This window comes from Sphingomonas sp. ABOLH (assembly GCF_003951715.1).
In the GTDB taxonomy this organism is placed as follows: Bacteria; Pseudomonadota; Alphaproteobacteria; order Sphingomonadales; family Sphingomonadaceae; genus Sphingomonas; species Sphingomonas hankookensis_A.
The window spans coordinates 57,672-105,696 of sequence record NZ_QQWV01000010.1; the positions used below are offsets into that span (position 1 = coordinate 57,672).

The 48,025-nt window shown below is 67.6% G+C and carries 50 protein-coding genes and 2 tRNA genes (1 of these 52 running past the window's edge); 29 read left to right on the forward strand and 23 right to left on the reverse strand.

The window, feature by feature from the left end:
• Positions 1-921, forward strand: the final stretch of a protein-coding gene (locus CA237_RS07080; protein ID WP_066691678.1) for an EAL domain-containing protein. 1,410 nt of this gene lie to the left of the window's left edge; 921 of the gene's 2,331 nt are visible here — the last part of the coding sequence; its start codon lies beyond the left edge, outside the window; the stop codon is at positions 919-921.
• Between the two features lie 34 nt (positions 922-955).
• Positions 956-2,365, forward strand: coding sequence for a methyl-accepting chemotaxis protein (locus CA237_RS07085; protein ID WP_066691675.1), 1,410 nt, complete (start codon positions 956-958; stop codon positions 2,363-2,365).
• 469 nt (positions 2,366-2,834) lie between these two features.
• On the opposite strand, the gene CA237_RS07090 is transcribed toward CA237_RS07085, so the two are convergent.
• Positions 2,835-2,909: transfer RNA gene (locus tag CA237_RS07090), tRNA-Gly, on the reverse strand.
• Between the two features lie 161 nt (positions 2,910-3,070).
• On the opposite strand from CA237_RS07090, the gene CA237_RS07095 reads away from it, so the two are divergent.
• The 5 genes from CA237_RS07095 to CA237_RS07115 are packed head-to-tail and all read left to right on the forward strand — an operon-like array spanning position 3,071 to position 5,641.
• The gene (locus CA237_RS07095) at positions 3,071-3,964 is read left to right on the forward strand and encodes a tetratricopeptide repeat protein (protein ID WP_066690912.1); all 894 of its coding nucleotides are present in this window, start codon (positions 3,071-3,073) and stop codon (positions 3,962-3,964) included.
• Positions 3,961-4,578 carry an LON peptidase substrate-binding domain-containing protein gene (locus CA237_RS07100; protein ID WP_066690753.1) on the forward strand — a complete coding sequence of 206 codons (618 nt, stop codon included), beginning with the start codon at positions 3,961-3,963 and terminating at the stop codon, positions 4,576-4,578. Before CA237_RS07095 ends, CA237_RS07100 begins: the two co-directional genes overlap by 4 nt.
• On the forward strand, positions 4,575-4,760 hold the full coding sequence (locus tag CA237_RS07105) for a Trm112 family protein (RefSeq protein ID WP_066690743.1): 186 nt from the start codon (positions 4,575-4,577) through the stop codon (positions 4,758-4,760). The genes CA237_RS07100 and CA237_RS07105 overlap by 4 nt, the downstream gene beginning before the upstream one ends.
• Entirely contained in the window at positions 4,757-5,164 is a 408-nt protein-coding gene (locus CA237_RS07110) for a hypothetical protein (protein WP_066690740.1), read from the forward strand. The genes CA237_RS07105 and CA237_RS07110 overlap by 4 nt, the downstream gene beginning before the upstream one ends.
• 9 nt (positions 5,165-5,173) lie before the next feature.
• Complete coding sequence (locus CA237_RS07115) at positions 5,174-5,641, forward strand: NUDIX domain-containing protein (RefSeq protein WP_066690737.1); 468 nt, start codon at positions 5,174-5,176, stop codon at positions 5,639-5,641.
• Positions 5,642-5,651: 10 nt separating this feature from the next.
• On the opposite strand, the gene CA237_RS07120 is transcribed toward CA237_RS07115, so the two are convergent.
• Both CA237_RS07120 and CA237_RS07125 read right to left on the reverse strand, forming a co-directional pair.
• Positions 5,652-6,155, reverse strand: coding sequence for a hypothetical protein (locus tag CA237_RS07120; protein WP_198158555.1), 504 nt, complete (start codon positions 6,153-6,155; stop codon positions 5,652-5,654).
• Positions 6,152-7,369 carry a UbiH/UbiF/VisC/COQ6 family ubiquinone biosynthesis hydroxylase gene (locus CA237_RS07125; protein WP_066690726.1) on the reverse strand — a complete coding sequence of 406 codons (1,218 nt, stop codon included), beginning with the start codon at positions 7,367-7,369 and terminating at the stop codon, positions 6,152-6,154. Before CA237_RS07125 ends, CA237_RS07120 begins: the two co-directional genes overlap by 4 nt.
• A gap of 132 nt (positions 7,370-7,501) precedes the next feature.
• On the opposite strand from CA237_RS07125, the gene CA237_RS07130 reads away from it, so the two are divergent.
• The 3 genes from CA237_RS07130 (at position 7,502) to hrpB (ending at position 13,596) form a co-directional block, all read left to right on the forward strand.
• Positions 7,502-9,865 (forward strand): DNA translocase FtsK, encoded by a 2,364-nt coding sequence (locus tag CA237_RS07130; RefSeq protein ID WP_126013488.1) that lies wholly within the window; start codon positions 7,502-7,504, stop codon positions 9,863-9,865.
• Between the two features lie 368 nt (positions 9,866-10,233).
• Positions 10,234-11,028 carry an aldo/keto reductase gene (locus CA237_RS07135; RefSeq protein ID WP_126013491.1) on the forward strand — a complete coding sequence of 265 codons (795 nt, stop codon included), beginning with the start codon at positions 10,234-10,236 and terminating at the stop codon, positions 11,026-11,028.
• Positions 11,029-11,172: 144 nt separating this feature from the next.
• Positions 11,173-13,596 (forward strand): ATP-dependent helicase HrpB, encoded by a 2,424-nt coding sequence (gene hrpB, locus CA237_RS07140; RefSeq protein ID WP_126013494.1) that lies wholly within the window; start codon positions 11,173-11,175, stop codon positions 13,594-13,596.
• Between the two features lie 154 nt (positions 13,597-13,750).
• Here hrpB and zapE read toward each other — a convergent pair whose 3' ends face one another.
• From zapE to CA237_RS07165, 5 genes are all read right to left on the reverse strand, one after another.
• Positions 13,751-14,854, reverse strand: coding sequence for a cell division protein ZapE (zapE, locus tag CA237_RS07145; protein ID WP_126013497.1), 1,104 nt, complete (start codon positions 14,852-14,854; stop codon positions 13,751-13,753).
• 176 nt (positions 14,855-15,030) lie between these two features.
• Positions 15,031-15,810, reverse strand: a complete 780-nt coding sequence (locus CA237_RS07150; RefSeq protein ID WP_126013500.1) for a succinate dehydrogenase iron-sulfur subunit — start codon at positions 15,808-15,810, stop codon at positions 15,031-15,033.
• Positions 15,811-16,070: 260 nt separating this feature from the next.
• A complete protein-coding gene (locus CA237_RS07155; protein WP_126013503.1) occupies positions 16,071-18,290 on the reverse strand; it encodes a xanthine dehydrogenase family protein molybdopterin-binding subunit in 2,220 nt (739 codons plus the stop codon).
• On the reverse strand, positions 18,287-19,264 hold the full coding sequence (locus CA237_RS07160) for a xanthine dehydrogenase family protein subunit M (RefSeq protein ID WP_126013506.1): 978 nt from the start codon (positions 19,262-19,264) through the stop codon (positions 18,287-18,289). Before CA237_RS07160 ends, CA237_RS07155 begins: the two co-directional genes overlap by 4 nt.
• Positions 19,261-19,770, reverse strand: a complete 510-nt coding sequence (locus CA237_RS07165) for a 2Fe-2S iron-sulfur cluster-binding protein (RefSeq protein ID WP_084401588.1) — start codon at positions 19,768-19,770, stop codon at positions 19,261-19,263. Before CA237_RS07165 ends, CA237_RS07160 begins: the two co-directional genes overlap by 4 nt.
• 88 nt (positions 19,771-19,858) lie before the next feature.
• Between CA237_RS07165 and CA237_RS07170 the strand changes: the two genes are divergently transcribed.
• Both CA237_RS07170 and CA237_RS07175 read left to right on the forward strand, forming a co-directional pair.
• Positions 19,859-20,869, forward strand: coding sequence for a glycerophosphodiester phosphodiesterase (locus tag CA237_RS07170; RefSeq protein ID WP_066690903.1), 1,011 nt, complete (start codon positions 19,859-19,861; stop codon positions 20,867-20,869).
• A gap of 13 nt (positions 20,870-20,882) precedes the next feature.
• On the forward strand, positions 20,883-21,131 hold the full coding sequence (locus CA237_RS07175; protein ID WP_066690710.1) for a hypothetical protein: 249 nt from the start codon (positions 20,883-20,885) through the stop codon (positions 21,129-21,131).
• A 144-nt stretch (positions 21,132-21,275) separates the two neighbouring features.
• Here CA237_RS07175 and CA237_RS07180 read toward each other — a convergent pair whose 3' ends face one another.
• Together CA237_RS07180 and CA237_RS07185 are read right to left on the reverse strand one after the other, a co-directional pair.
• Positions 21,276-21,992, reverse strand: coding sequence for an alpha/beta fold hydrolase (locus CA237_RS07180; RefSeq protein ID WP_232307968.1), 717 nt, complete (start codon positions 21,990-21,992; stop codon positions 21,276-21,278).
• Positions 21,983-22,615: a TIGR02117 family protein gene (locus CA237_RS07185; RefSeq protein ID WP_232307967.1), complete on the reverse strand. Its 633-nt coding sequence runs from the start codon at positions 22,613-22,615 to the stop codon at positions 21,983-21,985. The genes CA237_RS07180 and CA237_RS07185 overlap by 10 nt, the downstream gene beginning before the upstream one ends.
• A gap of 48 nt (positions 22,616-22,663) precedes the next feature.
• Between CA237_RS07185 and phhA the strand changes: the two genes are divergently transcribed.
• Complete coding sequence (gene phhA / locus CA237_RS07190) at positions 22,664-23,530, forward strand: phenylalanine 4-monooxygenase (RefSeq protein ID WP_066690704.1); 867 nt, start codon at positions 22,664-22,666, stop codon at positions 23,528-23,530.
• Between the two features lie 29 nt (positions 23,531-23,559).
• Here the strand turns inward: phhA and CA237_RS07195 are convergent, their stop codons facing one another.
• A complete protein-coding gene (locus CA237_RS07195) occupies positions 23,560-24,495 on the reverse strand; it encodes a 50S ribosomal protein L11 methyltransferase (protein ID WP_066690702.1) in 936 nt (311 codons plus the stop codon).
• A gap of 184 nt (positions 24,496-24,679) precedes the next feature.
• Positions 24,680-26,029: a methyl-accepting chemotaxis protein gene (locus tag CA237_RS07200; protein ID WP_232307966.1), complete on the reverse strand. Its 1,350-nt coding sequence runs from the start codon at positions 26,027-26,029 to the stop codon at positions 24,680-24,682.
• A 251-nt stretch (positions 26,030-26,280) separates the two neighbouring features.
• Here CA237_RS07200 and sdhC point away from each other — a divergent pair, with 251 nt between their 5' ends.
• The 6 genes from sdhC to CA237_RS07230 all read left to right on the forward strand — a co-directional run bounded on the left by sdhC (position 26,281) and on the right by CA237_RS07230 (position 31,675).
• Positions 26,281-26,685 carry a succinate dehydrogenase, cytochrome b556 subunit gene (gene sdhC, locus CA237_RS07205; RefSeq protein WP_126013509.1) on the forward strand — a complete coding sequence of 135 codons (405 nt, stop codon included), beginning with the start codon at positions 26,281-26,283 and terminating at the stop codon, positions 26,683-26,685.
• The gene (gene sdhD / locus CA237_RS07210; protein ID WP_066690698.1) at positions 26,685-27,071 is read left to right on the forward strand and encodes a succinate dehydrogenase, hydrophobic membrane anchor protein; all 387 of its coding nucleotides are present in this window, start codon (positions 26,685-26,687) and stop codon (positions 27,069-27,071) included. Before sdhC ends, sdhD begins: the two co-directional genes overlap by 1 nt.
• Positions 27,071-28,888: a succinate dehydrogenase flavoprotein subunit gene (sdhA, locus tag CA237_RS07215; RefSeq protein ID WP_126013512.1), complete on the forward strand. Its 1,818-nt coding sequence runs from the start codon at positions 27,071-27,073 to the stop codon at positions 28,886-28,888. The genes sdhD and sdhA overlap by 1 nt, the downstream gene beginning before the upstream one ends.
• A 519-nt stretch (positions 28,889-29,407) precedes the next feature.
• The gene (locus CA237_RS07220; protein WP_126013515.1) at positions 29,408-29,977 is read left to right on the forward strand and encodes an ATP-dependent Clp protease proteolytic subunit; all 570 of its coding nucleotides are present in this window, start codon (positions 29,408-29,410) and stop codon (positions 29,975-29,977) included.
• Between the two features lie 155 nt (positions 29,978-30,132).
• Positions 30,133-31,041: an XdhC family protein gene (locus tag CA237_RS07225; RefSeq protein ID WP_126013518.1), complete on the forward strand. Its 909-nt coding sequence runs from the start codon at positions 30,133-30,135 to the stop codon at positions 31,039-31,041.
• Positions 31,031-31,675: a nucleotidyltransferase family protein gene (locus CA237_RS07230; protein ID WP_126013521.1), complete on the forward strand. Its 645-nt coding sequence runs from the start codon at positions 31,031-31,033 to the stop codon at positions 31,673-31,675. Before CA237_RS07225 ends, CA237_RS07230 begins: the two co-directional genes overlap by 11 nt.
• 453 nt (positions 31,676-32,128) lie before the next feature.
• On the opposite strand, the gene CA237_RS07235 is transcribed toward CA237_RS07230, so the two are convergent.
• The 4 genes from CA237_RS07235 to CA237_RS07250 form a co-directional block, all read right to left on the reverse strand.
• A complete protein-coding gene (locus tag CA237_RS07235; protein ID WP_066690683.1) occupies positions 32,129-33,508 on the reverse strand; it encodes a UdgX family uracil-DNA binding protein in 1,380 nt (459 codons plus the stop codon).
• 268 nt (positions 33,509-33,776) lie between these two features.
• Positions 33,777-34,253, reverse strand: a complete 477-nt coding sequence (locus tag CA237_RS07240) for a hemerythrin domain-containing protein (RefSeq protein ID WP_066690680.1) — start codon at positions 34,251-34,253, stop codon at positions 33,777-33,779.
• 183 nt (positions 34,254-34,436) lie between these two features.
• On the reverse strand, positions 34,437-35,684 hold the full coding sequence (locus CA237_RS07245) for a putative DNA modification/repair radical SAM protein (protein ID WP_066690677.1): 1,248 nt from the start codon (positions 35,682-35,684) through the stop codon (positions 34,437-34,439).
• Between the two features lie 42 nt (positions 35,685-35,726).
• Positions 35,727-36,167, reverse strand: a complete 441-nt coding sequence (locus CA237_RS07250; protein WP_066690674.1) for a MarR family transcriptional regulator — start codon at positions 36,165-36,167, stop codon at positions 35,727-35,729.
• Positions 36,168-36,268: 101 nt separating this feature from the next.
• On the opposite strand from CA237_RS07250, the gene CA237_RS07255 reads away from it, so the two are divergent.
• Together CA237_RS07255 and CA237_RS07260 are read left to right on the forward strand one after the other, a co-directional pair.
• Positions 36,269-36,694 (forward strand): organic hydroperoxide resistance protein, encoded by a 426-nt coding sequence (locus CA237_RS07255; protein ID WP_066690672.1) that lies wholly within the window; start codon positions 36,269-36,271, stop codon positions 36,692-36,694.
• 186 nt (positions 36,695-36,880) lie between these two features.
• A complete protein-coding gene (locus CA237_RS07260; protein WP_126013524.1) occupies positions 36,881-37,885 on the forward strand; it encodes a LacI family DNA-binding transcriptional regulator in 1,005 nt (334 codons plus the stop codon).
• Here CA237_RS07260 and CA237_RS07265 read toward each other — a convergent pair.
• The 7 genes from CA237_RS07265 to CA237_RS07295 are packed head-to-tail and all read right to left on the reverse strand — an operon-like array spanning position 37,872 to position 42,268.
• The gene (locus CA237_RS07265) at positions 37,872-38,555 is read right to left on the reverse strand and encodes an ATP12 family protein (RefSeq protein ID WP_066690895.1); all 684 of its coding nucleotides are present in this window, start codon (positions 38,553-38,555) and stop codon (positions 37,872-37,874) included. The genes CA237_RS07260 and CA237_RS07265 overlap by 14 nt on opposite strands.
• The gene (locus CA237_RS07270; protein WP_066690668.1) at positions 38,552-38,761 is read right to left on the reverse strand and encodes a hypothetical protein; all 210 of its coding nucleotides are present in this window, start codon (positions 38,759-38,761) and stop codon (positions 38,552-38,554) included. The genes CA237_RS07265 and CA237_RS07270 overlap by 4 nt, the downstream gene beginning before the upstream one ends.
• Complete coding sequence (locus tag CA237_RS07275; RefSeq protein WP_066690893.1) at positions 38,758-39,417, reverse strand: HAD-IA family hydrolase; 660 nt, start codon at positions 39,415-39,417, stop codon at positions 38,758-38,760. The genes CA237_RS07270 and CA237_RS07275 overlap by 4 nt, the downstream gene beginning before the upstream one ends.
• Positions 39,414-39,989, reverse strand: a complete 576-nt coding sequence (locus tag CA237_RS07280; protein ID WP_066690666.1) for an FMN-binding negative transcriptional regulator — start codon at positions 39,987-39,989, stop codon at positions 39,414-39,416. Before CA237_RS07280 ends, CA237_RS07275 begins: the two co-directional genes overlap by 4 nt.
• On the reverse strand, positions 39,989-41,083 hold the full coding sequence (locus CA237_RS07285; RefSeq protein WP_126013527.1) for an RluA family pseudouridine synthase: 1,095 nt from the start codon (positions 41,081-41,083) through the stop codon (positions 39,989-39,991). Before CA237_RS07285 ends, CA237_RS07280 begins: the two co-directional genes overlap by 1 nt.
• Positions 41,080-41,454, reverse strand: a complete 375-nt coding sequence (locus CA237_RS07290) for a CrcB family protein (RefSeq protein ID WP_198158554.1) — start codon at positions 41,452-41,454, stop codon at positions 41,080-41,082. Before CA237_RS07290 ends, CA237_RS07285 begins: the two co-directional genes overlap by 4 nt.
• A 13-nt stretch (positions 41,455-41,467) precedes the next feature.
• Complete coding sequence (locus CA237_RS07295; protein WP_066690661.1) at positions 41,468-42,268, reverse strand: LytTR family DNA-binding domain-containing protein; 801 nt, start codon at positions 42,266-42,268, stop codon at positions 41,468-41,470.
• 191 nt (positions 42,269-42,459) lie between these two features.
• On the opposite strand from CA237_RS07295, the gene CA237_RS07300 reads away from it, so the two are divergent.
• The 8 genes from CA237_RS07300 to istA form a co-directional block, all read left to right on the forward strand.
• The gene (locus CA237_RS07300) at positions 42,460-42,984 is read left to right on the forward strand and encodes a DUF2306 domain-containing protein (RefSeq protein ID WP_066690659.1); all 525 of its coding nucleotides are present in this window, start codon (positions 42,460-42,462) and stop codon (positions 42,982-42,984) included.
• A 49-nt stretch (positions 42,985-43,033) separates the two neighbouring features.
• On the forward strand, positions 43,034-43,393 hold the full coding sequence (locus tag CA237_RS07305; protein WP_066690656.1) for a hypothetical protein: 360 nt from the start codon (positions 43,034-43,036) through the stop codon (positions 43,391-43,393).
• Between the two features lie 112 nt (positions 43,394-43,505).
• Positions 43,506-44,234: a 4-hydroxy-tetrahydrodipicolinate reductase gene (dapB, locus tag CA237_RS07310; RefSeq protein ID WP_066690653.1), complete on the forward strand. Its 729-nt coding sequence runs from the start codon at positions 43,506-43,508 to the stop codon at positions 44,232-44,234.
• A complete protein-coding gene (gene nth, locus CA237_RS07315; protein WP_066690650.1) occupies positions 44,231-44,893 on the forward strand; it encodes an endonuclease III in 663 nt (220 codons plus the stop codon). The genes dapB and nth overlap by 4 nt, the downstream gene beginning before the upstream one ends.
• A gap of 52 nt (positions 44,894-44,945) precedes the next feature.
• Positions 44,946-45,022: transfer RNA gene (locus tag CA237_RS07320), tRNA-Arg, on the forward strand.
• Positions 45,023-45,187: 165 nt separating this feature from the next.
• Positions 45,188-45,532 (forward strand): hypothetical protein, encoded by a 345-nt coding sequence (locus tag CA237_RS07325; protein ID WP_126013531.1) that lies wholly within the window; start codon positions 45,188-45,190, stop codon positions 45,530-45,532.
• Positions 45,533-46,153: 621 nt separating this feature from the next.
• Positions 46,154-46,552, forward strand: coding sequence for a hypothetical protein (locus CA237_RS19995; RefSeq protein ID WP_241215446.1), 399 nt, complete (start codon positions 46,154-46,156; stop codon positions 46,550-46,552).
• 166 nt (positions 46,553-46,718) lie between these two features.
• A partial coding sequence (gene istA / locus CA237_RS07340; RefSeq protein ID WP_126013534.1) for an IS21 family transposase occupies positions 46,719-48,025 on the forward strand: 1,307 nt, incomplete at its 3' end.

Below are 48,025 nucleotides of genomic sequence, written 5' to 3' on the forward strand. Positions count from 1 at the left end.
GTCGGATGCAGCCTGGGCGTCGTCACCTTTCCGCGCGATGGGACCGACCCGGAAACGCTGCGCCACAATGCCGATGTCGCGCTGTACCGTGCCAAACAGGACGGGCGCGGCACCGCATCCTTTTTCGACGACCGGATGGACCGGCAGGCGCGCGACCGCCGCAGCCTCGAACATGATCTGCGCCATGCGGTGTGCCGGGACGAATTGCAGCTGGTCTATCAGCCGCTGGTGTCGACCGCGGCGGGCGAGGTCGTCGGCTATGAGGCGCTGCTGCGCTGGGACCATCCCGAGCGCGGACAGGTGCCGCCGGCGATCTTCATTCCGGTCGCCGAGGAAGCGGGCACGATCATGGCGATCGGCGAATGGGCGCTGCGCCGAGCGTGCCGCGATGCCAGCGAATGGGCCGAACCGCTGACGCTGGCGGTGAACGTCTCCCCGGTGCAGCTGCGCGTGTCGACGCTGCCGATGGTGGTGCGCAGCGCGCTGGCCGACAGCGGACTGGCGCCCGGCCGGCTGGAGCTGGAAATTACCGAGACCGCGCTGCTGCGCGACCGGGACGTGTCGCTGGCGATCCTGCGCGAGATCCGGGCGCTGGGGGTGCGCATCGCGATGGACGATTTCGGCACCGGCTATTCGTCGCTCAGCAACCTGCGGCACTTTCCATTCGACAAGATCAAGATCGACAAGAGCTTCGTATCGGCGATGCACGAGGACGAGGCGGCTCGCTCGATCGTCCGGGCGATCGCTGGCCTCGGCAAGGGGCTGAACGTGCCGGTGGTCGCCGAAGGGGTCGAGAACGAGGTGCAGCGATCGATGGTGCAGGCCGAGGGCTGTGCGCTGGCGCAAGGCTATCTGTTCGGGCGGCCCGAAGCGATCCCGGCGCGGCGGATACAGACGGTGGTGCGGATGCGCCGCGCGTGAGCGGTGGTGGCAACGATGTTTGGGGGGACGTCAGATGATTGCATGGTTTTCGCGTAACGCGCCGATCCGGGTCAAATTCCGGGTGCTGGCATTGGTGTATCTGATGCTGTCGGGCGGGATTGCCGCGCTGGCGATCCTGGCGGCGTCGGGTTCGATGCTGGTCGCGCCGGGGGTGGTCGTCGGCGGGGCGCTGGCCGGCGTGGCGGCGATCGTCGGTGTGACCTTCGGCGCGTCGCGGCTGATCTGCACCCCCTATGTCACGACGGTCGTGCGGATGGAGGCGCTGGCGGCAGGCGATCTGGAAAGTCCGGTCGCCTATACCGCCAATCGTGACTGCGTCGGCCGCATTACCAAGGCGATGGCGACGTTCCGCGAAAGCGCGCTGGCGGCGATGGAGCGCGATACTCAGCGGCAGATGGTGGCGATCATGGGTGAGGGGCTGGGCAAGCTCGCCGCCGGCGACCTGACCGCGCGGATCGACGCCGACTTGCAGGAACCGTTCCTGTCGCTGCGCGACGATTTCAACGCCGCCGTCGCCTCGCTGCGTGCAACGATGCTGTCGGTGTCGACGGTGGCGGGCACCATCCACAAGGGCGCGAGCGAGATCAGCGCGGCATCGGACGACCTGTCGCAGCGTACCGAACAACAGGCCGCGAGCCTCGAACAAAGTGCCGCCGCGATGGAGCAGATCACCGCGACGATGCGCGAAAGCGCCGCCAGCGCAGCGCGCGCCGACACGATCGTCGGCACCGCGCGCAGCGAGGCGGTCGAGTCGGGCGAGGTCGTGCGCCGCGCGGTCGACGCGATGGGCCGGATCGAGCGGACGTCCGCCGAAATATCCGACATCATCGCGGTGATCGACGGCATCGCGTTCCAGACCAACTTGCTGGCGCTGAACGCCGGCGTGGAGGCGGCACGGGCGGGCGATGCGGGCAAGGGTTTTGCCGTGGTCGCTTCCGAAGTTAGGGCGCTGGCGCAGCGCTCGGCCGAGGCGGCGAAGGACGTGAAGCAGCGCATCACCGCATCGGTGGAAACGGTCGATAGCGGCGTCGCGCTGGTCAGCGAAACCGGCCGCTCGCTCGACCGGATCATCGCCCGGATCGGGGAGATCAGCACGCTGGTGGCGGATATCTCGGGCGCGGCGGTGCAGCAGTCGCAGGGCCTGTCGCAGGTCAATACCGCCGTGGCGGAAATGGACGGCGTGACCCAGCGCAATGCCGCAATGGTCGAACAGAGCACCGCCGCCGCACGCAGCCTGTCGTCCGAGGCCGATGCATTGTCGGGTGAGATCGCCCGCTTCCACCTGGGTGAGATGGTGGTCCGCGACCAGCGCGACACGGTGCAGCGCCTGCCGGTGCGCTCGGTGCCGCGCCCGGTTCCGCAGCGCATGGCGCGGGGCAATGCGGCGGTCGCGGTGGTGGAGGATGACTGGTCGGAATTCTGATGCCGGGGGGCATTGGTCTGGTGCGCTTCTTCGAGCCGCCGAAGGGTGAGGCTGACCGCTGCCCTGCCACCATCGTCACCCCGGACTTGATCCGGGGTCACGCTTCTCCTTTTTCGCACGGCCGGGGAAGCTCGACCCCGGATTACGTCCGGGGTGGCCGAAATAGGATGCGTGCCGGCTGGCTGATTCGCGCCGGAGGGTTGGTTCCCAGGCTTGGACTGCGCGGAATCACATTTGATTCGCTACCACTCGCAAACAATTTCGATGGATCGATTTCGGGCAGCGAATGGATGGCTGGCGCGTCCGCGATCAGAAATCGAGCAGGACGTGCCTCACCGCATTGTCAGCGGAGTTATGCGCAACGATCGGGGGCGCGACATGGCAAAGCCATGTCGTCGGTCGCCGCAGTCGGCGCCGGCCATGTCGTCTCCGAGAAGCTGAAATAGCCTCACTATTTCAGCGAGACGACTGGAGCGGGCGAAGGGATTCGAACCCTCGACCCCAACCTTGGCAAGGTTGTGCTCTACCCCTGAGCTACGCCCGCTCTGGCGTTCCGAACCGGCGGACCGGCTGGGGTGAGGCGGGCTATTAGACGGGGGTTTCGGGTCGCGCAACCCCTAAATGAACTCTTTTCTGTTTTGCCTGTGATGCCCACATAGGGGCGGCTGTCACAGGATAAGGAATCGACGCTTGGCCACGCTAGGACTGACCGCCCCGGAAAAGGATGCCGTGGAAGCGTTCCGCCGCGACGTCGTCGAACCATCGATGACCAGCCTCGTCATCATCGATTTCTGGGCGGAATGGTGCGGGCCGTGCAAGGCGCTGACCCCGATCCTCGAAAAGGTGGCGGAGGCCTATGCCGACAAGGGCGTGGTGCTGGCCAAGATCGACACCGACAAGAATCAGTTCATCGCCTCGCAATTCCAGATCCGGTCGATCCCGACCGTCTATGCGATGTTCCAGGGGCAGCTGGTCGCCGACCTGACCTCTGCCCGCACCGAAAGCCAGCTCAAGCAGATGCTCGACCAGCTGCTGCGCCAGCTGCCGGTGCAGCCGGGTGCAGCGGCCGGGCCGGATATCGAACCGCTGATCGCGATGGGCGATGCGGCGCTGGGCGAGGGCGACGGGGCGCGCGCGCTGTCGATCTTCGACCAGATTGCCGAAATGGTGCCGGAGAACGCCGCCGTCGCCGCTGGCCGGGTCCGGGCGCTGATGGCGCTGGGCGAGCATGACGCGGCGCAGGCGGCGCTGGACGCGCTGTCCGACGATGCCGCGAAGCAGCCGGGCATCGAACAGGTCCGCGCCGCGCTGGCGCTCGCCCGCGATGCGCAGCCGGTCGACGATCTCGCCGCGCTGAAGGCCGAGGTGGAGGCGAACCCGGACGATCACGATGCGCGCTTCCGGCTGGCCGGCGGGCAGATGGCGGCGGGCGACCGCAACGGTGCCGCCGAATCGCTGCTGAAGATCGTCGCCGCCGACCGGGCGTGGAACGACGATGCCGCGCGGCAGCAGCTGCTCAAGCTGTTCGAGGCGGTCGGGCTGGAGGACCCGTGGGTGTCGCAGCAGCGGCGCAAGCTCTCGGCGATCCTGTTCGGATGAGCGGCCGCGTCTCCGTCTTCCCGCTGGCGGGGGCGCTGCTGTTTCCGAACATGCATTTGCCGCTGCACATCTTCGAGCCGCGCTACCGGGCAATGGTGTCGGACGCGCTGGCGCGCGACCGGCGCATCGGCATGATCCAGCCGCGCCCGGTCGGCGGCGACACGGACAGGCCGCCGCTGTTCGATATCGGCTGCATCGGGCAGATCGTCGATGTCGAGGCGCATGCCGATGGCCGTTACGACATCGTGCTGCGCGGGCTGTCGCGTTTCCGCGTGGTGCGCGAACTCGACGTGACCACCGCGTTTCGACAGGTGGAGGCGGAGGTGCTGCCGGTGATCGGCGATACCACGCTGGGGCTGGCCGAGCGTGCGTCGCTGGAAATCGAATCGCGGCGCTTCGCCGACCGGCTGGGCTATGCGGTCGACTGGGAATCGGTCGGGCGGCTGGACGACGAAAGCCTGGTCAACGGCATCGCGCAGATCGCACCGTTCGACGTGGCGGCGAAACAGGCGTTGCTCGAAGTCGACGAACTGTCGGCGCGGGCGGAACTGATCGTGCAACTCATGCAATTCTTCGGTCGGCATGGCGATGACGAAGAGGCGACGCTGCAATGACGCAAACGCAGGAAAAGGCGATCGACCCGTGGCTGTTGTCGATCCTGGTCTGTCCGGTGACGCGCACGCCGCTGACGCATGATGCGCAGGCGGGCGAACTGGTCTCCGATGCCGCCGGCCTCGCCTTTCCGATTCGCGACGGCGTGCCGGTGCTGCTGGTCGAAGCGGCACGGCCGCTGTGAGCCGCGACCTGACGGGCAAGTGGAGCGGTATCTTCAACTATCCGCACACCAACCCGCCGACGGCGTTCGAGGCCGATATCGCCGATCTGGGCGGGTCGATCGTCGGCACGATCCATGAACCCGACCTGCATTCGGTGCCCCCCGGCGCGCTGATCGCTGCGGCGATCGACGGGCACCGCGACGGGGCCAGCGTGCGCTTTAGCAAATTCTACGACGATCGCGGGACGGAGGGCTATGGCGACATGGTCGTCTATGCCGGCGTGCTGAGCGACGATGGCTGCGAGATCAGCGGGCGGTGGGACATACCCGGCGTCTGGTCGGGCAGCTTCCTGATGATCCGCCCCGCGACCGAGCCGGTGGCGGTGGAGGAGACGGCCGAGGCGACCCGCGACGGGTCGGCTTGAGGGCAGGGCATGGCGCTGCTGCATCGCTTGCTGGGGCGCGCGGCGCGGATCGTCTGGCGAGTCACCCGGCCCCGGACGATCGGGGTGCGTGCGGTGCTGCTCGATCCCGCCGGTGCCCGGGTCGCACTGGTGCGGCATACTTATATCGACGGCTGGTATCTGCCCGGCGGCGGCGTGAAGAAGGGGGAGGGCGTCACCCAAGCGCTGCACCGCGAACTGGCGGAGGAGGTGGCGGTCACCGGTGCGACGGTCGAGCGGGTGCTGGGCGTCTATCACAACCGGCGTGAGGGCAAGGACGATCATGTCGTCGTCTATGTCGCGCGGGCGGGGAGCGACGCGCTGCACGGCGCGGATGCGCTGGAAGTCGCCGAAGTCGGGTGGTTCGCGCTCGACGCGCTGCCCGAAAGCACGACGCCGGCGACGCGGCGGCGGATTGGGGAGTTTCGGGACGGTGCGACCGGCAGCGGTGCATGGTAGCGGGGGACCGCTACCCCCGGATCGCGAGGACCAGCGCGGCGAGCAGCGCCAGCACGGTCGGGTAGAAGGTCAACGCGAAGCCGAAGGCGCGGGCGGCGGCTCCCCTACGATACCCGGCCCAGAAGCCTGCGCGCCCGACCGAAAAGCACAAGGCCAGCACCGCGATCGGCACGGCCGACCGATCGGTGGCGAGCGTCAATGCGGCATAGGCGATCGCCGCCAACACCGACTGTTCCAGCGTGTTCTGCGCGATGGCGCGACCATGGGCCACCGCGGGATCGGCATCGCCGCCGTCTATCGACAGGGTTGAAAGGAACCGGATGCGCGCGACGTTGCCGATCGCCGCGACACTCCACAGTCCGACAACGGCGAGGGTGACCGCCAATATTCGCAAGCGGTCCGCCAGGACATGGCCCGGATCGAACCGGAACGCCGCCAGCAGCGCGACGATGCCGACCCCCGCTGCACCCGCCATCCCGCGCGCGACCCCGCGCTGGACGGCGGACAGGGTCACGCGGGGATGCCCTGCAACAGCTTGGGCAGCTTGCCCGTCTCGCCGCGCGCTTCGGCCATGAACGCGGCTTTCAGCGGCGGGATCGAATCGACCGCCGACAGGCCGAAGCGCCGCACCGCACTCGCCGTCTTGCCGGGAATGCCGAACAGGCGGGTCAGCCCGTCGGTCGCCAGCGCCACCGCGAAGGTGTCCAGCCCGCGCCACCGTTGGTAGCGCTCCAGCAGATAGGGATCGCCGAGGTCCAGCCCGGTGCGCTTGCCCTCGACCAGCACCTCGGTCAGCGCCGCCACGTCGCGCAGGCCGAGGTTCAGCCCCTGTCCGGCAATCGGATGGATGCCATGCGCGGCGTCACCGACCAGCACCAGCCGGTCGGCGGTGATCCTGGCGGCATGGTGGAAGCCCAGGGGATAGCTCGACCGTGCCGACAGGTTCGACAGCTGGCCCAGGAACCCGCCCATCTTCTTCGATGCTTCGGCAAGGAAGGCGCGGTCGGACAGCTTCAGCATTGCCGGCCGATCCTTCGCATCGACCGTCCACACGATCGCCGAGCGATGGCCGTGCGCATCATCCTTCAGCGGCAGGATCGCGAACGGGCCGGCGGGGTAGAAGATCTCGTACGCGATATTCTCGTGCGGCACTTCGTGACCCAGCGTCGTGATGATCGCGGCATGGTCGTAGCTCCAGCGCGCGACGCGGATGCCCGCCGCCTCGCGCGTCGGCGAATTGCGGCCTTCGGCGGCGATCAGCAGCGGCGCGGTGAGCGTATCGCCGCCGGCGGTCGTCACCGTCACGCCATGCGCTTCGCGTCGGACGTCGATCGCGCGATCCTTGTACCGCAGGTCGACATGGGGCGACGCGACGGCGGCGTCGTAGATCGCCTGCCGCAACCGCTTGTTTTCGTACATCACGCCGACCGGATCGTCGGCGGCGTCGGGGATGAAATCGAGCTTGCCCGGTGCCAGCCCGTCGGTCGCGCGAATCGCCGCGATCGGGCAGCCTTCGTCGCCCAGCCCCGGCGCGATGCCGATCGCTTCGAACATGCGGTGCGTCGCGCTGGCGATGGCGGAGGCACGCCCGTCGAAGCCCGGCGCCAGCGTCACCGCCGGATCGGCCGGATCGAGGATGATCGAGGTCAGCCCGTGGACGCCCAGCGCCACGCCCAGCGTGCTGCCGACCAGCCCGCCGCCCAGGATGATGACGTCCGCCTGTGCCATGAAACCCGTCCCATCCGTAAAGTCGTTTCGTCCGAGTGGACTTAGGGTCTGGCGCGGCGCACCGCAACGCCGCCTTGACGGCGTGGCCCCGCGCGGCGCACATCGGGGCAGTATCGAACAAGGGTGGAACGAATGGCGACCAACGCGCAGCCGATGTTGTGGCGCGACGCGATGAAGGCGGGTGCGAAGCGCAGCGGGGCGATGATCGGCGCGACGTTGCTGTTCGTCGCCATGATCGTGATCGCCATCGCGCTTGCCAGCTATTCACCCGCCGACCCCTCGTTCAGCACGGCGGCGGGCGGGCCGGTCGCGAACAAGCTGGGGTCGGGCGGCGCGATGCTGGCCGACCTGCTGCTCACCCTGTTCGGCGTGCCCGTAGCGATGCTGCTGCCGCTAGGGCTGATCGTCAGCGTCCGGCTGTGGCGCGATGTGCCGGTGGGACCATGGCCGCGCATGGTGCGCGACTGCCTGATCGGCGTGCTCGCCATGGGCACCACGCTGGCGTTCGTGTCGGGCGAGGCGATCCTGTCGCTGCCCGCCGGCTATGGCGGGGTGATCGGATGGAGCATCGCGCAGGCGGTGCAGGGCCTGATCCACCTGATCGGCGTGCCGGTGGCGGAGCTGTGGACGATCCGCGTCGTGGCGCTGGCGACCGGGCTGTTCGGCGTGTGGCGCTGGGCCAAGGGGCTGACGATCGAGATTCCCGACGGCACCTTCCGCATGCCGAAGTTCGAACGCCGCGCTCGGGTCGGCGCGGACGAGGGCGACGTGCTGGTCGAGGACGACGACCTGCCGTTCGACCCGGCGCCCCGCGCGCCGCTGCTCGCCGATGACGAGGAGGACGACGACGTTCCCGCCCGGCCGCAGCCGCGCCGCGTCGCGCAGGCAGACGACCGCGCCCCGCCGGTCATCGCCGAGCGTGCGGCCTCGCCCGCACTCGCCAGCGCGCCGAAGCCCGCCAGCAGCGAGGGCCGCGACAATTTCGCGCTGCCGTCGATCGACCTGCTCGCCCCCCCGCCCGAATCGACCGGCCCCGCGATCGACAAGGCGGCGCTGGAGCGCAATTCGCGCCTGCTCGAAAGCGTGCTCGACGACTTCAACGTGAAGGGGCAGGTGGTGAAGGTCGCGCCCGGCCCGGTCGTGACCATGTACGAACTGGAGCCGGAACCGGGCATCCGCGCCAGCCGCGTGATCCAGCTGGCCGACGATATCGCGCGCAACATGTCGGCGATCTCCGCCCGCGTCGCGACGATTCCCGGCCGCACCGTGATCGGCATCGAACTGCCCAACCAGCGGCGCGAAATGGTGTCGTTGCGCGAACTGATCGCCAGCCAGGCGTTCGCCGACCAGAATGCGCAGCTCCCCATCGTGCTGGGCAAGAATATCGCCGGCGATCCGGTCGTCGCCGATTTGGCCCCCATGCCGCATCTGCTGGTCGCCGGTACGACCGGCTCGGGCAAGTCGGTCGGGCTGAACTGCATGATCCTGTCGCTGCTCTACCGGCTGACCCCGGACCAGTGCCGCATGATCATGATCGACCCGAAGATGCTGGAACTCAGCATGTATCGCGGCATCCCGCACCTCCTCGCCGATGTCGTCACTGACCCGCCCAAGGCGGTCCGCGCGCTGAAATGGGCGGTCGAGCAGATGGAGGACCGCTATCGCATGATGGCGTCGATCAACGTCCGCAGCCTCGCCAGCTTCAACGACAAGGTCCGCGCCTCGCTGGCCAAGGGGCAGAAGCTCGGCCGCAAGGTGCAGACCGGCTATGACGCCGACACCGGCACGCCGATCTATGAGGAAGAGACGCTCGACCTGACGCCGCTGCCGCAGATCGTGGTGATCGTCGACGAGTTGGCCGACCTGATGATGACCGCGGGCAAGGAAGTCGAGTTCCTGATCCAGCGCCTCGCGCAAAAGGCACGCGCGGCCGGCATCCACCTGATCATGGCGACGCAGCGGCCGTCGGTCGACGTCATCACCGGCGTCATCAAGGCGAACCTGCCGACGCGCATCAGCTTCCACGTCACGTCGAAGATCGATTCGCGCACCATCCTGGGCGAACAGGGTGCCGAGCAGCTGCTCGGGCGCGGCGACATGCTCTACATGCCTGGCGGGAAGGCGCTGGCCCGCGTCCACGGGCCCTTCGTCAGCGATGACGAGGTGCAGGCGGTGTCCGACTTCTGGCGCTCGCAGGGCGCGCCCGACTATATCGACGCGGTGGTCAACGAGCCGGAAGGCGATGCCGGCTTCAGCCTCGACGGTGCGCCGACCGGCGACGATTCGCCGGAGGAACAGACCTTCCGCCAAGCGTGTCAGCTGGTGGCGGAGAGCCAGAAGGCGTCGACCAGCTGGCTCCAGCGCCAGCTGCGCGTCGGGTACAACTCGGCGGCGCGGCTGATCGAGCGGATGGAGAAGGAGGGGCTGGTCTCGCGGCCGGACCATGTCGGCCGGCGCGAGGTACTGATGGACCCGGACGGGCGGCCGACGGGGTAAGTCGGTGCTTCCCCTTCTCCCTTCCGTTTGCTTCGAGCGCAGGTTCGAGCCTGTCGAGAACCGTAGTCGAGAAGGGGTTGCCTCAAACGGGGCGTTCTCGACTGCCGCTTCTCGGCAAGCTCGAAGCTGCTCGAACCTAACGGGGATGGGGTGGGGCGGGGGGGCGGAGTGAAACGCCTCTACCCCAAGTCCATCCATTCGTCCTGAGTAGCCGCTGAGCTTGTCGAAGCGGCGTATCGAAGGAGAGCGACAGGTGCTTCGATACGGGCTTTCGACTTCGCTCAGCCCCTACTCAGCACGAACGGAAAGGGGAACGTATCGCGCCTTCATCCTTTGGCAGCCGAACGCCCCAACTGCACGGACACCCCATGACCGACCTCCCCCTCAACGACGGCCGCACCATCCCCGCGCTCGGCTTCGGCACCTACAAGGTCCCCGCAGAAGACTCTTCCCGCCTGTCGCGTGAAGCGATCGATGCCGGATACCGCCTGATCGACACCGCTGCCTTCTACGGCAACGAAGCCGGCGTCGGCGAAGCGACCGCGAGCAGCGACGTTTTCGTCACCACCAAATTGTGGCGCGACGCCATGGGCTATGACAACGCCCTGAAAGCGTTCGACGCGAGCGCCGCGAAGCTGCCGCGGATCGACCTGTTCCTGATCCACTGGCCGATGCCGTCCGAGGGCCGCTATGTCGACACGTGGAAGGCGCTGGTGCGGCTGCATGAAGAGGGACGCGTGGCGTCGATCGGCGTATCGAACTTTTCGCCCGACCATCTCGACCGGATCGTCGATGCGACCGGCGTGGTACCCGCGCTCAATCAGATCGAACTGCATCCGACCTTCCAGCAACGCGCCGCGCGCGCCGAGCACGAACGGCTGGGCATCGTCACGCAGAGTTGGTCGCCGCTGGGGCAGGGCACGCTGCTGGCCGACCCGACCATCACCGCAATCGCACAGGAGGCGGGAGCGACCCCGGCGCAGGTGATCCTGGCTTGGCATCTCCAGGCCGGGCTGGGCGTGATCCCGAAGGCATCGTCGCGCAAGCGGATCGAAGAGAATCTCGCGGCACGGCAGGTGACGCTGACGCCCGAACAGGTGGCAAAACTCGACGCGATGGATCGCGAGGACGGCCGCTTGGGCCCGAACCCCGACACGCTCTAAGCTCCTCCCCGGCACGGGGGGGGCCATCCGCAGGATGGTGGAGGGGGGTGTCCGCATTACGGGACCGTTGCATTGCGAGGCGCACCCCCCTCTGACGCGAGCGGTCCCCCTCCCCGCAGGCGGGGAGGATTGCTAGAGGAAGCCATGCTCCCCATCCACGCCGTCCTGCCCCGCATCCTCGAGACGCTGCGCGACCGCACCTCCGCCGTCCTCGTCGCCCCGCCGGGTGCGGGCAAGACCACCGCCGTCGCCCCGGCGCTGCTGACCGAACCATGGGCGACCGGCGAAATCCTGCTCCTCTCCCCCCGCCGCATCGCCGCCCGCGCTGCGGCCGAGCGGATGGCCGCAACCGGCGGCGAACCCGTTGGCCAGACCTTCGGCTACGCCACCCGCATGGACAGCAAGCGGTCGGCGGCGACCCGCGTCACGGTGATGACCGAGGGCATCTTCGTCGCCCGTATCCAGGCCGATCCCGAACTGGCCGGCGTATCGGCAGTGCTGTTCGACGAAGTGCACGAACGCAGCCTCGACAGTGATTTCGGCCTCGCCCTCGCGCTCGACGCGCAGGCGGCGCTGCGGCCCGACCTGCGCATCCTCGCCATGTCGGCGACATTGGACGGCGAACGCTTCGCCGCGCTGATGGACGATGCGCCGGTGATCGAGAGCGAGGGGCGGTCCTACCCGCTCGACCTGCGCCATATCGGCCGCAATGCCGAGGCCCGGATCGAGGACTCGGTCGCCGCTGCGATCCGCCGCGCGCTCACCGAAGCGGAAGGCGGCATCCTCGCCTTCCTGCCCGGCGTTGCCGAGATCGAACGCACTGCCGAACGCATCGCCGTGCCTGAGGGCGCGGTGCTGCACCGGCTGCACGGGACGCTGCTGCCGGTCGAACAGCGCGCCGCCATCGCCCCCGATCCGCAAGGCCGGCGCAAGATCGTGCTGGCGACCAGCATTGCCGAAACCTCGCTGACACTGGACGGCATCCGCATCGTCGTCGATTCCGGCCTCGCCCGCCGTCCGCGCTACGACCGGTCGGCGGGCATGACGCGGCTGACCACGGAGCGGGCGAGCCAAGCCGCGGTCACCCAGCGCGCGGGGCGTGCCGCAAGGCAGGGGCCGGGCGTGGCCTATCGCCTGTGGGAGGCTGCCGCCACCGCCGGGCTGCCGCGCTTCGACCCGGCCGAGATATTGGAGGCCGACCTGTCGGCGCTGGTGCTCGAATGCGGCAAATGGGGCGTCACCGATCCGACGACGTTGCGCTGGCTCGACCCCCCGCCGGCGGCGGCGGTCGAGGAGGCGCGCACGCGTCTTGCCACGCTGGACGCGATCGATGCCGATGGCCGCCCGACGCCGCACGGCCTTGCCATCGCCGCGCTGCCGCTCAGCCCGCGCCTCGCCCATATGCTGATCCGCGCGGGCGAGGGCGGCTTTGCGGGCGCGGCGGCGGAGGTCGCGGTGCTGCTGGGCGAGCGGGGGCTGGGCGGCAACGACACCGATCTCGACCAGCGCCGCCGTCGCTGGCGGACCGAGCGCGGGCAGCGGGCCGAAGCGTCGCGCCGTTTGGCCGAGCGCTGGCGCAAGCTGGTCAAGGGCCGCGACGATCCTCCTGCCGATGCCCTGGCGCGCAGCGTCGCGCTAGCCTTTCCCGACCGGATCGCCAGACGGCGCGACGTGTCGGGCGAACGCTGGGCCTCGGTCGGCGGGCGCGGCTTCACGCTGGACGCGGCCGCGCTCGGATCGGCCGAATGGCTGGCGGTCGCGGAGACTCAGGGGCAGGCGGCCGGCGCACGCATCCTGTCGGCGGTGGCGATCGAACAGGCGACCGTCGAGCAACTGTTCGGCGATCGGATCGAGACGCGGCGCAGCGTCACCTTCGACCCCGCGACGCGCGGCGTGGTGGCGCTCCGCGAACGCCGGCTGGGTGCGATCCGGCTGTCGTCGGGTCCCGATGCCGCAGCGTCGCCGGACGAGATCGTCGCGGCACTGACCGAAGGTGCGCGGCGCGACCTTTCACTCTTGCCATGGGAGGGGGCGGATGCTCTTCGCCGCCGTTCGGCCTATGTCGCGGCGATGCTGGGCCAGCCCGATCCGCTCGGCGACGACGCGCTGACGGCTACGATCGACGACTGGCTGCCACCGTTGCTGGCCGGCAAGCGCCGGCTCGACGCGGTGACCGGGCTGCACGACGCGCTGGAGCAACAGGCGGGCTGGGACTGGATGCAACAGGTCCGCCGCCTTGCGCCCGCCCGCTTCGAAAGTCCCGCCGGATCGAGCCACGCGATCGACTATGCCGCCGAAGGGGGGCCGCGCGTCGAACTGCGCGTGCAAGCACTGTTCGGATTGGCGACGCATCCGATGGTCGCGGGCCAGCCGCTGACGCTCAGCCTGACCTCCCCCGCGGGGCGGCCGATCCAGACGACGAAGGATTTGCCGGGCTTCTGGGCGGGATCATGGCGCGACGTGTCGAAGGAAATGCGCGGCCGCTATCCGCGCCATCCCTGGCCCCACGATCCGGCGGCGGCGTCGGCGACGCTGAGGACGAAGAAGGCGGATGCGCGGCGGGGGTGACGTCACCCGCACCACCCCGTTCGGTTCGAGCAGCTTCGAGCCTGTCGAGAAGCAACAGTCGAGAACTGGGTCGTTTGGGGTAACCCCTTCTCGACTTCGATTCTCGACAGGCTCGAACCTGCGCTCGAAGCAGACGGGGAAAGGGTAGGAGCCGCTACCCCTCGCCATGCCCCTTGGCCAGATATTCCTCCGATCGCATCTCCTCCAACCGGCTGATCGTCCGGTCGAATTCGAACCGCCCGTCGCCGGTCGGGTACAGGTCACCCGGTTGTGCGTCCGCCGCCGCCAGCAGCTTCACCCGATATTCGTACAGCGCGTCGATCAGCGTCACGAACCGCGCCGCTTCGTTGCGGTTCTCGGGGCCCAGGACCGGAATGCCGACCAGAATGACGGTGTGAAAGGTCCGCGCCACCTCCAGATAGTCGGGCGCGCCGCGCGCCTCGCCGCACAGCCGCTTGAAGCTGAAGACCGCGACGCCCTTCAGCGCCTTGGGCACATGCAGCGTACGCCCGCCGATATCGAGGTCGCACGACGGGACATGCGCCGCATCCTCGACCGGATAATCGGTCAGGCGGAAGAACGCCGCCGACAGCGCCTCGGTCGCCGCCGGGCCGTTCGGCACCAGCCAGGTATCGACCGCGCCCAGCCGGTCGCGGCGATAATCGGTCGGGCCGTTCAGCGGCAGGACGTCGAGGTTCGATTCGAGCAGATGGATGAACGGCAGGAAGCTGTCGCGCTGCAACCCGTCCTTGTAGAGATCGACCGGCGGCCGGTTCGACGTCGCCACCATCGTCACGCCATGCGTCATCATCTCGGTAAACAGCCGCGAGAGCACCATCGCGTCGGCGGTGTTGTTGATGACCATCTCGTCGAACGCGAGCAGCTTCAGGTCCTTCGCCAGCGCCTCGGCGACCGGCGGCACCGGGTTGCCCGCTTCCTTGGCGCGCTCGGTGGCAAGGCGGGCGTGGACCTCGATCATGAAGGCATGGAAATGGACGCGGCGTTTGGCCGGTTCGGCGACGCAGTCGTAGAACAGGTCCATCAGCATCGACTTGCCGCGCCCGACCCCGCCCCACAGGTAGACGCCGCGCGGGGGAGCGACATCCTTGCCGGTCAGGCGCGCGAACAGGCCGCGCTTGGGCGGATGGTCGATGGCGTCGGCCAGCAACGATAGGCGTTCGGCGGCGGCGCGCTGTTCGGGATCGGGGCGGAGTTCGCCGGCGGCGACGAGGTGGTCGTAGCGGGTGAGGACGGTCATGGCAGGATCATTCCCGGTGAATGACCCCTCCGTTTATCCTGAGTAGCCATTGAGCTTGTCGAAAGGGCGTATCGAAGGATCGTCGCCAACGGTAGCGGTCCTTCGATACGCGTCTTCGACAGGCTCAGCCGCTACTCAGGACGAACGGGTGGTGCGAGCAACACCGCCCGAACGGATCAGATGATCCGCTCGACTTCCATCTTCTTGATCTCGGCGATCGCCTTGGCCGGGTTCAGCCCCTTCGGGCACACGTTCGCGCAGTTCATGATCGTGTGGCAACGATACAGGCGGAACGGATCTTCCAGCTCGTCGAGGCGCTCGCCGGTCATCTCGTCACGGCTGTCGGCCAGCCAGCGATAGGCCTGCAGCAGGATCGCGGGCCCCAGGAACTTGTCGCTGTTCCACCAGTAGCTCGGGCACGAGGTCGAGCAGCACGCGCACAGGATGCATTCGTACAGCCCGTCCAGCTTGCTGCGGTCTTCCGGCGACTGGAGCCGTTCCTTGCCCGCGGGTTCCGGGGTCACGGTCTGCAGCCACGGCTTGATCGACGCGTACTGCGCATAGAAATGCGTGAAGTCCGGCACCAGGTCCTTGATGACGTCCATGTGCGGCAGCGGGGTGATGCGGATATCGCCCTTGATATCCTCGATCGCGGTGGTGCAGGCGAGGCCGTTGCGGCCGTCGATGTTCATCGAACACGACCCGCAAATCCCCTCCCGGCACGACCGGCGGAAGGTAAGCGAGGGGTCCTGCTCCGACTTCATCTTGATGAGCGCGTCGAGCACCATCGGGCCGCATTCGTCCAGATCGATCTCGAAATCGTCGTAGCGCGGATTCTGTCCCGAATCGGGGTCGTAGCGATAGACCTTGAATTTCTTGATCCGGCCCGAGGTCGCCGACTTGTGGGTCGTGCCCTTCTTGACGACGCTGTTCTTGGGCAAACGGAATTCGGCCATGATACTCGCTCGGTTCGGTCAGGGGGTGGCAATTCCACCCGGTCTGCGGGTCAGATACATGACAGGTGGGGATGCCGCAAACGCGAACAAGGGAAAATTGCCCATAGGGGTAGGCTTCTTCCGATCCTCCCCGCTTGCGGGGAGGGGGACCAGCGAAGCTGGTGGAGGGGGCGGGCCGCATACGAAACCGTTGCGTTGCGAGGCGAACCCCCTCCACCATGCTGCGCATGGTCCCCCTCCCCGCGGAGCGGGGAGGAGCTTTAGACCGCCGGCAATCCTTCCAGCAGCTTGTCGAGCGTCGCCGGATAGTCGCGCACCCGCACGCCGGTCGCATTGTAGATCGCGTTCAGCACCGCCGCGCCCGCACCGCCGATGCCCAGTTCGCCGATCCCCTTGGCATGAAGCGGATTTGCATGGGGATCGCGTTCGTCGAGGAAGGCGATGTCCATGTGCGGAATGTCGGCATGCGCCGGCACATGATATTCGGCTAGGTCGTGGTTGACGATACGCCCGTCGCGATCGTCATGGACCAGTTCCTCGGTCAGCGCGGTGCCGATACCGAACACGATGCCGCCGATGCACTGCGACCGCGCGGTCTGCTGGTTCAGGATGCGCCCGGCCTCGAACGTCGAATGCCAGCGCACGACCCGCACCTCGCCGGTGACGGCATGGACCTTCACCTCGCAGAAATGCGCGCCATAGCTCGCCTGCGTCGTTTCCTTTTCCTGTTTGCCCGGTTCGATCGATCCGGTGGCGGTCAGCCCGTCGCCGACCAGATCGCCGATCGGCACCCGGCGGTTGCCGGCGATTGCGTGACCGTCCTTGAGCGTCAGGTCGTCGGCGTCGACGTCCATCGCCTTGGCCAGCTTTTCGCGCAACGCCTGCGCCGCCAGATAGACCGACGACCCGCTGCTGCCGGCACCCCATGATCCGCCCGACCCGGCGCCCGGCGGCGACTTGGTATCGCCCAGATGCACCGCGACCCGCTCGACCGGCAGGCCGAGCAACTCGCCCGCAATCTGGGCGAGGATGGTGTAGGTGCCGGTGCCGATATCGGTCATGTCGGTTTCGACCAGCGCCCGCCCGTCGGGACCGATCGACACCTGCGCTTCGCTCGGTTGCAGCATGTTGGTGCGGGTGGTCGATGCCATGCCCTGCCCGATGAGCCAGTCGCCATCGCGTTTCGCACCGGGCGTCTGGTTGCGCTGATCCCAGCCGAACGCCTTCGCCCCGGCGTCGAGGCAGCGGGTCAGCGACCGGGTGGAAAAGGGCACGTCCTTCTGCGGATCGCGGCTCGGATCGTTGCGGCGACGCAACTCGACCGGATCGATCCCGACCTTTTCCGCCAGCTCGTCCATCGCATTTTCCAGCGCGAGCAGCCCGACCGCTTCGCCCGGCGCGCGCATCGATCCCGACAGGGTCTGGTTCAGCTCGACCAGATCGTGGCTGATGACCCGGTTCTCGCCGCCATAGAGGAATTGCGTCGCCTGTCCGGCCGGCTCGAAATAGCCCTCGCCCGGCAGGTTCGAACACAGCGTCTCGTGCCCGATCCCGGTCAGCCGCCCCTCGGCATCGGCGGCAAGGCGGAAGCGTTGCTGCGTGTTCGACCGGCGCACCGTCGCGTCGAACACCTGCTGGCGGGTCATCACCGTCTTGACCGGCCGCCCGACCGCCTTCGCCGCGATCGCGGTGGCCACCGTATCGGGGGAGATGCCGAGCTTCGACCCGAAACCGCCGCCGATATAGCGCGCGACGATCCGCACCTTCGATTGCCGTTCGCCCAGCGACTTGGCGAGCTGCTGCTTGTCCGACGACGGCATCTGCAGCGACCCGTAGAGCGTCAGCCCGTCCTCGTCCCACAGCGCGATCGATGCATGCGGCTCCATCGCGGCCGAATTTTGCGACGGGGTGCGCCACACATCGTCCACGGTGAACGCTGCGTCCGCCATCGCTTTGTCGAGGTCGCCCTGGCGGTGATAGGGCGGCATCGATCCCGGCGGGGGTTTGATCGCGTCGTCGATATGGTCGTCGAAGGTGAAGACGCCCTCGGTCGGTTCATGGCGGATCGACACCAGCTGCGCCGCGTCGCGCGCCACCTCGAAACTCTCCGCGACGACGATCGCGACCGGCTCGCCGAAATAGGCGACGTCCTTGACGCCCTGCGTCGGCGCCTCGGTCTCGCCGCCCTGCTGCGCGTTGCGGATGAAGGTTTTCAGGTCGACCACGACGTCGATGACGCCCGGCAGGGCCTTGGCCCCTTCGGCATCGATCGACGTGATCGTACCGGCGGCAAAGGGCGCGCGGACGAGGAAGCCGTAAGCGAGGTTCGGAAAGTCATATTCGGCGGAATAGGTCGCCTTGCCCGCGACCTTCAGCGGACCGTCGATCCGTTCGATCCCCTTGCCGATGATCCCCTGCACGCCGCTGTCGAGCAGGCTGGTGTCGACGGGCTTGTCCATGCGCAATGCGTTCTGGGTCATGCGGTCAGCTCCCGCAGCGTCGCGATCAGCGTGCGCCGGGTCAGAGGAATCTTGAAGTCGTTGGAGCCGTAGCCTTTCGCGTCGCGCAGCAGCACGTCGGCAGCTTCGGCGAACAGCGCGTCCGACGGCGCCTGCCCGACCAGCACCCGCTCGACCGCTTCGTCGCGCCACGGCATGGGCCCCAGGCCACCGAAGGCGAGTTGGGCGGAGGTGATCTTGCCGTCCCTGACCGCCACGATTCCGGCGACCGACACCAGGGCAAACGCATAGGACGCCCGGTCGCGCACCTTGCGATAGGTCTGCCTGCCCTCGGGAGCCGGCGGCAGTTCGATATGGGTGATCAACTCGCCCTGCCGCAGCACATTCTCCACGTCCGGCGTGTCGCCGGGCAGGCGGTAGAAATCGCCGATCGCGATTCGCCGTTTTTCGCCATCGCCGCCCAGCGTCACGATCGTCGCGTCGAGCGCGCGCATCGCGACGCCCATGTCGCTGGGATGCGTCGCGATGCAATGCTCGCTGGTGCCCAGCACGGCGAGGATGCGGTTGAAGCCGTCCTTCGCATCGCAACCCGATCCCGGCACCCGCTTGTTGCAGCGCGCCGCCGTCTCGTAGAAATAATAGCAGCGGGTGCGTTGCAGCAGGTTGCCGCCGGTCGATGCCTTGTTGCGCAACTGCCCCGACGCGCCGGCCAGCAGCGCGCGGCTGAGCACTTCGTAGCGGTCGCGAACGATCGGATCGGCCGCCAGGTCGGAATTGGGCACCAGCGCGCCGATGCGGATGCCGCCGCCATCCATCTCCTCGATCCGGTCGAGCGGCAACCGGCTGATATCCACCAGCCGTGCGGGCGTCTCGATCTGCAATTTCATCAGGTCGAGCAGGTTGGTCCCGCCCGCGATGAATTTCGTGTCGCTGATCCCGCCTTCGCGGACCGCGGCTTCGGCGCTGTCCGCCTTGGCATAGTTGAACAACTTCATGCCGCCGTCTCCACCTCGGCATCGGCAACCTCGCGGATCGCATCAACGATGTTGGGATAGGCCGAACAACGGCACAGATTGCCGCTCATCCGCTCGCGGATTTCGTCGTCGGTGAAATCGGGATCGTCGAGGTCCGCGCTGACATGGCTCGGCCAACCCTTCTTTACCTCGTCCAGCATGCCGACCGCCGAACAGATCTGCCCCGGCGTGCAGTATCCGCACTGGAACCCGTCATGCTTGACGAACGCGGCCTGCAGCGGATGCAGGTCCTCGGGCGTGCCCAGCCCCTCGATCGTCACGATGTCGTCATCCTGATGCATCACGGCGAGCGTGAGGCAGGCATTGATGCGGCGGCCGTTCACCAGCACGGTGCACGCCCCGCATTGGCCATGATCGCAGCCCTTCTTGCTGCCGGTGAGCGAGAGATGTTCGCGCAGCAGGTCGAGCAAGGAGGTGCGGATGTCCGCCTCCGCCTGATACGGCTGTCCGTTGATGGTGAATTGCATGAGGGCGCGCTCCGTTGGTCGTCAGGGCTAACGTTCGCCAACCAAAGGGTTTCCTGTTGCGAGAGGGTCGCAGATGTTGGGGTTGGTGATGGCGGGAATTCTGGGGGCGACGATGGTGACGGCAGAGGCTCCGCTCGACAGGACGCCGATCGTGATCGCCCATCGCGGCGCCAGCGGATCGCGCCCCGAACATACGCTCGCCGCCTATGAACTGGCGATCGAACAGGGGGCGGACTTCATCGAACCCGACCTCGTGCTGACGAAGGACAATGTGTTCGTCGCCCGGCACGAGAACGAGATTTCGGAAACTACCGACGTCGCCGAGCATCCTGAATTCGCCACTCGCCGCACGACCAAGACTATCGACGGCGTGGCGATGACCGGCTGGTTCACCGAGGATTTCACCCTCGCCGAACTGCGCACGCTGCGCGCGAAGGAACGCCTGCCGCTGCTGCGTCCCGACAACAAGGCTTATGACGGCCGGCAACCGGTGCCGACCCTCGCCGAGGTCATTGCGCTGGCCAAGCGTGCCACCGCCGCGACCGGCCGTACCATCGGCATCTACCCAGAAACCAAGCACCCGACCTATTTCGCCTTGATCGGCCATCCGATGGAGGCGCGGCTGGTCGCCGAACTGCGCGCCGCCGGCTGGGACAGCGCCACGGCGCCGGTGTTCATCCAGTCGTTCGAGGTGAACAACCTCAAGGCGCTGAAGAAACTGACCAAAATCCGCCTGATCCAGCTGATGAACGACACCGGCGGCCCGGCCGATCATCCGGTCGACGATTATGCGACGATGGCGACCCCGGCGGGGTTGAAGGCGGTGGCGACCTATGCCTGGGGCATCGGCCCGAACAAGGTCATGATCGCGGGCGGCAAGCCGCTGGTCCGCGACGCCCATGCGGCGGGCCTGCGCGTCCATCCCTGGACGTACCGCGCCGAGAATATCTTCTTGCCCGAAGCGTATCGCGTGCCGGGCGATCCCGCGACGCACGGCCGGATCGGGCAGGAGATCGCCGATGCGGTCGCGGCGGGCGTCGATGGTTTCTTCACCGATTACCCGCTAATCGGGGCGCAGATACGCGACAAACCCTATTGAGGATTCGGAACCGATGCGACTGGCGTGGATGGTGTTGGCGGTAGCGCCGCTGACCGGTGGGTGCGTCAGCACGGTATGGGACGTCGCGACCGCTCCGGTCCGCGCCGGCGCGCAGGTGATCGACTGGACCACCACCAGCCAGTCGGAAGCCGACCGCAATTACGGCCGCAAGATGCGCAAGAAGGAAGCCCGCGAGGGCCGCGAAATGCGCAAGGAAGAAGCGCGGCGTCGGCGGGAGGAACGACGCCGCAACGACGATTGAGCGGTCACCGAGAATCGGCGCTCGTCCCAAACGTCACCCCAGCGCAGGCTGGGGTCTCTCGCGGATCCTGTCCCGCCCGATAACCGGGAGACCCCAGCCTGCGCTGGGGTGACGTCCGTGGCGGGGTATGACGAACAGCAAATCCTACCGATTCCCCGCCAGCGCCATCGCCACCGCGCGCAGCACGATCAGCCGGGTCTGCACGCCATAATGGCTGCTCACCACCTCGACCGCGCGGCATCCCGGTTCACCCGGCGCATGACAGCCAAGGCCATTAACCAGCCCGTCGCTGGCGCTCCAGATCGCGGTGGCGGGAACCGGCAGCGGCCGGCGCACTTCGTCGGCCAGCGCCAACACGGCGGGGTCGTCGACCGATTCGCCGCTGATCCATTCGTACAGCCGCCACACCCGCGTCGATCGCGCCGGCCCGGCATAGGGGCTGGCGACCGTCACCACCTGTTCGATCAGATCGGGCCGGCGATGCGCGACCAGCCGCGCCATGATCCCCCCCATGCTGACCCCGACCATCGCCACCGGCCGACCGGCCACCTGTGCCAGAGCATCGACCCGGTCGATCAGCGCGCTCGCATCCGTCCCGATACTGCGCTGCCCGAAATTGCGACCCAATCCCCAGCCGGATGGCGCGTGGCCCAAGTCGCGCAGATAGCGCGCCATGATCGTCATCGACCGGTCACTGTTGAACAGGCCGGGCAGCAGCATCACCGGCTCTCCGGAGGCACGCGGCACCCCCGCCAACGCCTGCCGCCACCGGAACGGCACGCCGGCCAGTGCCAGCGCGGCGCGCGGCGTCTCGATCAGGAACTGGCCGAGCGGGGGCGGGGGCAGGGTTTCTACAGCCACGCCGTCACCGTCACCGGAAACGGCGTCCACCGCCCCATCGGCACGCCCGCCGCGCGCAGCATCCGCCCGGTCCACGAATTGCACGTCTCGACCGCACTATAGCGCCCCCGCGCGACGTAGAAGGCATCGGACGGGCCATAGCCATGCACCGGGTCGGTCCGCGCGGCAAAGCTCGCGCGGATCGCGGCCACCAGCCGGCGATATTGGTCGGGCGTCAGCATCACCGGATAAACGCCCGGCTCGCCTACCGGCTCCGGCAGGTGCCCGACATGCATCACGACCGCATCGCTGCCGATCGCGGCGGCGGCGATGGTCGCGGGCCGGACATCGGCCCAGCTCGGCGTGCCGAGATAAAAGGCGCGGTCGCCCCAGCCGATCGACAGCCACCCATGGCCGGTATAGCGCGGATCGGCCAGATCGCCTGCCCGTACCAGATCGTCGAACCCCATGCCCGCGGCATGCTTGGGCAGGACGATGCCGGTATGGATGCCGTTATCCTCGACATAGATGCGGATGCCCTGCGCCGGCGGTGCCTGTCCGCCCGCCGGGATCGCCCCGCCGACCAGCCCGGCGAACAGGTACAGCAGCAGGGTCAGCACGACCGCGCCCACCATACCAGCCATTCGGCGCAGCCATTTCCGTCGCATCGTTTCCCATGCTACTATTTGCGGATGGCAAGCGAAACCCATGTACTCGACCGCCCGCCCGCCGGGGCCAATGCCGACTGGACGATCCCGCAGCGCTGGGACGCCTATAGCGCCGAAGACCATGCGACGTGGGACACGCTCTATGCGCGGCAGATGAAGTTGCTGCCCGGTCGTGCGTCGGACGCGTTCCTGCGCGGGCTCGATGCGCTCAAGCTGTCCGAATCGGGCATCCCCGATTTCGAGGAACTGTCCGACCGGCTGGAGGCGCTGACCGGCTGGCGGGTGGTCGCGGTGCCCGGGCTGGTGCCCGACGACGTCTTCTTCACCCACATGGCCAATCGCCGCTTCGTCGCCGGCAACTTCATCCGCCGCCCCGACCAGCTCGATTACCTGCAGGAACCCGACGTCTTCCACGACGTGTTCGGCCATGTGCCGATGCTCGCCGACCCGGTCTTCGCCGACTATCTGGCCGCCTATGGCCGCGGCGGCCTGCGCGCGCTCGAACTCGGCTCGCTCAAGCAGTTGGCGCGGCTCTACTGGTACACGGTCGAATTCGGGCTGGTGCAGGAGCCGGAGGGCCTGCGCATCTATGGCGCCGGCATCGTGTCGAGCGCGTCGGAGACCCGCTTCTCGCTCGACGATCCCAGCCCCAACCGGATCATGCTCGACCTCGCCCGCGTGATGCGCACCGATTACCGGATCGACGATTTCCAGCAGACCTATTTCGTCATCCCCAGCTTCGACGAACTGCTGCGCCTGACCGTCGAGACCGACTTCGCGCCGGTCTACGAAGCGATCCGCGAGGAGCAGGAGATTGCGGTGGATGAGGTGCTACCGAAGGATGACGTCGTCACCGAAGGCACGCAGCACTACGCCCGGTCGAAGGCCTGAAAGCTCCTCCCCGCTGCGCGGGGAGGATCTCACAAATCCAACGCCCACCCGTCGCGGCCCTTGGGATCGATCGGCGCGGTCGGCACGAACCGCTCGGCCCCGGCGGTCAGCCGCAGCACGCTCCAGTCGCCCCGCCGGTCGACGTCCTCCAGCGAACAGCCGCACGCCGCATAGGCCGCGACCACATCCGCGCGCTGCGTCTCCAGCAACCCGGCCAGCACGATCGTCGCGTGGGCGGCGGCGATCGCCGCCACTTCCGGCGCCATCGACATCAGCGGCCCGGCAAGGATGTTGGCGATCAACAGGTCGTACGGCGCCGCCGCGGTGATATCGTCGGACAGCGCGCCATCGGCCACCACCAGTTCGACCCGATCGACCGCGTTCAGCGTCGCATTCACCGCGGTCACGTCGATCGCGACGGGATCGATATCGGTCGCGATCACCCGCGCCGTCGGCCACAGCTCGCGCGCGGCAAAGGCGAGCAGGCCGGTCCCGGTGCCCAGGTCGATGACGTTCCGGAAATCCCGGTCCGCCATCCGGTCGAGCATCGCCAGGCACCCGCTGGTCGTCTCGTGGTGCCCGGTCCCGAACGCCCGTCCGGCATCGATCAAAAACGCCCGCGCGCCCGCCGGCACCGCATCGGCATAGGCGGCGGTATGGACGAAGAAGCGCCCGACATGCAGCGGCTCCAGCCCCGCCTGGCTCATCGTCACCCAATCCTCGTCGCCCAGCGCCTCGACCTGCGGTGGCGTGCCCGCCGCACTCGGCACCAGCGCGGCGATCGCGGCGATGGCGGCATCGTCCGGCTCGGCCTCGAAATAGGCGTCCAGCCGCCACGTCTCGGTATCGTCCTCGACCGTCTCGGTGGTCATCAGCACCGGCGCGGGATCGATGCCGAAATCCTCGGCTGCATCGATCGTCTCCGCCTCGGCGCGGGTGCAGGGGAGGGTGAGTTTCCAGCTCATCGTGCGGGAGCCGTCAGGGTCGGGGATGCCATGGCCGCGCGGTGTAGGCGCGGGCGCGGGGACATTCAATGCGCGGCCCGATCAAGGCAACATCCCCCGGACTTGATCCGGGGTCCCGCTCCTGTTGGTGCTGTCCGTAGGAGGCGGAACCCCGGACCAGGTCCGGGGGCAGGGGGTGCCGCGCTTACGCGGCGACCTTGCTGATGAACTCGACGGTGCTCGCCTTGAGCGAGCCCAGCTCGCCGTCCAGCAAGAAGAAGCCGTCGCCGACCCGGTCGATTTCCGACGCCACCGTTTCGGTATCCTCGCGGATCGCGGCGATGGTCGACGACATCGAATCGGCGGCCAGCGCGGTTTCGTCGACCGCGGCGGTGATCGCGGTCACGGTCTGCGCCTGCACCTCCATCGCGCTGCGGATGCGGTTGGCGCTTTCCTGCACTTCGGTCACGGTCGAGCGGATCGATGCGTTGGTCTCGACCGTCGAGCGCGTGGCCGCCTGGATCGCGGCGATCTTGGCGGCGATGTCGTCGGTCGCGCGGGCGGTCTGGCTGGCGAGGCTCTTCACCTCCTGCGCCACCACCGCAAAGCCGCGGCCGGCATCACCCGCGCGGGCGGCCTCGATCGTGGCGTTGAGCGCCAGCAGGTTGGTCTGCCCGGCAATGTCGCGGATCAGCCCCAGGATCGATTCGATCGACTTGGCATGGTCCGACAGCGCTTCCGACATGCCGACGGCGGTGCCGGCCTGTTCCGACGCGCGGGTGGCGATCTCGGCGGCGGCCTCGACCTCCATCCGCGCATCCTCGATCGCGCGGATCAGCCCGGCGGAGGTGGCGGCGGCTTCGCGCATCGCGACCGCCGACTGTTCGGCGGCGGCGGCGACTTCGGACGCCTTGCCCAGCATGCCGCGGACATTGGCCGAAGACCGGCTGGCATGGATGCGCAGCGTGTCGCTCTCGCGGCTCGCCCGCTCGACCGTCGCGCCGATATTGTCGCGGAACTCATGCGCCAGCTGGTCGCGCGATTCCTGCAGATCGTATTGGAGATAGGCGTTGAACAGCGACACGAACACTTCGGATTCCAGCGACCGCAGCCGGAACAGCAGCTCGGCGGCATAGCGGAACGCGGCTTCGTCCTCGATCCCGCGACGCAGCACGTCCAGCAGCGTGCGCGCGCCGGCATCGCCCATCGACAGGATCGCGGTCAGCGTGACGTCGGCGGCGAATGCGCTGGCGACGGTCCGCTCGCACGATTCTACCCAGGCCAGGCCGGTCAGGTTGGTGAAGCGGTTGCGCAGATAGGCGACGCCCAGCTCGATCATCCGGTCGTAGTTGCGGTGCATGCTGTTCGCCCCGCCGACCTTTTGCGACTGCTGGAAATGCGCGGCGGCGACTTCGCGGGCATGCGGTTCGATGATGGTCCACAGCTCGCGCGCGGCGGCAACGTCTTCGGCGGAAATGTTGAACAGGTGCAGGCGCTCTTGCAGATCGATCGTCCGGCTCACGCTTTCCGGTGCCGGCAGCTTCCTGGTCCCCACGATTCGCTTCCCCTGTTCGCTGGCGCCCGCAACTGGCACGGCGGACCCCTGTAGCTGCCGGGGGTAACGTGCAGGCGTTAACAGTCGGTTGACCACGGGTCGGGCGTCGTTCGCGCAATGCCGGGGCCGGCCCTTTCGTGCATGCAGACTTGCATCGGCGGGGCGGGTGCGTAGATAGGCCACAATCGCTGGAAATCCGCATCCGCCCGACGTGGCTGCGCGCGCTGCTTTGAGGAATGTCCGACTTGGCCATGGTCCGCCCGAAAAACCGCCCCGTTTCGCCCCATCTCCAGGTCTGGCGCTGGGGGCCGAACATGCTGGTGTCGATCCTGCACCGCGCGACCGGCGTCGCCATGGGCACGGTCGGCCTCGCGCTGTTCGTGTGGTGGTTGGCCGCACTGTCGGGTGGCGAGGACAGCTATGCCCGCTTCCTGTCGTGGTTCACCGGGCCGTTCGCGCCCATCGGCTATCTGGTCGGCATCGGTCTCAGCTTCGCGCTGTTCCAGCATATCGGCAACGGCATCCGCCATTTCTTCATGGATATCGGCGCGAATTTCGAACTGAAGGGCAACCGGCAGAGCGCGGTCGCGACGATCGTGTTCGCCGCCTGCGCGACTGCCGCGCTGTGGGCCTGGCTGCTGGTGGGGAAGCACTGATGGGTAACGGAACCAGCATCGGCCGCGTTCGCGGCCTGGGATCGGCCAAGGCCGGTGCGCATCATTTCTGGCATCAGCGGCTGACGGCGGTCTCGAACCTCGTCCTCATGCTGTGGTTCGTGCTCTCGCTCGCGCTGCTGCCCGCCTATGACTACGACACCGTCTATGCGTGGGTGTCGTCGGCATGGGGCGCGGTGCCGCTGATCCTGCTCGCCACTTCGGTCTTTTACCATGCCAAGATGGGCCTGCAGACCGTGATCGAGGATTATCAGCATGACGAAACGCGCGTCGTCGCGCTGATCGCGCTGAACCTCGTCTATGGCGCGGGCTGGCTGCTCGCCGCCTTCTCGATCCTCCGCATCGCTTTCACCGGGACGCCCGCATAATGGCCACCGACGCTTACAAGATCATCGACCACACCTATGACGCGATCGTCGTGGGTGCGGGCGGCTCCGGCCTTCGCGCCACCATGGGCATCGCCGAAGCCGGCCTGAAGACCGCCTGCATCACCAAGGTGTTCCCGACCCGCAGCCACACCGTCGCGGCACAGGGCGGCATCGCCGCCAGCCTCGGCAACAATTCGCCCGACCACTGGTCGTGGCACATGTACGACACCGTCAAGGGTTCCGACTGGCTCGGCGACCAGGACGCGATCGAATATATGGTCCGCGAAGCCCCGGCGGCGGTGATCGAACTGGAACATGCCGGCGTGCCGTTCAGCCGGAACGAGGACGGGACGATCTACCAGCGTCCGTTCGGCGGCCATATGCAGAATATGGGCGAAGGCCCCCCGGTGCAGCGCACCTGCGCCGCCGCCGACCGTACCGGCCACGCCATGCTCCACGCGCTGTACCAGCAGTCGCTGAAGTATGACGCCGACTTCTTCATCGAATATTTCGCGCTCGACCTGATCATGGAGGACACGCCCGAGGGCAAGGTCTGCCGTGGCGTGATTGCGCTGTGCATGGAAGACGGGTCGATCCACCGTTTCCGTGCCCATTCGGTCGTGCTGGCGACCGGCGGCTATGGCCGCTGCTATTTCTCGGCGACTTCCGCGCATAGCTGCACCGGCGACGGCGGCGGCATGGTGCTGCGCGCCGGCCTGCCGTTGCAGGACATGGAATTCGTCCAGTTCCACCCGACCGGCATCTACGGCGCGGGCGTGCTCATCACCGAGGGCGCACGCGGCGAGGGCGGTTACCTGACCAACAAGGACGGCGAGCGGTTCATGGAACGCTACGCCCCCTCCGCCAGGGACCTCGCCAGCCGCGACGTCGTCAGCCGGTCGATGGCGATGGAGATGCGCGAAGGGCGCGGCGTCGGCAAGGACGGCGACCATATCTTCCTGCACCTCGACCATATCGATCCGAAGGTGCTGGCCGAACGCCTGCCGGGCATCACCGAAACCGGCAAGATCTTCGCCGGCGTCGACCTGACCCGCCAGCCGCTGCCCGTCACCCCGACGGTCCATTATAACATGGGCGGCATCCCCTGTAATTATCACGGCGAAGTCGTCACCATCAAGGACGGCAACCCGGACGCGGTCGTGCCCGGCCTGTTCGCGGTCGGCGAAGCGGCCTGCGTGTCGGTGCACGGCGCCAACCGTCTCGGCTCCAACTCGCTGATCGATCTGGTCGTGTTCGGTCGTGCGACGGGCCTGCGGCTCAAGGAAACCCTGAAGCCGAACACCCCGCACAAGCCGCTGCCGGAAGGGTCGGCCGACCTCGCGCTCGCCCGCCTCGACAAGTTCCGCAACGCGAGCGGCAGCAAGCCGACCGCGCAGATCCGCCTCGACATGCAGAAGACGATGCAGAAGCACTGCGCCGTGTTCCGCGACGACGCGCTGCTGAACGAAGGCGTGACGATGATGGAGGATATCTATCGCTCGTTCGCCGACGTGCACGTCACCGACAAGTCGCTGATCTGGAACACCGATCTGGTCGAGACGCTCGAGCTCGACAATCTGCTGGCGCAGGCGATGGTGACGATCAAGTCGGCGCAGAACCGCAAGGAAAGCCGCGGCGCGCATGTGAACGAGGATTTCCCCGATCGCGACGACGCCAACTGGATGAAGCACACCATCGCGACCTTCGACGGCTGGGGCGGCACGCTCGGCACCACCGCGATCGATTATCGCCCGGTGCACGACTATACGCTGACCGACGAGATCGAATATATCAAGCCGAAGAAGCGGGTGTACTGAGCCTGTTTTCAAACGGTTGAGGGAAGGGCGATCGGTGCGGACCGGTCGCCCTTTTTGATTCACGCGAAGGCGCGAAGAAGAGTTGGAGTTTCGCGAAGGCACAAAGGACGCAGAAGATAGGGGTTCGCGCGGAGGCGCGGAGATGCGGAGGGTTCCGCAAGCGGAGCGGTCGCGACCCGACGCCAACCTGCCCACCCCCGTCACCCCGGGCTTGACCCGGGGTCCCGCTTCTTCTTCTGTTCGACGGGGTTAAGCAGCGGGACCCCGGATCAAGTCCGGGGTGACGATGGGGAGAGGTAACGCTCCTCGCGCCAGCGAGCCTCTCTCCATCTCTCCCCACGAACCCGAATGCCGCAACGACACGGCCCGCCCGCCAGACACGAAACCCCTCCGCGTCTCCGCGCCTCCGCGCCTCCGCGCGAGCCTCTGAACTTTCTTCTCCCGCCAACGACCCATCCCCGGAACATAACCCCGCTCCCCCCGGTTCCGCCGCCGACCACGCCAGAGGGAACGCCCGTCATGTCCGACACCAACGTCAACGATTATCCGCTGCTCGCCCGCCCGCACGTCCACCTCGCCGGTCCCGTTGACCATGCGATGTACGAAAGCTTCCGCAACCAGGTCATCAACGCCCCCGCCGACGGCCCGCTGGTCGTGTCGATCTCGACGCTCGGCGGCGATCCCGAAGTCGCCCGCGCGATGGGCGACGATATCCGCCTGCTCCGCGACTATACCGGCCGCGAGGCGCTGTTCCTCGGCAAGGTCGCGGTCTATTCCGCCGGGTCGACCTTCATGTCGGCCTTCCCGGTCAACAAGCGTTTCCTGACCAAGGGCACGCGACTGATGCTGCACGAGCGGCAGATGACCAGCACCATCGAACTGTCCGGCCCGCTGAAGATGCTGGTCGCGACGCTGAAGGCCAAGCTGCACGAGATCGAAACCTCGGTCGAGATCGAGGAAGAGGGCTTCCGCGCGATCGTTGCCGGGTCGCAGGTCCCGTTCGAGGAACTGGTCGAGAAGGCCCCGGCCAACTGGTATATCGGTGCCGAGGAAGCGAAGGAACGCGGCCTGGTGCTGGACGTGATCTGATATCTTTCCGTAACCCCCGCGCAGGCGGGGGTCCAGAGCCAGGCAACGCAACGGTAGCGTTCGACGCCCTGGACCCCCGCCTGCGCGGGGGTACGACAAGGGGCAGCACCACGCCACTGGCCACGCGCCCGAAATTCCCCCATCATCGGAACATCATGGCCGACAACGACACCATCCTGACCGCCGCCCGTGACTGGGCCGGCGCGCCGCTTGCCTTGGCCACCGTCACCTCGACCTGGGGCTCCGCGCCCCGCCCGCGCGGCAGCCACATGCTGGTCCATCAGGACGGCCGTTTCGAAGGATCGGTATCGGGCGGCTGCGTCGAAAGCGACATCCTCGCCACCGCCGCCGACGTCATCGCCGGCGCGCCCTTCGCCATCAAACGCTATGGCGTGGCCGACGCCGCCGCGTGGGAAGTCGGCCTGCCCTGCGGCGGCGAGATCGAGGTCATGGTCCAGCGCGTCGATGCGAATGGCTTCGACCCCGCGCTGTTCGACGCGATCGACGCGGCGGGCGCGGAGGGACGCGCCATCACCCTGTCGACCGACCGCACCACCGGTCGCACCAGCATCGGCGAGACGGAGGGCGCGTTCCTCAACCGCTACGACCCGCCGCGCCGCCTGCTGATCGTCGGCGCGGTACAGATCGCGCAGGCGCTGTCGGGCATGGCGCGCGAACTGGGCATCGCCACCACCGTCATCGACCCGCGTGCCCGCTTCCTGACCGAAGAGCGCTTCCCCGGCGTCACCCTCGACGATCGCTGGCCGGACGAGGCATTGCAGGCGTTGAAGCCCGATGCCGCCACTGCCGTCGTGACCCTCAGCCACGATACCAAGATCGATGACCCCGCGTTGATCGAAGCGCTGAAAACCCCCGCCGCCTATATCGGCGCGCTCGGATCGCGGCGCAGCCATGCCGCGCGGCTCGAACGCCTGTCCGCCGCCGGGGCGACCGCGCTGGAGCGGATCGACGGTCCGGTCGGGCTCGACATCGGGGCGATCGGCCCGTCCGAAATCGCGCTGTCGATCGCGGCGGCCATGGTAAGGAGCTTCCATGCGCGCTGAAGATACCGTCCTGATCCTGCTGGCGGCGGGTCGCTCGCAGCGCTTCGGCGATGCCGACAAGCTGGCGCAGGAGTTTCTGCACAAGCCGGTCGCCTATCATGTCGTCACCGCGCTGGAGGCGATCCCGTTCCTCGGCCGCGTCGCGGTGATCGACGGCACGAAACTGGACTTCGCCTCGCGCGGGTTCGACGTGATCGTCAACGAAGCCCCGGCGGAGGGCATGTCGCGTTCGGTCCAGCTCGGCCTGCGCGCGGCGCGGACCAAGGGCGCAAAGGGCGTGGTGATCGCGCTGGCCGACATGCCGCGCATCACCGCCGCCCATGTCTATCGCCTGCTCGACACTGCCCGCGACGATGCGGACGCGGTAGTCGCGTCGAGCGACGGGACGAGGCCGTGCCCGCCGGCCGTGTTCGGCGCGGGCCGCTTCGACTTCCTCCAATCGCTCGAAGGAGACGCCGGCGCCCGCGACCTCGTCCGCGCCGGCCGCCATGTCGTGACGACGCCGGCCGAACTGATCGACATCGACACCCCCGAAGACCTCGACCGCCTGCGTGCCATCGCCGAGGCCCCGGATCAGCACGACGCGATCACCCTGCCGCGGCCTGAGCCGTGGTGGCATCCGCGCCCGGAATGATTTTCCTACAGCGGGTGCTTTAGGTAGGCTCGCGGGAATGGGTTCACACGGAGGCGGGGAGAAGAAGGAAGGATTTGATCGCGCAGAGGCGCGGAGGGCGCAGAGAGGTGGCGCTCGCCGCGACAGCGGCTCTCTATGGGGGGAGCCGAAAGAGAAGGGCTTCGCCAGACAGACTGACGCCGCCCGCTCCACAACCCCTCTGCGCCCTCTGCGCCTCTGCGCGAAAAACAGCCTTCTTCTTCTACTCCGCGCCGCCGCGCCTTCGCGTGAAAACGATCTTTCTCACCGTCAGCCCCCAAACGTCGCCCCAGCGAAGGCTGGGGCCTCAAGCGGCTCCTGCCGCCCCCGGTAACGGAAAAATGCCATCCTCCGCCGGCATGACGCCCAGTTCAAACGGGAGGAATCGCTACCACCACAACAACGCGACGAGTGTGAACTTAGTGAACTTTGGCCTCACGCCATCGCCGCCGCCGCACCCTTCAAATCCTCGACGAACCGCGCAAACTCTTCTTCTGCCTGGATTTTATCGGGCAGCCGCAGCAAATAGCTCGGATGGACCGTGATCCAGCCGATCCCGCCATCGGCCAAGGTCAGCACCCGCCCGCGCTCGCGCGAGATCGTCACCGTCTTGCCGGTCAGCGACCGCGCCGCCGTCGCGCCCAGCGCCACCGTCATGCGCGGGCGGAGAATGCCGCGCTCCTGTTCGATCCACCAGCGACAGGCATCGATCTCGCCCACGCCTGGCTTGGCATGGATGCGCCGCTTGCCCCGCGGCTCGAACTTGAAATGCTTGACCGCGTTGGTGACATAGACTCGCGACCGATCGATCCCGGCTTGGGCCATCGCCCGGTCGAACATCTGTCCCGCCGGGCCTACGAAGGGGCGCCCCGCCAGATCCTCCTGGTCGCCCGGCTGTTCGCCGACCACCATCATATCGGCATCCACCGGCCCCTCGCCGAATACCGTCTGCGTCGCCGGCTTCCATAGCGGGCAGCGCTGGCAGCCCATCGCCTCGTCGCGCAGCGCCGCCCACGCCGCCTCGCTATTGCCACCGGGAGCCGCTCGTGCCGTCTCGATCATCGCCGCCTCGCGTGCCTGTGCCCCCGCGATCAGCGCCGGGACCAGCGCGGTTTCGGGCATGTTCTTCCAATATTTGCGCGGCATCTCCTTCAGCATCGCGCCCTTTTTCAGCCGGGCGGGATTGAAGATCGACGCGTAATAGGTCTTCCACGCCTCCTCGACCGGGTCGCCGTCGGGGGCGTCGGCCTTGCTGGCACCGGGCCCTTCGGACAGCGTCTCGCCGTCCCAGTGCAGCGACACCTCGGGCGTCAGGATCGACCAGCGCATCGCCGCGAACCGGTCGACGAAGAACCGGCCATTGTGGCGGACGATATGATGCTCCGGCTCGAACCACGCGACGAAGCGGGTGCCGCCCTCTTCCTCGACCTCGCGAAAGCGCAGAAAGGCGCGCATCTTGTGAATGTCGCGCCGGACCGCCTTGGCCATCTCCTCCAGCCGCCGCATCGCCGGATCGGCCTTGTCGTCGATCAGGCGGGGTTGATCGATCAGGCGGGTGAGCATCGCATAGAGCAGCGCGAATCGCTCCGGGTCGGCGTGCATCGCCACCGTCCGCGCCAGATCGATGAACGCTCGGGGCACGCGGGGGGCGGGGGCGTCGCCGACGACGATCGCCTCGTCGCCGAACAGGTCGGTGGGCAGGTCACCGACCTGCCACACCACCTCCGCCGGGGACACGCGCTGCGCGGCGAGCGACCGGGCGGCATCGCGCCACCCGTCGAAATCATCCGCCGCCGCCAGCGCCGCGACCCGCATTAGAGCCTGAAGGCCTGGTTTTGCCCCATCGGGACGGAGCCGATGCGGATCGGTGGATAGGAGTGAGGAAGGAGCGGGGCCTTGCCCCCATGACTGACGAGCGACGCCACCACAGGCCTGCATCGGCCCGCCGCTTCGCGGTTGCCCTGCGCCGCCCGCCGGACGTCGTCGCACCGCTTGCCCGGGCAAGGTGCCCACGCTGCACGGTACTCCTTGCCGACGAACGGCGCAGGGCAATCACGACGGGTCAAAACCAGGCCTTCAGGCTCTAGTCGCGGTCGTCGCCCGCTTCCGACGTCTCGGCAATCTCCAGTTCCTTGGGCTTGCGGTCCTCGAACACCTTGGCGATGCGCGCTTCCTCGGCATCGCTCAGTTCCTCGGCGGCGGCGGGGAACATCTCTTCCTCCTCCTCGTCGATGTGATGCTCGTAGCGGTGGCGCATCTCGGCGAAGCGCTCGTTCCATTCGTTGCTGCCGGCGTCCAGCTTGGCGATCTCGCCCAGATAGTCGTCGATTTCCTTATGCTCCGACACCGAATGGCGTGCCTCGTCGCGGAGATCGGGATTGGCGAGCATCGTCGCGTACAGCGCCTCCTCCTCCGCGGCGGCATGGGCCGACACCTCGACGCGAAATTCCTCGAACAGTTCGGCACGCTCGTCGCCCGTGGCCGCGTCGATGCGCTTCAACAGGTCGCGGTGCCGGTCGTGATCGGCCTTCAGGTCGGCATAGATGCGGGCGTCGGCCATGGGAAATTCCTTTGCTGGTTCGCACCGACCAACGGCGGCGATCCGCGGAGGTTTCTCTTGCGAGGGATTTTCACCGCCACCCGTCATTCCGGCGAAGGCCAGAATCCATGGACACGGAACGGCGCGCTTCTATCGATATCGGTCGTGACCATGGATCCTGGCCTCCGCCGGGATGACGGCGGTTCAGCTGAACAACTCCATCTGGTCCGCCTTTTTGGGCGCCACCACCGGCCGCAGTTCCGCGCGGTCCGCCAGCAGGACCGGCCGCCAGTCATCGGCGATCAGGAACGGCCGGAGCTTGGCGATCGACACGGTCAGCCGCGCGACATCGGCCAGCGCCAGCCGCCGCCAACGCCGTGCGGTCAGGATCGCGTTGACCGCCTTCACCCCCAGCCCCGGCACGCGCAGCAGCATCTCGCGCGGCGCGCGGTTCACGTCGACCGGAAAGCGATCGCGGAACTTCAATGCCCAGGCGAGCTTGGGATCGATGTCGAGCGGCAGCATCCCCGTCGCATCGTCCGCCGCCGCGCGCACCTCGTCGGCACGATAGTCGTAGAAGCGCATCAGCCAGTCGGACTGGTACAGGCGGTGCTCGCGCATCAGCGGCGGGCGTTGCAGCGGCAGGACGGCGGACGCCTCGGGGATCGGGCTGAACGCCGAATAATAGACGCGGCGCAGACCGTAGCGGTCGTACAGCGTCGACGCCTTGCCGACGATATCGCGGTCGGTCGCCGCATCGGCGCCGACGATCATCTGCGTCGACTGCCCCGCCGGCGCATATTTCGGCGCCGACTTGTACCGCTTTCGCGCGTCGCGACCGTCCGCGATGTCGTGCGCGACCTTGCCCATTGCCCCTTCGATCTGCGTCGCCGACTTTTCCGGCGCCAGCCGCTTCAGCCCGCCGGTGGTCGGCAGCTCGACATTGATCGACACGCGGTCGGCATAGACCCCGGCCAGATGCACCAGTTCGGGATCGGCATCGGGAATGGTCTTCAGGTGGATATAGCCGCGAAAATCATGGTCCTCGCGCAACGACCGCGCGACCTCGACGATCTGCTCCATCGTATAGTTGGACGACCCGATGATCCCCGACGACAGGAACAGCCCCTCGATATAGTTCCGCCGATAGAAGCTGAGCGTCAGCGCCACGACCTCCTGCGCGGTAAAGCGCGCACGACGGACGTTCGACGACTTGCGATTGATGCAGTAATGGCAGTCGAAGATGCAGCTGTTGGTCAGCAGGATCTTGAGCAACGAGATGCAGCGACCATCGGGCGCATAGGCGTGGCAAATGCCCATCCCCTCGGTCGACCCGATTCCCTTCCCGTCGCGCGAATGGCGCTTGGCCGTGCCCGACGACGCGCAGGACGCATCATATTTCGCGGCATCGGCAAGGATCGCCAGTTTCGCACGGGTGTCGAGCTGCGCCATATGTTCGATATATGTTCCAAGACGTTGAACGCCAAGGGGTAATCAGCCGAGCGCCGCGTCCAATGCACGGCGCAACGCGGTCACTTCGCCATTAAGCGCGATCAACCGTTCCGGCGTCATCCCGCTGCGCGCGACGACGGTTGGCGCTAAGCAGCCGCTCTCCGCCCAGCGCGCGCGCCCCGCTTCGGTCAACCGTACCAGTACCTGGCGTTCATCTTCCGGATTGCGCAGTCGGTCGACCAGCCCCGCCGCCTCCATCCGCTTGGCGAGCGGCGTGATCGTGCTCGGCTCCAGCGACAGCCGTTCGGCGATGGCGCCGATGGTCAGTCCGTCCTCCGAATCGCTCAACGTCAGCAGGACGAGGAACTGCGGGTAGGTGATGCCCATCCGGTCGAGCATCGGCTTGTAGGTCCGGTTGATCGCGATCGTCGCGGCGTAGAGCGAGAAGCAGAGCTGTTCGTCGAGGGGCAGGGGCTTGTCCATGCCGGGCATATAGCATGAATGATTGTCGCGATAAATAATACTGGACAGCCCAGCCGGGTAACGCTATTTACTTATCGCGATAAACAAATGGAGCATCCGCCATGTCGATCGACGTCAAGTACAGCACCACCGCCACCGCCACCGGGGGTCGCGAAGGCCATGCGCGCAGCGAGGACGGCCGGTTCGACGTCAAGCTGTCGACCCCGCGCGAACTGGGCGGTGCCGGCGGCGACGGCAGCAATCCGGAACAGCTGTTCGCGGCGGGCTATGCCGCGTGCTTCATCGGCGCGATGAAGGTCGCCGGGCAGCAGCTGGGGATCAAGGTCCCGAACGACGTGACCGTCACCGCGACCGTCGGCATCGGCCCGCGTTCGCTCGGCGGGTTCGGCATCACCGCCGACCTGAAAGTGGCGGTGCCCGGCGTCGATCCGCAGCAGGCGCAAGCGTTGATCGACACCGCGCACGGCATCTGCCCCTATTCGAATGCGACTCGCGGTAATGTCGATGTCGGCCTGACGCTCGCCTGATCGTTCGACAGCGGTGATCGGCTTCGCCTATGCCTTGCGCAAGTGAGGATGCGGGAGACGAGGCTTGCTGACGATCGAGACGATGCGGTGGTTCGCTCCCTCGGACGCCGCATCGCCGAACCATGACGGGGCGGGAACGGCCGAGGCAGTTCCTGCCCCGCATGTCGTTTTGGAGGGGCATATCGCGTGACCACCATCGCCGATGTCGCGGCGCGGGCGGGCGTGTCGATCCGTACCGTGTCGCGCGTGCTCAACCGGTCGCCGTTGGTCAACGCCGCCACCCGCGACCAGGTGGAGGCGGTGGTCGCCGAACTGCAGTTCCGCCCCAGCGCCCGTGCACGCGGGCTGGCGACCGGGCGGTCGTTCCTGCTGGGGCTGGTGCATAACGATCGCAACGCGCTGGTGCTCGACCCCTTACAGCGCGGGATCGTCGGTGCGGCGGCGGCGCGGGGTTATGAGCTGGTGGTGCATCCGGTCGCGCCGGGCGATGGCGATCCGGTCGCCGACGTGCTCGATTTCGCCGGACGGTCGCGGGTCGATGGCGTGGTGGTCGTGCCGCCCATCTCCGGCATCGCCGGGATGGCAGAAGCGTTGAGCGAAGCGGGTGTGCCGGCAGTGGCGCTCTCTTCGGTCGCGCTGTCTGGCTATGGCGCGGTGCTGGTGTCGGACGAGCGCGGCGCGGCGCGTGCCGTGGCCGATCATCTGGCGGCACTTGGCCATCGCCGGATCGCGCTGCTGTCGGGACCGGCCAGCGCGGCGTCGGCCCGCGAACGGCGTGCCGGGTTTATTGCCGGGCTGGACGACCACGGCCTGACCCTCCGCCATGAGGCAGAGGGCGATTACGGCTTCGACAGCGGCGTGGCGGCGGCGACGCGGTTGTTGCAGGCGACCCCGCGCCCGACCGCGATCTTTGCCGGCAACGACGTAATGGCGGCCGCCGTGCTGAAGGTCGCGGCATCGCTGGCAATCGACGTGCCGGGCGACCTCTCCGTCATCGGCTTCGACGGCAGCATCCTCGCGCAAATGCTGACCCCGGCCCTGACCACGGTCCATCGCCCGATCGCCGATATGGCGGGCGCGATCACGACGCGGCTGATCGACCGGATCGAAGGGGCGGCGGACGACTCGCCGCTGACCGCCGCCCTGTCGCTGTCGGTCGGCGGATCGTGCGGTCCGGTCAGGCGCGGATGAGGTCGAGGAAGCGGATCGCCGCCCGATAATCGCTCGCGCGCGCCGCACGGGTTTCGGCGGCGAGGGCGTCCTCACCCCATTGCTCGGCCTGCCAGTCCTCGTCGACATGCGCCGCCGCCCAGGCGGTGTCGGCATCGATCGCGCGCTCGACGACCGCCAGCCCCAGCAGCAGCGATCCGGTCAGCGAGACGATCGGCGACAGCGGCGCCAGCTGCCATGGCGACAGGGCAACCACCGCCTCGCGCAGCCGCGCCAGCGTCCGCGGCGGTTGTTCGACCGGCATCACGCCATCGGTGACGGAGAAGTCGACGCCGAACCGCTCCCGCGCCCAGTCGAGGACCGGATCCCATATCGCCGCCTGCCGATCCGCCAGTGGTCCGGGCTCGGCGCGATAGCAGAGCAGGTCGCTGCCGCCATACACCGCGATCCCGCCCGCAAAGGTAGCCGCATCGGGTGCGATCCGTTCGATCGCGGCGTTGGCGAGGCCGGTCAGCGGCATCGCCCGCGGATCGATTGTCTCCTCCACCGCGCGCCATTCGTCGGCGATCGCCTCGCCCAGCGCTGGGAAGGGCACGACCAGCGGCAACCGCCCCGGCGTGCGCACCGGCCGCCCGTCCAGCGCGATGCCGCCGTCCGCCGTGACCGCGACGTCCTGCCAGAAGCGCTTCACTTGCTGCGCCACTTCGCGGTCAGCCCGCGGGGTACGACCGCCATCGCGTACAGCGCCGACAGCACGATCGCCGCGCCCAGCACGCGCATGCCGGTGTCCGGAGCCCGCGCCAGCACGATCAGCCCGAACACCGCACCCATCGCGGTGGCGATCCGGATCGCGACCAGCACGAGCCAGCGATTGCGGGCGACGGGATCATCGGTCATGGCAGGTCCAGCAGCTGAGGGAGCAGGGTGGCATCGTCGCACATTCGCTGTGCGCCGGCAGCCATCAAGGTGTCGCGGTCATGATAGCCCCAGGTGACGCCGACCGCCCGTGCGCCCGCCGCGACCGCCATCGCCATGTCGAACCCGGTATCGCCGATCATCACCGTCGTCTCGGGCAGCGCATCGGCCTCGGCCATCGCGGCATAGAGCATCGCGGGATGCGGCTTGGACGGATGTCGGTCGGCAGTCTGCAACGTCGTGAAATGTCGGGTAAGGCCATGATGGTCGAGCAGCAGCGCGAGGCCCCGGTCCGACTTGCCGGTCGCAACCCCCAGCGTCCATCCGCTATCGAGCAGTGCAGTCAGTGCGTTGGCGATACCGGGGAACAGCGGCTCCTCGGCCAGCCTCCCGTCGAGCCGCATCGCGCGGAAATGCCGCTTATACCCTTCCGCCACCGCATCGTGCAGCTCCGCATCGCTGTCGGGCACCAGCATCGCCACCGCCTGCGGCAGGCTCAACCCCACGATTCGCCGTACTTCTCGCGGGTCGGGGTCGGCTAGCCCCGCATCGGCAAAGGCCAGCGCCATAGCGAGGCAGATATTCGCCTGCCCATCGGCCAGCGTCCCGTCGCAATCGAACACGGCGAGGCGGGTCATGCCGTCCGCATCCATGCCGCCAGCGGATGGTCGCCCAGCCGCTCCGCCACCCGCGCGCGGACTTCCGCCGGCTTGTTCTGGTTCAGCTTGGCGGTGCCGCGCGACGTCGTCGGGACCAGCTCGAACCCGGCGATGGCGTCCATCATCGCCTCCGCCTTTTTTGGATCGATCTGGTCGACGGCCCATTGCGGTTCATCTTCGTAGATCGCGGCCAGCGCATCGATCTGTTCACGCAGGCCGGTACGGTCCAGCGCGCGGACCACGCCCTCGACTTCGACCGACAGGTAGTTCCAGGTGGGTACCTCATCCGGCCCCGCCGCGTACCAGCGCGGCGAGATATAGGCGTGCGGCCCCTGCACCACGAACAGCACCGTCGCCCCGTCGAGATGCGCGGTCACCGCATTGGAGCGCGCGACATGGAAGCGTAGCGCGCCGTCCGCGCCCGGCACCACCGGCACCTGCGCCACGCGGGGGCCGTCAGGCGTCATGACGAACAGCATGCCGAAACCTTCCCCGGCGACGAACGCCCGAGCGGCATCCTCGCCCATGCGGAAGGCGGCATTGGGGTGCATCAGTCGCGCTGTCCCCGCGACCGCCGCTCGCCACGCCGTTCCTTGCGATAATTCTTGGCGTGCGCCTTCGCCTTGGCCTTCAGATCGGCCTTGGTCACCGGCGGCGGCGTATCGTCGATCATCGCATTGCCGAGCGACAGGTCGAAGCCCAGCAGGTCGATGCTTTCCGCGAAATGCGGTGGCAGTTCGGCGGTCACGTCCACCTGCCCGCCATCGGGATGGTCGATGCGGATGCGGCGGGCGTGCAAGTGCATCTTGCGGCTGACCCCGCCGGTCAGGAACGCCGCCTGCCCGCCATATTTGCCATCGCCGACGATCGGATGGCCGATCGCCGACATGTGTACGCGCAGCTGGTGGGTACGCCCGGTGAACGGTTGCAGCTCGACCCACGCCGCGCGGTTGCCGACGCGTTCGATCACGCGGTAGCGCGAGCGGGCGGGCTGTCCCTCCGCTTCGTCGACATGCATCTTTTCGCCGCCGGTGCCCGGCTGCTTCGCAATCGGCAGGTCGATGATGCCGTCGGCGATGTCGGGGATGCCGACGACCAGCGCCCAATAGACCTTCTTGGCGGTCCGCCCCGAAAACGACTTGGCGAAGAACGCCGCCGCGCGCGCGGTGCGGGCGATCAGCAGCGCGCCCGACGTGTCCTTGTCGAGCCGGTGGACCAGTTTCGGCCGGCTTTCGCCATCGAACTGCAGCGCGTCGAGCAGCCCGTCGACATGGTCGTGGGTCTTGGTCCCGCCCTGCGTCGCCAGGCCCGGCGGCTTGTTCAGCACCAGCGCCTGCTTGTCGCGGTAAATGACAAGGCTCTGCGCGAACTCGGTCTGTTCGGCCGACAGCGGCGGGCGCTCCGCCTTGGGGCGCGGCTGGGCGACGATCGCCGATTCGGGCGGCGGTACGCGCAGCACCTGTCCGGCCGACAGGCGGGCGCCCGGCTGGGCACGGCCGCCATCGATGCGCAGCTGCCCGGTCCGCGCCCAGCGTGACACGGTGTTGAAGCTGGTATCGGGCAGATGCCGCTTGAACCAGCGGTCCAGCCGGATGCCGTCGTCATCTGCCCCGACCGTGAATTGCCGGACGTCGTTCTCGCTCATGCCGCTCCCCGCGTCAGTTGCAGCCCGGCGAACAGCGCCAGCGCGGCACCCACCACCGATAGCAGTGCATAGCCGATCGCCCCGGCCGCTTCACCCCGTTCGATCATGGTCACCATGTCGAGCGAGAAGGCCGAAAAGGTGGTGAACCCGCCCAGCACGCCAACGCCCAGCGCCAGCCGGACCTGTTCGTTGCCGCCGCTGCGCGCCAGGACGCCGACCAGCAGCCCCATCGCCAACCCGCCGATCAGATTCACCCCGAGCGTCCCCCAGGGATAGTCCGGGCCGAAGGTCGTGAGCGCCCAGCGTCCGAAAAAATGTCGCAGCCCGGCACCGATCGCGCCGCCGGCCATGACGATGAATAGATTTCCCATGATCGGCCGTCGCCTAGCCGATTGCGGCGCGCGAGGAAACCGTCGTGCTGCGCATCGGCCAGCCGGCTGCCTGCAACGGCTCGATCTGGCCGCGCGCCACCGGTGCCTCGATCCCGCCGGTCAAGAGCAGGCGGACGTTGCGTCCGTCGCGCTGGGCGCCCGTGACATGGCTGCGCGAGACCCACCAGCTGCGATGCACCTGCGCGCCGTCCATGCCCGCTAACTCAGCTACCGCGTCGCGCATCCGCATCAGGATCAGCGTCGATCCGGCCGGGGTATGCGCGCGGACATAATGATCCTCCATCGCCAGCGCGATCAGGTCGCGGCCAAGATGGGCGGGCAGGCGGTCGAGGAACGGCGTGGCCGCCGGCGGAGCGATGACGGGCGCGGGCAAAGGTGGTGAAGGTGCCGCAGACGCGCGCCGCATCCTCCCGAACCAGAAGATCGACGTGATCGCCGACCCCAGGATCAGGACATTGGCGTAGCTTGTCAGCCACCCTTCCGCGCTGGGCAGGTGGAGGGGATGCCATAATCCGTCGACTGCCCAGACGACCACGGTCATCGGCGCCGTAGCGACGACGCACGCGGCGACCCACAACCCCGCTTCCGGCAGGGAAAGCCGCCGCGCCAGCCGTGTCGCGATGACCGTGGCGGGCAGGTACAGCGCATAGCCTGCCAGCGCGATGCCCAGCCAATAGGCCAGCCGCAGCGCGAACGGCAGGGCGAAGCTGCCGAACGGTCCCAGCACCGCGAGCAGCACGCCGATGGCGGTCATGATCGTCAGGTCGATCAGCAATCGGCGGGCATCGGGCATGGGGCGGCTCGGCGTGGAAGTTGCCTCGCCGCGATAGCGCGCTCCCCGGTAATTGCCACCTCTGCCATTTCACGCATCGCGAACGGGCAGGGTGGACGATCCACGACGGGGAGGGGCGTTCCACGCAGATCGGCTTGCCGGCGAAGGGCGGGCGGGCACAGCCGGCGGGACACCCCATAGCAGGAACCGCCATGATGCCCGCCACCGCCAAGACCGCCGCCCGTACCAACGACCTGTCCCCGCTGTTGCGCGGCGCGATGGTGGCGGGGGGCACCATGCTCGGCCTGCTGAGCCTGCTGGCGCTGATCCGTGCGGCGACCGGTATCGCGCCGGCCGCACCGGCGGCACATGACGTCGCGGTCGCCGTCCATCTGGCGAGCGTATTGCCTGCCATCCCGCTCGGTCTCTACATCCTGCTGACCCGCAAGGGCGGGGCGCGCCACCGCCTGCTGGGACGGGTCTGGATGGCGCTGATGGTGTCGACCGCGCTCAGCGCGCTGTTCATCCGCCAGCTCAACCATGGCGGGTTTTCGTGGATTCACCTGTTCGTGCCGGTGACGCTGGTCGCGGCATGGGCGGCGATCGCGGCGGCCCGGGCGGGCGATATCGCCAAGCATCGCCGCCGGCTGGTCGCCATGTTCCTCGGCGCGATGGTCGTCCCCGGGCTGTTCGCCTTCGCTCCGGGGCGGGTCATGGCCATTTGGGCGTTCGGATGATACCGCTCCCCCTTGCTGATGCCGGTCGCAAGCGTTACATATTGCTGCGATGCACAACGACGTCGTTCCCGAGTCCACGACCGATACCGCAACGGAAGAGCTGCGCGCCTCGCTCAGCGACATCATCCGCTTTGCGCTGATGCAGAAGATCTGCCTGTCGGTCCGCTACAACAACATGGACATGATCCTGGCGCCGCACATGCTGTGGACCAAGCATGGCGACCTGCATGTCGATGCCGTCACCGTCGAGCGCGCGGGCAGCCCGCCCAAGATCTTCAAGATCGGCACGTTCAAGCTGCTCGGCCTCGGCAATGTCGCGCTGACCTCGCGCACGTTCGAACCGCAGGCGGAATTCGACCCGAACGATCCCAAATATGCCGAAGCCCCGATAGCGTCGGTCACGGGCTGAACCGCCGCGGCAGCAGGCGACAATCGCTTGCACATCCCCGCCGCCGGGGCCATGGACCGGCCAGGCCGGGGTCGCGTCGGGCGGCCGCGCGCAACGGGCGGACTTTGAACCAGTGACCAGCATCGGTATCTTCGGATGGCAGGGCCGGATGGGGCGCGCGATCGCGCAGGAGATCGAGCGCGTCGGCGAAACGCTGGCGGGCGGGGTCGACCAGGGCGGTGATCCGGTCGAACTGGCCGGGCGAGCCGACGTGCTGGTCGATTTCTCCTCGCCCAGCGCGCTTGCCGCCAACCTCGCCGCGGCGCGCGGAGCGGGGACGCCGATCGTCATCGGCACCACCGGCCTGAACGACCGCCACCATGCGATGATCGACGAGGCCGCCGCCGAGATCGCCGTGCTCCAGACCGGCAACACCTCGCTCGGCATCGCGCTCCTGTCGCGGCTGGTGCGCGACGCCGCGCGGCGGCTGGGTCCCGACTGGGATATCGAGATCGTCGAGAGCCACCATCGGCTGAAGGTCGATGCACCGTCGGGCACCGCGCTCATGCTGGGCGACGCGGCGGCCGAAGGCATGGGCACCACCCTGTCCGACAGCGGCGTGATCGGTCGCGCCGGGCTGGTCGGTGCGCGTGCCGGCGGCACCATCGGCTTCGCCTCGCTGCGCGGTGGCACCATCGTCGGCGACCATCAGGTCGTGTTCGCGGGCGAGGGCGAGCGGATCGAGCTCGGCCACCGCGCCGACGACCGCGCGCTGTTCGCCCGCGGCGCGGTGCGCGCCGGACTGTGGCTGGCGAGCGCGCCTGCCGGCCGCTACACGATGGACGCGGTGCTGGGCGTTTGAAGAAGGCCGACATCTTCGAGTTTTTCCGGCGGCTGGCGGAGGACAATCCGCACCCCGAAACCGAACTTGAATCGGTCAACGACTATACGCTGCTGGTCGCGGTCGTGCTGTCGGCGCAGGCGACCGATGCCGGCGTGAACAAGGCGACGCGCGCGTTGTTCGCCACCGTCGACACGCCCGAAAAGATGGTCGCGCTCGGTCTCGACGGCCTGAAGCACCACATCCGCACCATCGGCCTGTTCAATACCAAGGCGAAGAACGTCATCGCCCTGTCCGAAGCGCTGATCGCCGACCATGGCGGGCAGGTGCCGAACGACCGTGCCGCGCTGGAAAAACTGCCCGGCGTCGGGCGCAAGACCGCCAATGTCGTGATGAACGTCGCGTTCGGTGCGGAAACCTTTGCGGTCGACACCCATATCTTCCGCGTCGGCAACCGCACCGGCCTGGCGCGCGGCAAGACGCCGAACGCGGTCGAATCGGTGCTGGAACGGGTCGTGCCGCAGCCCTTTCGCCTGCACGCGCATCATTGGCTGATCCTGCACGGCCGCTATATCTGCAAGGCGCGCCGCCCCGAATGCTGGCGCTGTCCGGTCGCCGACCTGTGCGCGTTCAAGCCCAAAACGCCCGCGCCGAAGCAAAAGGCGGTCGCGACCGACTGAAACGGCTGGCAATGCCGCGCGACCTTTGCTAGGCGCGTGCCTCCACGGCCAAGCACCCGTAGCTCAGCTGGATAGAGCGCTGCCCTCCGAAGGCAGAGGCCAGGGGTTCGAATCCCTTCGGGTGCGCCAATCACACATAAAAGTACGAACCACGTCGTCGGAGGGTATCTCCCCAGCAACGGCGAGCTCAAGTGCCCGGTTCGGGCCACGGATTGTGACCTGCTCGCGGGTCATCACCACCTCACCGACGAAAGCACGGACATAGCTACGCCGAACCTGCGCATCATCGGAGTCGTGCAACTTGCGCCGCATGACCTCGGCAAAGCGGGCAACCTTCTCCGGGGTGATTCGACTGCCCTTTGCGCCAATCTGGCGATCGAGCCGCACGATCTCTTCTCCGATCGACGACAGGCGCAGATTGAGGGTGGCGAGGCGTTCTGCCAGCGTCGGGTCATCAGGACTGGTGATGCCTCGTTCGACCATTATGAAGAGCGAGCGAAGCGCCTTCTTGGTTTCAGTTTCCTCGGCCCGCAGAGCAGCGAGTCGCTTGCGACGCTCTGCATCAGCCGCCGACGACGCGTCCAGCATCTCGCCCAATATCGCCGTCAGGCGCTCGGGTTGGAAGAGCCGCTTCTCTAGCGCGTTAAGGACCGCTCTATCCGCCTGTTCCATGGGAACGTTATTGCCGCCACAGCTCAGATCGCCCTTCTTCCGACGGTTCGAGCATGCGTAATAGCGATAGCGACCGCCCTTGCCGGTCATGAGCATCATTGTGGAAGTGCAGCCGTTGCAACCACAGCGGCCGATCCCTGACAAAAGTACCGGCGAACTATGGGAGCGAGGCGCGGAGATACGCGGATTGCGCGCCTTCAAACGGCGCTGCGCGGCTTGGAAACGTTCTTCGGTCAGGATGGGCGGGACAGCGACCTCAACCCACTCTTCGCGCGGACGCATCTTGCCGGTGCGGCTGTCCTTGCAGCCGTAGTAATGGCGGCCGACATAGGTTTCGCGCGTCAGGATCGCGTGAATCGACCCGGTGTGAAACGGCTGATTGCGATGGGTGAAGCCGTTGGCCCGTAGCCATTTGACGAGCCGGTCGAGACCCATGGGACCGGAAGAGCCGTCACCTTCAAGGTACAGCGTGAAGATACGCTCGACCAAAGTCCGCTCACTGGGATCGATCTCCAGCTTCTTCTTGTCCTTCTTGTCCCGACGTTCCGCGACGTAGGTTCGATAGCCCAAAGGCGGCGCTGAGCCATTATGAAAGCCCGCCGCCGCGTTGGCAGTCATCACCACCTTAACCTGCCCGGCATTAATCTCGCTGGCTGCGGCATCGATCGAGGTGATGATGCTGCGAATGAGTCGAGCCTGCGGCCCCTCTCCAACGTCCTGAGTGGCGGAGATCAGCTTGACGCCGGCCTTCTCCAGCTTTCGGCGGTAGCCCTCGCATTCGTAATCATCGCGAAAAAACCGCGAGAAATTGAACACGAAGACCGCAGCATACCGCTTTGGCTGAGCACATGCCTCAGCGATCATGCGTTGAAAGGCAGGACGCCGGTCCGTCATGCCGGACTTGCCCGCCTCAATATAGGTTTCGACGATGTGATAGCCCTGATCGACGGCGGCACGGGCGATACCAGCCTGCTGCTCGATGAGTGAAATCTCGTGTTCGGCCTGACGCTTGGTGCTGACCCGGACATATGCACAGGTGTGGATCGGCGTGGAAAAGGGACCCCGGTAGCGGGGTGATCGGCGTCGAAAAGGGACCCCTCATCCCGTTGGTCTAGGCTGTTCGCTTGGCGGTGTGTCAGGCGGCGAGATCGGGATGCTGGTATTGGAGACGGTGTTGAGGATCCGGCGCGAGCACGCGTCGGGGAAGGCCATCAAGGCGATAGCGCGGGACCTGCACCTGTCGCGCAAGGTGGTGCGCAAGGCGATCCGGGCGCCGGAAGCGGACATGGGGTATCGGCGGGAGGTACAGCCGCTGCCGAAGCTGGGGCCATTTCAGGCGCGACTGGATGCGTTGCTGGAGGAAGATGAGGCACGGCCGCGGCGCGAGAAGCTGCGCCTCACGCGCATCCACGACCTGCTGCTGCGCGAGGGGTTCGACGGCTCGTACGACGCGGTGCGGCGTTATGCGGCCCGCTGGCGCCGGGCGCGACGTCGCGATGTGATGAATGCGCCGGCGTTCATCCCGCTGCTGTTCCGGCCGGGCGAGGCTTACCAGTTCGACTGGAGCCACGAGGACGTGGAGATTTCGGGCAAGCCGATGCGGGTAAAGGTCGCGCATGTCCGGCTATGCGCGTCGCGGGCAATGTATGTGCGAGCCTATCCCCGCGAGACACAGGAGATGCTGTTCGACGCGCATGCGCGGGCGTTTGCCTTCTTCGGAGGTGTGCCGACGCGCGGCATCTACGACAACATGAAGACGGCGGTCACGAGCGTGTTCACGGGCAAGGAGCGTGTCTTCAACCGGCGCTTCCTGGTCATGGCCAACCATTACATGGTCGAGCCGACCGCCTGCTCGCCGGCGTCGGGCTGGGAGAAAGGTCAGGTCGAGAACCAGGTGCAAACCGCACGCGGCCGCTTCTTCCAGCCACGCCTGCGATTTACCAGCCTCGAGGAGCTGAACGGTTGGCTGGAGGCCGAGTGTCGGCGCTGGACAGAGTTGCACCAGCATCCCGAGCAGAAGGAACTGACGGTTGCTCAGGCCTGGGCTGCCGAGCGCAGCGTGCTCCAGCCTGTTGTCGCACCCTTCGACGGCTTTCATGAGAGCGAGCATGCGGTAAGCGGCACATGCCTCATCAGCTTCGACCGCAACCGCTACTCCGTTTCTGCCAGGGTGGTGCGACGTGCCGTTCAGGTCCGCGCCTATGCCGACCGCATCGTCGTGCGCTGCGACGGGGAAGTCGTCGCCGACCATCCCCGGTTTTTCGGCCGGGACCGGACCATCTACGACCCGTGGCATTATCTGCCGGTGTTGGCGACCAAGCCGGGCGCCCTGCGGAACGGCGCGCCGTTCCAGGGCTGGGAGCTGCCGCCTGCGCTGGCACGACTGCGGCGCAAGCTTGGCGTCGGTGACGATGCCGACCGGCGGTTCGTGCGGGTGCTGGCCGCGGTGCTCGACGACGG

Bases quoted from the DNA above. Each gene is read 5' to 3' on its own strand.
- CA237_RS07085 (WP_066691675.1), top strand. From the start codon at position 956: ATGATTGCATGGTTTTCGCGTAACGCGCCGATCCGGGTCAAATTCCGG.
- CA237_RS07100 (WP_066690753.1), top strand. From the start codon at position 3,961: ATGAGCGGCCGCGTCTCCGTCTTCCCGCTGGCGGGGGCGCTGCTGTTT.
- CA237_RS07105 (WP_066690743.1), top strand. From the start codon at position 4,575: ATGACGCAAACGCAGGAAAAGGCGATCGACCCGTGGCTGTTGTCGATC.
- CA237_RS07115 (WP_066690737.1), top strand. From the start codon at position 5,174: ATGGCGCTGCTGCATCGCTTGCTGGGGCGCGCGGCGCGGATCGTCTGG.
- CA237_RS07125 (WP_066690726.1), bottom strand. From the start codon at position 7,369: ATGGCACAGGCGGACGTCATCATCCTGGGCGGCGGGCTGGTCGGCAGC.
- CA237_RS07130 (WP_126013488.1), top strand. From the start codon at position 7,502: ATGGCGACCAACGCGCAGCCGATGTTGTGGCGCGACGCGATGAAGGCG.
- CA237_RS07135 (WP_126013491.1), top strand. From the start codon at position 10,234: ATGACCGACCTCCCCCTCAACGACGGCCGCACCATCCCCGCGCTCGGC.
- hrpB (WP_126013494.1), top strand. From the start codon at position 11,173: ATGCTCCCCATCCACGCCGTCCTGCCCCGCATCCTCGAGACGCTGCGC.
- zapE (WP_126013497.1), bottom strand. From the start codon at position 14,854: ATGACCGTCCTCACCCGCTACGACCACCTCGTCGCCGCCGGCGAACTC.
- CA237_RS07150 (WP_126013500.1), bottom strand. From the start codon at position 15,810: ATGGCCGAATTCCGTTTGCCCAAGAACAGCGTCGTCAAGAAGGGCACG.
- CA237_RS07155 (WP_126013503.1), bottom strand. From the start codon at position 18,290: ATGACCCAGAACGCATTGCGCATGGACAAGCCCGTCGACACCAGCCTG.
- CA237_RS07160 (WP_126013506.1), bottom strand. From the start codon at position 19,264: ATGAAGTTGTTCAACTATGCCAAGGCGGACAGCGCCGAAGCCGCGGTC.
- CA237_RS07165 (WP_084401588.1), bottom strand. From the start codon at position 19,770: ATGCAATTCACCATCAACGGACAGCCGTATCAGGCGGAGGCGGACATC.
- CA237_RS07170 (WP_066690903.1), top strand. From the start codon at position 19,859: ATGGCGGGAATTCTGGGGGCGACGATGGTGACGGCAGAGGCTCCGCTC.
- CA237_RS07175 (WP_066690710.1), top strand. From the start codon at position 20,883: ATGCGACTGGCGTGGATGGTGTTGGCGGTAGCGCCGCTGACCGGTGGG.
- CA237_RS07185 (WP_232307967.1), bottom strand. From the start codon at position 22,615: ATGGCTGGTATGGTGGGCGCGGTCGTGCTGACCCTGCTGCTGTACCTG.
- phhA (WP_066690704.1), top strand. From the start codon at position 22,664: ATGGCAAGCGAAACCCATGTACTCGACCGCCCGCCCGCCGGGGCCAAT.
- CA237_RS07195 (WP_066690702.1), bottom strand. From the start codon at position 24,495: ATGAGCTGGAAACTCACCCTCCCCTGCACCCGCGCCGAGGCGGAGACG.
- sdhC (WP_126013509.1), top strand. From the start codon at position 26,281: ATGGTCCGCCCGAAAAACCGCCCCGTTTCGCCCCATCTCCAGGTCTGG.
- sdhD (WP_066690698.1), top strand. From the start codon at position 26,685: ATGGGTAACGGAACCAGCATCGGCCGCGTTCGCGGCCTGGGATCGGCC.
- sdhA (WP_126013512.1), top strand. From the start codon at position 27,071: ATGGCCACCGACGCTTACAAGATCATCGACCACACCTATGACGCGATC.
- CA237_RS07220 (WP_126013515.1), top strand. From the start codon at position 29,408: ATGTCCGACACCAACGTCAACGATTATCCGCTGCTCGCCCGCCCGCAC.
- CA237_RS07225 (WP_126013518.1), top strand. From the start codon at position 30,133: ATGGCCGACAACGACACCATCCTGACCGCCGCCCGTGACTGGGCCGGC.
- CA237_RS07230 (WP_126013521.1), top strand. From the start codon at position 31,031: ATGCGCGCTGAAGATACCGTCCTGATCCTGCTGGCGGCGGGTCGCTCG.
- CA237_RS07235 (WP_066690683.1), bottom strand. From the start codon at position 33,508: ATGCGGGTCGCGGCGCTGGCGGCGGCGGATGATTTCGACGGGTGGCGC.
- CA237_RS07240 (WP_066690680.1), bottom strand. From the start codon at position 34,253: ATGGCCGACGCCCGCATCTATGCCGACCTGAAGGCCGATCACGACCGG.
- CA237_RS07245 (WP_066690677.1), bottom strand. From the start codon at position 35,684: ATGGCGCAGCTCGACACCCGTGCGAAACTGGCGATCCTTGCCGATGCC.
- CA237_RS07250 (WP_066690674.1), bottom strand. From the start codon at position 36,167: ATGGACAAGCCCCTGCCCCTCGACGAACAGCTCTGCTTCTCGCTCTAC.
- CA237_RS07255 (WP_066690672.1), top strand. From the start codon at position 36,269: ATGTCGATCGACGTCAAGTACAGCACCACCGCCACCGCCACCGGGGGT.
- CA237_RS07270 (WP_066690668.1), bottom strand. From the start codon at position 38,761: ATGACCGATGATCCCGTCGCCCGCAATCGCTGGCTCGTGCTGGTCGCG.
- CA237_RS07275 (WP_066690893.1), bottom strand. From the start codon at position 39,417: ATGACCCGCCTCGCCGTGTTCGATTGCGACGGGACGCTGGCCGATGGG.
- CA237_RS07280 (WP_066690666.1), bottom strand. From the start codon at position 39,989: ATGCACCCCAATGCCGCCTTCCGCATGGGCGAGGATGCCGCTCGGGCG.
- CA237_RS07285 (WP_126013527.1), bottom strand. From the start codon at position 41,083: ATGAGCGAGAACGACGTCCGGCAATTCACGGTCGGGGCAGATGACGAC.
- CA237_RS07290 (WP_198158554.1), bottom strand. From the start codon at position 41,454: ATGGGAAATCTATTCATCGTCATGGCCGGCGGCGCGATCGGTGCCGGG.
- CA237_RS07295 (WP_066690661.1), bottom strand. From the start codon at position 42,268: ATGCCCGATGCCCGCCGATTGCTGATCGACCTGACGATCATGACCGCC.
- CA237_RS07300 (WP_066690659.1), top strand. From the start codon at position 42,460: ATGATGCCCGCCACCGCCAAGACCGCCGCCCGTACCAACGACCTGTCC.
- CA237_RS07305 (WP_066690656.1), top strand. From the start codon at position 43,034: ATGCACAACGACGTCGTTCCCGAGTCCACGACCGATACCGCAACGGAA.
- CA237_RS19995 (WP_241215446.1), top strand. From the start codon at position 46,154: ATGAAAGCCCGCCGCCGCGTTGGCAGTCATCACCACCTTAACCTGCCC.